Annotated in this window: 45 protein-coding genes, 1 tRNA gene and 1 pseudogene (2 of these 47 cut by a window edge); 20 read left to right on the top strand and 27 right to left on the bottom strand. The window is 70.7% G+C overall.

What is annotated here, in order from left to right:
• A pseudogene (locus JIG36_RS32980) lies at positions 1 to 568 on the top strand (M28 family metallopeptidase) (its annotated part extends 107 nt beyond the left edge of the window); the annotation flags it as partial.
• A gap of 148 nt (positions 569 to 716) precedes the next feature.
• Here the strand turns inward: JIG36_RS32980 and JIG36_RS32975 are convergent.
• Positions 717 to 2852 carry a TerD family protein gene (locus JIG36_RS32975; RefSeq protein ID WP_203380325.1) on the bottom strand — a complete coding sequence of 712 codons (2136 nt, stop codon included), beginning with the start codon at positions 2850 to 2852 and terminating at the stop codon, positions 717 to 719.
• A 29-nt stretch (positions 2853 to 2881) separates the two neighbouring features.
• A tRNA-OTHER gene (locus tag JIG36_RS32970) sits at positions 2882 to 3009 on the bottom strand.
• A gap of 87 nt (positions 3010 to 3096) precedes the next feature.
• On the opposite strand from JIG36_RS32970, the gene JIG36_RS32965 reads away from it, so the two are divergent.
• Together JIG36_RS32965 and JIG36_RS54340 are read left to right on the top strand one after the other, a co-directional pair.
• Positions 3097 to 4110 (top strand): AfsR/SARP family transcriptional regulator, encoded by a 1014-nt coding sequence (locus JIG36_RS32965; protein ID WP_203380324.1) that lies wholly within the window; start codon positions 3097 to 3099, stop codon positions 4108 to 4110.
• Positions 4104 to 4613 carry an FAD-binding oxidoreductase gene (locus tag JIG36_RS54340; RefSeq protein ID WP_307873009.1) on the top strand — a complete coding sequence of 170 codons (510 nt, stop codon included), beginning with the start codon at positions 4104 to 4106 and terminating at the stop codon, positions 4611 to 4613. Before JIG36_RS32965 ends, JIG36_RS54340 begins: the two co-directional genes overlap by 7 nt.
• A 133-nt stretch (positions 4614 to 4746) precedes the next feature.
• Here JIG36_RS54340 and JIG36_RS32955 read toward each other — a convergent pair whose 3' ends face one another.
• Positions 4747 to 4938, bottom strand: coding sequence for a hypothetical protein (locus JIG36_RS32955; RefSeq protein ID WP_203380323.1), 192 nt, complete (start codon positions 4936 to 4938; stop codon positions 4747 to 4749).
• Between the two features lie 84 nt (positions 4939 to 5022).
• Positions 5023 to 7572 (bottom strand): tetratricopeptide repeat protein, encoded by a 2550-nt coding sequence (locus JIG36_RS32950; protein ID WP_307873008.1) that lies wholly within the window; start codon positions 7570 to 7572, stop codon positions 5023 to 5025.
• 116 nt (positions 7573 to 7688) lie between these two features.
• On the opposite strand from JIG36_RS32950, the gene JIG36_RS32945 reads away from it, so the two are divergent.
• A complete protein-coding gene (locus tag JIG36_RS32945) occupies positions 7689 to 9077 on the top strand; it encodes an RICIN domain-containing protein (RefSeq protein WP_203380321.1) in 1389 nt (462 codons plus the stop codon).
• A gap of 25 nt (positions 9078 to 9102) precedes the next feature.
• Here JIG36_RS32945 and JIG36_RS32940 read toward each other — a convergent pair whose 3' ends face one another.
• A complete protein-coding gene (locus JIG36_RS32940) occupies positions 9103 to 10122 on the bottom strand; it encodes an SDR family oxidoreductase (RefSeq protein ID WP_203380320.1) in 1020 nt (339 codons plus the stop codon).
• A 133-nt stretch (positions 10123 to 10255) separates the two neighbouring features.
• On the opposite strand from JIG36_RS32940, the gene JIG36_RS32935 reads away from it, so the two are divergent.
• From JIG36_RS32935 to JIG36_RS32915, 5 genes are all read left to right on the top strand, one after another.
• Positions 10256 to 11248: an NAD-dependent epimerase/dehydratase family protein gene (locus tag JIG36_RS32935; RefSeq protein ID WP_203380319.1), complete on the top strand. Its 993-nt coding sequence runs from the start codon at positions 10256 to 10258 to the stop codon at positions 11246 to 11248.
• A 44-nt stretch (positions 11249 to 11292) separates the two neighbouring features.
• Positions 11293 to 11829 (top strand): TetR/AcrR family transcriptional regulator, encoded by a 537-nt coding sequence (locus JIG36_RS32930; RefSeq protein WP_203380318.1) that lies wholly within the window; start codon positions 11293 to 11295, stop codon positions 11827 to 11829.
• A gap of 9 nt (positions 11830 to 11838) precedes the next feature.
• Positions 11839 to 12690, top strand: a complete 852-nt coding sequence (gene pdxY, locus JIG36_RS32925) for a pyridoxal kinase PdxY (RefSeq protein ID WP_203380317.1) — start codon at positions 11839 to 11841, stop codon at positions 12688 to 12690.
• A gap of 325 nt (positions 12691 to 13015) precedes the next feature.
• Entirely contained in the window at positions 13016 to 13384 is a 369-nt protein-coding gene (locus JIG36_RS32920; protein WP_203380316.1) for a hypothetical protein, read from the top strand.
• The gene (locus JIG36_RS32915; protein WP_203380315.1) at positions 13384 to 14718 is read left to right on the top strand and encodes a hypothetical protein; all 1335 of its coding nucleotides are present in this window, start codon (positions 13384 to 13386) and stop codon (positions 14716 to 14718) included. The genes JIG36_RS32920 and JIG36_RS32915 overlap by 1 nt, the downstream gene beginning before the upstream one ends.
• 6 nt (positions 14719 to 14724) lie before the next feature.
• Here JIG36_RS32915 and JIG36_RS32910 read toward each other — a convergent pair whose 3' ends face one another.
• From JIG36_RS32910 to JIG36_RS32890, 5 genes are read right to left on the bottom strand one after another with little or no spacing between them, the layout of a single operon-like run.
• Entirely contained in the window at positions 14725 to 17454 is a 2730-nt protein-coding gene (locus JIG36_RS32910) for an alpha-amylase family glycosyl hydrolase (protein WP_203380314.1), read from the bottom strand.
• Positions 17454 to 19724 (bottom strand): glycoside hydrolase family 31 protein, encoded by a 2271-nt coding sequence (locus tag JIG36_RS32905; protein WP_203380313.1) that lies wholly within the window; start codon positions 19722 to 19724, stop codon positions 17454 to 17456. The genes JIG36_RS32910 and JIG36_RS32905 overlap by 1 nt, the downstream gene beginning before the upstream one ends.
• Positions 19724 to 20575 carry a sugar ABC transporter permease gene (locus JIG36_RS32900; RefSeq protein ID WP_203380312.1) on the bottom strand — a complete coding sequence of 284 codons (852 nt, stop codon included), beginning with the start codon at positions 20573 to 20575 and terminating at the stop codon, positions 19724 to 19726. Before JIG36_RS32900 ends, JIG36_RS32905 begins: the two co-directional genes overlap by 1 nt.
• A gap of 1 nt (position 20576) precedes the next feature.
• Complete coding sequence (locus JIG36_RS32895) at positions 20577 to 22076, bottom strand: ABC transporter permease subunit (RefSeq protein ID WP_203380311.1); 1500 nt, start codon at positions 22074 to 22076, stop codon at positions 20577 to 20579.
• Complete coding sequence (locus tag JIG36_RS32890; RefSeq protein WP_203380310.1) at positions 22073 to 23356, bottom strand: sugar ABC transporter substrate-binding protein; 1284 nt, start codon at positions 23354 to 23356, stop codon at positions 22073 to 22075. The genes JIG36_RS32895 and JIG36_RS32890 overlap by 4 nt, the downstream gene beginning before the upstream one ends.
• Before the next feature lie 173 nt (positions 23357 to 23529).
• Here JIG36_RS32890 and JIG36_RS32885 point away from each other — a divergent pair, with 173 nt between their 5' ends.
• Entirely contained in the window at positions 23530 to 24561 is a 1032-nt protein-coding gene (locus JIG36_RS32885) for a LacI family DNA-binding transcriptional regulator (RefSeq protein ID WP_203380309.1), read from the top strand.
• Between the two features lie 45 nt (positions 24562 to 24606).
• Here JIG36_RS32885 and JIG36_RS32880 read toward each other — a convergent pair whose 3' ends face one another.
• Positions 24607 to 26199: a lysyl oxidase family protein gene (locus tag JIG36_RS32880; RefSeq protein ID WP_203380308.1), complete on the bottom strand. Its 1593-nt coding sequence runs from the start codon at positions 26197 to 26199 to the stop codon at positions 24607 to 24609.
• A gap of 274 nt (positions 26200 to 26473) precedes the next feature.
• On the opposite strand from JIG36_RS32880, the gene JIG36_RS32875 reads away from it, so the two are divergent.
• From JIG36_RS32875 to JIG36_RS32865, 3 genes are read left to right on the top strand one after another with little or no spacing between them, the layout of a single operon-like run.
• Positions 26474 to 27301 carry a transporter substrate-binding domain-containing protein gene (locus JIG36_RS32875; RefSeq protein WP_203380307.1) on the top strand — a complete coding sequence of 276 codons (828 nt, stop codon included), beginning with the start codon at positions 26474 to 26476 and terminating at the stop codon, positions 27299 to 27301.
• On the top strand, positions 27298 to 28092 hold the full coding sequence (locus JIG36_RS32870; protein ID WP_203380306.1) for an amino acid ABC transporter permease: 795 nt from the start codon (positions 27298 to 27300) through the stop codon (positions 28090 to 28092). The genes JIG36_RS32875 and JIG36_RS32870 overlap by 4 nt, the downstream gene beginning before the upstream one ends.
• A 5-nt stretch (positions 28093 to 28097) precedes the next feature.
• On the top strand, positions 28098 to 28874 hold the full coding sequence (locus JIG36_RS32865; protein WP_203380305.1) for an amino acid ABC transporter ATP-binding protein: 777 nt from the start codon (positions 28098 to 28100) through the stop codon (positions 28872 to 28874).
• 45 nt (positions 28875 to 28919) lie between these two features.
• Here JIG36_RS32865 and JIG36_RS32860 read toward each other — a convergent pair whose 3' ends face one another.
• On the bottom strand, positions 28920 to 31712 hold the full coding sequence (locus JIG36_RS32860) for an ATP-binding protein (protein ID WP_203380304.1): 2793 nt from the start codon (positions 31710 to 31712) through the stop codon (positions 28920 to 28922).
• Between the two features lie 196 nt (positions 31713 to 31908).
• On the opposite strand from JIG36_RS32860, the gene JIG36_RS32855 reads away from it, so the two are divergent.
• From JIG36_RS32855 to JIG36_RS32840, 4 genes are all read left to right on the top strand, one after another.
• Positions 31909 to 32484 carry a hypothetical protein gene (locus JIG36_RS32855; protein WP_203380303.1) on the top strand — a complete coding sequence of 192 codons (576 nt, stop codon included), beginning with the start codon at positions 31909 to 31911 and terminating at the stop codon, positions 32482 to 32484.
• A 92-nt stretch (positions 32485 to 32576) separates the two neighbouring features.
• Positions 32577 to 33212 carry a HEAT repeat domain-containing protein gene (locus JIG36_RS32850; RefSeq protein WP_203380302.1) on the top strand — a complete coding sequence of 212 codons (636 nt, stop codon included), beginning with the start codon at positions 32577 to 32579 and terminating at the stop codon, positions 33210 to 33212.
• Positions 33199 to 34185, top strand: a complete 987-nt coding sequence (locus JIG36_RS32845; RefSeq protein WP_203380301.1) for a HEAT repeat domain-containing protein — start codon at positions 33199 to 33201, stop codon at positions 34183 to 34185. The genes JIG36_RS32850 and JIG36_RS32845 overlap by 14 nt, the downstream gene beginning before the upstream one ends.
• The gene (locus JIG36_RS32840; protein WP_203380300.1) at positions 34185 to 34511 is read left to right on the top strand and encodes an SAM-dependent methyltransferase; all 327 of its coding nucleotides are present in this window, start codon (positions 34185 to 34187) and stop codon (positions 34509 to 34511) included. Before JIG36_RS32845 ends, JIG36_RS32840 begins: the two co-directional genes overlap by 1 nt.
• On the opposite strand, the gene JIG36_RS32835 is transcribed toward JIG36_RS32840, so the two are convergent.
• The 8 genes from JIG36_RS32835 to JIG36_RS32800 all read right to left on the bottom strand — a co-directional run bounded on the left by JIG36_RS32835 (position 34508) and on the right by JIG36_RS32800 (position 48609).
• Positions 34508 to 35785: a hypothetical protein gene (locus JIG36_RS32835; protein ID WP_203380299.1), complete on the bottom strand. Its 1278-nt coding sequence runs from the start codon at positions 35783 to 35785 to the stop codon at positions 34508 to 34510. The two genes, JIG36_RS32840 and JIG36_RS32835, sit on opposite strands and share 4 nt — an antisense overlap.
• Positions 35778 to 37073: a pectinesterase family protein gene (locus JIG36_RS32830; protein ID WP_203380298.1), complete on the bottom strand. Its 1296-nt coding sequence runs from the start codon at positions 37071 to 37073 to the stop codon at positions 35778 to 35780. Before JIG36_RS32830 ends, JIG36_RS32835 begins: the two co-directional genes overlap by 8 nt.
• Positions 37074 to 37387: 314 nt before the next feature.
• Entirely contained in the window at positions 37388 to 39100 is a 1713-nt protein-coding gene (locus JIG36_RS52495; protein WP_236048648.1) for a cellulose binding domain-containing protein, read from the bottom strand.
• 266 nt (positions 39101 to 39366) lie between these two features.
• Positions 39367 to 41616, bottom strand: coding sequence for a sigma-70 family RNA polymerase sigma factor (locus tag JIG36_RS32820; RefSeq protein ID WP_203380297.1), 2250 nt, complete (start codon positions 41614 to 41616; stop codon positions 39367 to 39369).
• Between the two features lie 203 nt (positions 41617 to 41819).
• Complete coding sequence (locus tag JIG36_RS32815; protein ID WP_203380296.1) at positions 41820 to 42842, bottom strand: phosphotransferase family protein; 1023 nt, start codon at positions 42840 to 42842, stop codon at positions 41820 to 41822.
• An 85-nt stretch (positions 42843 to 42927) separates the two neighbouring features.
• Positions 42928 to 44367, bottom strand: a complete 1440-nt coding sequence (locus JIG36_RS32810) for an ATP-binding protein (protein ID WP_203380295.1) — start codon at positions 44365 to 44367, stop codon at positions 42928 to 42930.
• 97 nt (positions 44368 to 44464) lie between these two features.
• A complete protein-coding gene (locus tag JIG36_RS53565) occupies positions 44465 to 48133 on the bottom strand; it encodes an alpha-L-rhamnosidase (RefSeq protein ID WP_203380294.1) in 3669 nt (1222 codons plus the stop codon).
• 140 nt (positions 48134 to 48273) lie between these two features.
• Complete coding sequence (locus tag JIG36_RS32800) at positions 48274 to 48609, bottom strand: PNPOx family protein (protein WP_236048647.1); 336 nt, start codon at positions 48607 to 48609, stop codon at positions 48274 to 48276.
• Between the two features lie 48 nt (positions 48610 to 48657).
• Here JIG36_RS32800 and JIG36_RS32795 point away from each other — a divergent pair, with 48 nt between their 5' ends.
• Positions 48658 to 49281 carry a TetR/AcrR family transcriptional regulator gene (locus JIG36_RS32795; RefSeq protein WP_203380292.1) on the top strand — a complete coding sequence of 208 codons (624 nt, stop codon included), beginning with the start codon at positions 48658 to 48660 and terminating at the stop codon, positions 49279 to 49281.
• A 104-nt stretch (positions 49282 to 49385) separates the two neighbouring features.
• Here the strand turns inward: JIG36_RS32795 and JIG36_RS32790 are convergent, their stop codons facing one another.
• Entirely contained in the window at positions 49386 to 49934 is a 549-nt protein-coding gene (locus JIG36_RS32790; protein WP_203380291.1) for a DinB family protein, read from the bottom strand.
• Positions 49931 to 50542, bottom strand: a complete 612-nt coding sequence (locus tag JIG36_RS32785) for a class I SAM-dependent methyltransferase (protein ID WP_203380290.1) — start codon at positions 50540 to 50542, stop codon at positions 49931 to 49933. The genes JIG36_RS32790 and JIG36_RS32785 overlap by 4 nt, the downstream gene beginning before the upstream one ends.
• 65 nt (positions 50543 to 50607) lie before the next feature.
• On the opposite strand from JIG36_RS32785, the gene JIG36_RS32780 reads away from it, so the two are divergent.
• Together JIG36_RS32780 and JIG36_RS52485 are read left to right on the top strand one after the other, a co-directional pair.
• Positions 50608 to 51186, top strand: coding sequence for a helix-turn-helix domain-containing protein (locus JIG36_RS32780; RefSeq protein ID WP_203380289.1), 579 nt, complete (start codon positions 50608 to 50610; stop codon positions 51184 to 51186).
• 146 nt (positions 51187 to 51332) lie between these two features.
• Positions 51333 to 51734 carry an Atu4866 domain-containing protein gene (locus JIG36_RS52485; RefSeq protein ID WP_236048646.1) on the top strand — a complete coding sequence of 134 codons (402 nt, stop codon included), beginning with the start codon at positions 51333 to 51335 and terminating at the stop codon, positions 51732 to 51734.
• 27 nt (positions 51735 to 51761) lie between these two features.
• Here JIG36_RS52485 and JIG36_RS32770 read toward each other — a convergent pair whose 3' ends face one another.
• The 5 genes from JIG36_RS32770 to JIG36_RS32750 all read right to left on the bottom strand — a co-directional run.
• Positions 51762 to 52607, bottom strand: coding sequence for a 5'-methylthioadenosine/S-adenosylhomocysteine nucleosidase family protein (locus tag JIG36_RS32770; protein WP_203380288.1), 846 nt, complete (start codon positions 52605 to 52607; stop codon positions 51762 to 51764).
• Entirely contained in the window at positions 52604 to 54289 is a 1686-nt protein-coding gene (locus JIG36_RS32765) for an AbeC-like domain-containing protein (RefSeq protein WP_203380287.1), read from the bottom strand. The genes JIG36_RS32770 and JIG36_RS32765 overlap by 4 nt, the downstream gene beginning before the upstream one ends.
• A 20-nt stretch (positions 54290 to 54309) precedes the next feature.
• Entirely contained in the window at positions 54310 to 54981 is a 672-nt protein-coding gene (locus JIG36_RS32760; protein ID WP_203380286.1) for a hypothetical protein, read from the bottom strand.
• A gap of 186 nt (positions 54982 to 55167) precedes the next feature.
• Positions 55168 to 56007 carry a class I SAM-dependent methyltransferase gene (locus JIG36_RS32755; RefSeq protein WP_203380285.1) on the bottom strand — a complete coding sequence of 280 codons (840 nt, stop codon included), beginning with the start codon at positions 56005 to 56007 and terminating at the stop codon, positions 55168 to 55170.
• 14 nt (positions 56008 to 56021) lie between these two features.
• Positions 56022 to 57671 carry the 3' portion of a GH92 family glycosyl hydrolase gene (locus JIG36_RS32750; protein ID WP_203380284.1) on the bottom strand. It continues 1587 nt past the right edge of the window, so the window shows 1650 of its 3237 coding nt (coding positions 1588-3237); its start codon lies beyond the right edge, outside the window — the gene reads right to left on this strand; its stop codon occupies positions 56022 to 56024.

Raw genomic sequence — 57671 nt, 5'->3', positions numbered from 1 at the left:
CGGTTCGGGCACCGCCGCGATCCTCGAGACCGCCCTGCAGATGAAGCATTTCCCCGTACGCAACAAGGTCCGTTTCGCGTTCTGGGCCGCCGAGGAGATCGGGCTGCTCGGTTCCGACCAGTACGTCGAGGGTCTGTCGGCCGCCGAGCGGGACCGGATCCGGCTGTACCTCAACTTCGACATGGTCGCCTCGCCCAACTACGCCTACAAGCTCTACGACGGCGACAACTCCGACGGCGAGGGCTCCCCGGCCGGGCCGCCCGGCTCCGCGCAGATCGAGCGGCAGCTGGCGAACTTCTTCGACCGCCGCGGCCTCGGGCACGTCGGCACCGACTTCGACGGCCGTTCCGACTACGGTCCGTTCATCGCGGTCGGGATCCCCGCCGGCGGCATCTTCACCGGCGCCGAGGGCATCAAGACACCCGCGGAGCAGGCCCTGTTCGGCGGGACCGCGGGCGTCGCCTACGACATCTGCTACCACCAGGCCTGCGACACCATCACCAACATCAACATGACCGCACTCGACGTGAACGCCGACGCCATCGCCGACTCGGTGGCGCGGTTCGCGTTCAATACCAGCGCCATCCCCTGATCCTCAAAAAAGGGCCGGGGCCGAGGAGAGCGCCAACGCTGATTACCAAGTCCCCCGCATACGCGGAGGCTCCCGATTCGAACGGAACAGAAGGAAGCGTCGGCATGGCCTCGGCCCCGGCGGCTCAGGCCGGGATCAGCTCGTGGAGCCGGTCCAGGGTGTAGATCTCCGATCCTTCCGGCAGCTGCTCGGGGGCGTCGATCCCGATGAAGGTGACCGGCTCCTCCGGCGGCTGACCGTCCCAGACCGATACCTCGGTGTCCGCCCGCCACCGGTCGACCAGATAGGAGACGGTGAGATAACGCCGCTCCATCAGGGCCCGCACGCGGTCGGACGTGGAGAACGTGCTCTCCTCGACCCGGTTGAACATCGGCCGGCCCGGCAGGTAGAGGTGCAGCCACACCGCCTGCCAGCCCCGCTCGCCCGGGACGAACACCATCGGCAGGGCGACCCGACCGGCGCCCCGCAGCGACGAGCGGGCCCGGACCGTACGGGCGTCGAACGGCGCGCCGCGCTGGTCCGCATCCCGCGTCTGGTAGCCGAACATCGACTCGGCGACCTCGTCGAACGACTCACCGGAGTAGATGTGGACCTGCGGCACCACGTACGTTCCGCGCAGCGTGAGGGGCACGTCGACGAACTCGGTCGCCCCCTCGGCCGCGTCGGTGATGTCACCCGAGTGCACCACGCCGTCGTGGCGGTAGTTCGTCCACGAGACCTGGCCCGCATTCCGGAAGTTGTCGTCGAGCAGCAGTACCGACAGGTCGTAGTCGGTGCGGCGGCCCGCCTGACGCCAGTACGTGAAGAACCGCAGCAGCTCACCGGTCACCGTCGCGCGCGAGCCGCGAGGCAGCACCGCGAAACCGCCCTCGGCCGCCTTGCCGGACAGCGGCAGCGCGACGTCGAGCACGGCCGGGTCGACGACCAGCGGCCGCTCCCACCGGGGCAGCCGCGCGCCGATCTCGGCGTCGAGCCGCTCCGACAACTTGGCGACCAGCTCGGCCGGCAACGGTGGCCGCCGGTCCGGTCCGACGTACGCGCGTCGCGAACGGCTCGCGTACATGCGGGCCGACACGGGCGTCAGCCGGTTGCCGACGTGTTCGCGCAACGAGCACAGCACCCGTCCCGACGCCGTTCCGAGCGCACCCGTGACCAGATCGACCACATCGGAGCGCTCCGGCCCGGTCGCCCGGCGCAGCAACCGATCCGCCGAGCGCAGCAGCAGGCCCGGCGCCGCCGACAGCACCTTCGCCGCCCCCCGGATGTCACCGGAAGCGATCGCCGCCTCGGCCCGCCCGGCGAGACTGCGCACCCGGAGCTCGCCGCGTGCGGTCGCGAAGACCTTTCCCGCGTACGGCCACTGACCGTACTCATGCGGGTGCAGCCGCTCGCCGAGCCGCTTCCACCGTTCCGCATGCGGGCCGATGTCGCCGAGCTTGGCCTCGTTGGCCCGCACGACCTCGTCGAGCGCGGCCAGCAGGACCCGTCGTTCGGGCCGCCGGAAGGCGCGGAACCGCGTGGGCGTACGCAGCGTCGCGTCACCGCCGGACACCTGACAGGCCAGGCGCAGCACGTCGGTGGTGGTGTCGACCGCGACCAGCGGCCGGCCCAGGACCACCCGCACTCCGTTGAGAACGGCCCGGTTCTCCCGTACGGGAATCTCGTCTGGCTGTTCTCCGTCGGCGCACGCCACCGCGAGCTCACCGAGAAGGCTCAGATCGGCCTCGCCGTGCGGCGTCGTGCTGCCGGCCAGAGCCAGGTAGAGCCGCGACGCCTCGGCCTCGGCCGCCCCGCCCAGGTGCAGCACGGTCAGGCGGTCACCGGCCGACGCCACCAGCTCGTCGTGCGCGGCCAGCAGATCGGCGTACGTGTGCTGGTAGGTGCCGTAGCCCGGCAGGTCGAGCAGGTTCACCGCGGCCGGAACGACCGTCTCGCCACCGCCGGTCAGCACGGCCGCACGCAGACACTCGGCCCAGAACTCGACCGTGTCGGGCACGTCGTGCGGGAAGCCGAGGAAGTAGGCGTTGTGCCGCACGTGGTCGCCGACCAGCTCGCGGACGGCGGAGACGACCGTGGCGGCCAGGTCCATGGCCGGGGCCGGGGCCAGCGCGCCGACATGTTCCAGCAGGGCCCGCGACGCCGAGAAACCGACGTCGAGCAGCACCGCGTCGAGCTGCCGGGCCACCGAGCCGCCGTCACCGGCCGGACCGTCGCTCGCGGGGACACGCAGCGTCTTCTGGATGATCTGCTTCTCGAGCATGCGGGCCTCCGTTCCACGGTCGTTTGCCGGGGGTCGCCGGGGATTCGAACCCCGAACACTTCGGGTCTTCAGAGAGAAGGAAGCGCACCCATGGCCGCGCGAGCGGAGGGCGGACACACTACTTCGCCGAATGCTCTACCAGTTGAGCTAGCGACCCCGAGCTCGATGATCACACGTGCTCCCCGGCCCGCGCGATCGAGTTTCGTCCCCGTCACAGGCCTTACGCTGACCTCGGAGGTCGCACGTGCGGATCCGGCTGCTCGGTGAGTTCACCGTGGACCGGGACGGGACGCCCGTCCAAGCCCGCGAGTGGCGGCTGCGCAAGGCCCGGACGCTGGTCAAGCTGCTGGCGCTGGCACCGGGGCAGCGGCTGCACCGGGACGTGCTGCTGGAGACGCTGTGGCCGGGCCGCGAGGCCGCGTCGGCCGCCAACAACCTGCACCAGGCCCTGCACGTGGCCCGGCGCGTGCTCGCCGGGGACGGGCCGCACGCCGGGCTGCTGGAACTGCACGACGACGTGGTGACGCTGCGCGCGAGCGACCCGGTCGACGTCGACGTGGAACATTTCGAGCGATCGGCCGAGCTCGCCCGGGCCGGCGGCGACCCGGCCGGTCTGCGGGCCGCGGTGGCCGCGTACACCGGTGATCTGCTGCCCGAGGACAGGTTCGAGCCGTGGGCGGTCCGGCGGCGGGAGGAACTGCGCGAACTGCTGGCCGAACTGCTCGTCGAGCTGGCCGGCGCCGAGACCGACGAGGCGGAGGCGCTCGCCGCGCTGCACCGCGTGCTCGTGATGAATCCCCGCCACGAGGGCGCCGTCCGTGGCCTCATGCGCCGTCTCGCCGCCGGCGGCCGGCGACCCGAGGCCCTCGCCCGCTACGAGCGGCTCCGCGACGACCTGCGCGCCGACTCCGGCAGCGACCCCGACCCGCGGACCCGCCGGCTCTACCGCGAGCTGCTGACCGGCCAGGGTGACGAGCCCGCGGCGCCGCGCGGGCCCCGGCACAACCTGGCACCGCCGCTGACCAGCTTCGTCGGCCGGGAACGGGAGATCGCCGACGTGCATCGCCTGCTCACCCGGGGCGGGCTGCTCACCCTGACCGGGGTCGGCGGAGCCGGCAAGACCCGCCTGGCCGAGGAGACGGCCCGGCGGCTGCTGGGCGACCAGCCGGACGGGGTGTGGTTCGTCGACCTGACCCGGGTCGGTGACCCGAGGGCGACGCCGCGACCCGGCCCTTCCGGGAGCTGGCGCCGGTGGTGACCGACCTGTTCGGCCCGATGCCGTACACCGCCATGCAGGGCCTGCTCGACCCGCTCTACCCGCGCGGCATCTGGAACTACTTCCGCTCGGCGTTCTTCGGCGACCTCGACGACCCGGCCACCGGCGCGCTCGTCAGCGCGTTCGGCCGGGTGCCGAACCCGCTCTCCGAGCTGCACGTGCACCACCTGGGCGGCGCGATGGGCCGGGTGCCGGGCGATGCCACGGCGTTCGCGACCCGGGACCGCGACTTCATCCTGAACGTGGTGGCCCGCTCGGGCGACGCCGGCGGCTACCCGGCCGCAGTGGAATGGGCCCGCACGGCGACCGGCGCCCTCGGCCCGGACGCGGCGACCTACGTGAACTTCACCGGCGAGGGCGGCGAGGACCGGGTCCGCGCCGCCTATCCGAAGGACACGTACGAGCGGCTGGTCGCGGTGAAGGACCGTTACGACCCGACGAACCTGTTCCGGCTCAACCAGAACATCCGCCCGACCAGCCGCTGACCGCCGGGCTCAGATGGCCGGGCCGGCGTGGTCGCCGCGGCGCGGGTCGGCCGCCGGGGACCGCTCGGCCCGGCCGTCGCGCCCGACGACCACGTCGCGGCCTCGGCACCCGGGACGGCGCCGGAACCGGCGATCAGTCGGGGGCGCGGTGACGTCCGACGTGCTGCGCCTCGTCGGGGGCCGGGCGCGTGGGCGCCTCGACGGGGTCGTCGGGCCGGCCGAACGGGTCGGACGGCGCCTCGGTGCGCAGGTCGTGCAGCCAGTTCTCCAGGCCCTCGGCCGGTGCTGCGCCGGTGGGGTCTTCGGGCGGCTCCATGGATGGCATGGCCCGACGATAGCTCCGCCGCGCGAGCCGTTCACTCGTCCGCCCGGGAGGAGTACACGCCGGGCTGATGAGTGAACGGGTGAATCAGGGGAGCGCCGCCCGGATCTGGTCGGCTTCCGGCATGCCGAGGTCGGTGTAGACGGCCAGGGCCTGCTCGTAGTGCTCGCGGGCGCGGGACTGGTCGTCGAGGACGCGATAGGCCAGGCCGAGGCCCGCGTGGGCCCGGGCCTGCTGCTCACGGTCGTCGATGCCGGCCGCGACCTCGTACGCGGCCCGGTGCTGGGTGACGGCGTCGGCCGGCCGGGCGGCGGCGCTCGCGGCCTCGCCCAGGCCGTTGAGCGCCCACGCCTCGGTGTACCGGTCGCTGTTCTCGCGGGCGATGACCAGCGCCTGCTGGTAGTGCTCGACGGCCCGGGCCGGCTGACCGAGGCGGAGGTGCAGGGTGCCGAGGCTGTCGAGGGTCGAAGCCTGGCCGTTGCGGTCGCCCAGCAGCCGGTGCAGGGCCAGGGACTGCTCGAGATGGTCACCGCCCGCCTCCAGCCGGCCGGACAACACCTCGGCATTGCCCAGGTTGTTCAGCGTGTAGGCCTCGCCGGCCCGGTCGCCGGCCTCCCGATAGAGGGCCAGGGCCCGCGCGTAGTGGTCGGCCGCGGCCCGCTGCCGGCCCAGCCGTCCCTCGACGTTGCCCAGATTGGCCAGTGCTCGGGCCTCGCCGATGCCGTCACCGGTCTGCCGGTAAAGCTCCAGGGCCGCCGCGTAGTGGTCGGCGGCGACCCGGTAGTGGCCGGACAGGTGCTGGACGGCGCCGAGGTTGTTCAGGGCCCGGGCCTCGCCGGTGCGGTCGCCGGTCCGCCGGAACAGCTCCCGGGCCTGTTCGAGATGGTCGACGGCCGCCGCGTGCTGGCTGAGCCGCAGTTCGGTCACGCTGAGGTCGGTCAGGGCGTGCGCCTGCCCGTGGGCGTCGCCGCTGCGACGGCCGGCCTGGTGGGCGTGGCTGTGCACGGTCACCGCGTCGGCGTTGTGCCCGCCGCTCAGATAGCGGAACAGCACGCGGGAGAGCCGGGTGGCGTGGGTGTGCCAGCCGTGGGTGGCGGTGTGCACGGCGACGGTGACCAGGGCGGCCCGGGTGTCGTCGAGCCAGGCGCGGGCGGTGTCCGGATCGCTCAGGTCGGGGTTGGGGGTGCCGGGCCGGGGGATGCGGGGCCGCAGGTGGGCGTCGCCGGGGTGCAGGGTGTCCACGGCGGCCGCGGCGGTGGCCAGGTAGTGGTCGAACAGGCGGGTCAGGGCCGCGCGGCGCTCGGGCGGGCTGTCCTCGTCGTGGCTGCGGGTGGTGGCGTAGGCGCGCACCAGGTCGTGGAAGGTGTATCGGCCGGGGACGCCGGGCTGCAGCAGGTGGTCGCCGGCCAGCCGCCGCAGGTGGGCCCGGGCGGTGTCCAGCCCGGTGCCGGCCAGGGCGGCGGCGGTGTACGCGTCCAGATCCTGACCGGGGTGCAGGGCCAGCAGCCGCAGCACCCGTTGCCCATCGGGCTCCAGGTCCAGATAGGACAGGTCGAGGGCGAGCTCGATGCCGGTCTCCAGGCGCCGGTTCCGGTGGTGGTCGTCCAGCCGGTCGGCGTGGTCGGTCAGCGTCCAGCCGGGCCGGGCCCGCATGTGCCCGGCCAGCAACCCCAGGGCCAGCGGGAGATAGCCGCACCGCTCGGCGACCCGGGCCGCGGCATCCGGGTCGTCGCCGACCGTGATCCGGGGCGCGGCGCTGCTCAGGAACTGCCCGGCCTCCTCGGCCGTGAACACGTCGACCGCGAGGCGGGTGGCCGGATCCAGGTCGCTCAGGTCACGCCGGCTGGTGACGAGCGCGGGGCAGCCCGGGGTCTCGGGCAGCAGCGGCCGCACCTGTTCGGCGCCGGCCGCGTTGTCGAGGACCACCAGGGTGCGGGTCCCGGCGAGCCGGCCCCGGTAGGCCGCGGCCCGGCCGTCCCGGTCGTGCGGGATCTCCGGCCCGGGCACCCCGAGCAGGCGGAGGAACCCGTCGAGGACGGCGGCCGGGTCGGCCGGAGGCTGGGCCGGGTCGGGGTGGAAGCCGCGCAGGTTGACGAACAGCACCCGGTCGGCCGTCCGCTGACGCAGGAGCCGGTGCGCGGCGTGGACGGCGAGCTGGGTCTTGCCGACCCCGGCCATCCCCTCGATCGCGGAGATCACCACGGCCCCGCCGGTGCCGCGGCGCTCGCTGAGAACGTGGTGGAGCCGGTCCAGCTCGGCGGTGCGGCCGGTGAACACGGCCAGGTCGGCGGGCAGGCTGTCCTCGACCCGCACCTGCGCCGCCGCGACGGTCTCGGCGCTGATCATCTGCAGAGCGCGGCGCCACGCGGCGACGTAGTCCTCGTCGGGGTGCAGGGCCCGCACGACGGCGAGGACCAGGTCGGCGTTCAGGCGCCGCCGCCCGGGCCGGAAGCAGTCCGAGACGGTGCTCTTGGCGACCGGGCGGCCTTCGCCCTGAGAGCTCCACTGACCTCGTACGCGGTCCGTGATCGTCTCGTAGGAAGGGTCGCCGGCGTAGAGCTTCAGCGACCGCAGCCGCTCGACCAGGGCGTCCAGAGTGGTCGCCGTTCCCGGATCGGGAAGCACCGTGAGATCCACCGCCATCAAGCTAGGGCGACCAAGCAAGAACGTTTACAAAAACGGGCGTATCGCCTTTGTGTCGCGAGCCTCGTTACATTACAGGCATTGACATACGTAAATGGAGGAGGCGCGTGATGAGGCTCTGCGTGGTGGCCGTGGTGACGGCCTTGGTGGTGGCCCTGGTGCCCGTGCCCGCGCAGGCGGCGCCGGTGGTGGTCACCAACGGCGTGCAGTTCGCCGACACGTCGGGGGCCGGGGTGCACGCCCACGGCGGCGGTGTGCTGAAGGTCGGCACCTACTGGTACTGGTTCGGGGAGAACCGCAACGCCGACGACACCTTCCGGGCGGTCTCGGTCTATCGATCGGCCGACCTGCGTACGTGGGAATTCCGCAACAACGTGCTCACGTCGTCCTCCGCCGCCGAGCTGGCCAGTTCGAAGATCGAGCGGCCCAAGGTCGTCCACAACGCGGCCACCGGGCGGTTCGTCATGTGGATGCACAAGGAGAACGGGACCGACTACGGCGAGGCCCGCGCCGCCGTCGCCTCCTCGGGCACGGTCGACGGGGCGTACACCTATCACGGCAGTTTCCGGCCCCTCAATCAGCACATGTCCCGCGACATCACGCTCTATGAGGAGGGTGGCGCGGCGTACATGGTCTCGGCTGCCGACGAGAACCGGGATCTGCAGATCTATCGCCTCACCGCCGACTTCCTGCAGATCGCCTCGCTGGTCGGCAACTTCTGGGACAACGCCACCCGGGAGGCGCCGGCGATGTTCAAGCGCAACGGCGTCTATTTCCTGCTCACCTCGGGCACCTCGGGCTGGAACCCCAACCAGGCCAAGTACGCCACCGCCACCAGCATCGGCGGGCCCTGGTCGGGCTGGACCAACGTCGGCGACCCGACCACCTTCGGCTCCCAGCCCGCCTTCGTCCTGCCCCTCGCGAACGGCTTCCTCTACATGGGCGACCGCTGGGCCGGCGCCTGGTCGGGGCCGGTCAACGACTCGCGTTACGTCTGGCTGCCGATCGCCTTCCCTACCAGCACGTCGATGGCGCTGACCTGGTATCCCACCGTCACCGTCGACGCCGCCGCGGGCACGGTCACCGGCAACCCGGCCACGTACTACCGCGTCACCAACCGGGGCAGCGGCAAGGTGATGGACGTGGTCAGCGCCTCGATGGCCGACAACGCCGAGGTCAAGCAGTACGCCTGGAACGGCGGCGGGAACCAGCGCTTCGAGTTCCGCGACGCCGGCAACGGCTACTTCCAGATCATCGCCCGGCACAGTGGCAAGTGCCTCGACGTCGCCTCCGCCTCCACCGCCGACGGCGCCAACATCATCCAGTACGGCTGTGGGACCGGCACCAACCAGCAGTGGCAGTGGGCCCCGGTCGGAAGCTGGTTCCAGCTGAAGGCGCGGCACAGCGGCAAGTGCCTGGACGTGGCCGCCGACGGCACCGACCTCCAGCCGGCCACTTGCGGCAGCGGCACCAACCAGCAGTGGTCCCGCACGGCCTGACCCCGTCGACCGGGACAATTGGTGCCTACCGGGGCGGGAGGGCCAGCAGGCTCTCGGCGGTGTCCACGATGGTCTCTTCGATCGGGCGGGGCTTCCAGCCGAGCACGCGTTCGGCCTTGGCCGAGGTGGCGTCGAGGTTGCGGCCGATCAGGGCCCGCATCGTGCGCAGCTGCGGGTTCACCCGGGCCAGGCCGCGGGCCATCAGCACCGGCATCTCGCGGGTGGGGACCTTGTCCGCGCGGGGGCCGAGGCGGTCGCGCAGGACGGCGGCGACCTCGCGCAGCCACAGGCTGTGGCCGGAAGTGGCGATGAAGCGTTCGCCGGCGGCGGCCGGGGCGGTCATCGCGAGCAGGTGCAGGGCGGCCACGTCGCGGACGTCGACGTAGCCCGAGGCGAACGGCAGCAGGGCCGGCATCGAACCGTCGAGCATCTGGGCGATGGCGCCGAGCGAGGGCGAGTAGTCGGGGCCCAGCACCGGGCCCAGCACGCCGGTGGGGTTGACCGTGACCAGTTCGAGGCCGGTGCCGTCGCCGTTGACGAACTCCCAGGCGGCGCGTTCGGCCAGGGTCTTGGATTTCTGGTACGGGGCGATGTCGGCGTCGACATCAGTCCAGTCCTCCTCGGTGAACGGGGTGTCACGGTCGGCGTGCCCGTACGCGATGGCGCCGATCGCGGACGTGAGCACGACCCGTCGGACGCCGGCGTCGCGGGCCGCGCGCAGCACCCGAAGGGCGCCGTCGACGGCCGGGCGGACCATCTCGTCGTCGCTGCGCGGCACCTGGGTCAGCGTGGGGGAGGCGACGTGCAGCACGTAGTCGCAGCCGGCCACCCCCTCGTCCCAGCCCTGGTCGCTCTGCAGGTCGGCGCGGACCACGCTCAGGCGGTCGCCGGGGTCGGCGCCGCCGTGGCGCAGCATGTCGCGCACCTGGGGTTCGCGGTCGAGGTTTCGTACGGTCGTGCGCACCGTGTGCCCGGCCTCGAGCAGGGCCAGCATGCACCAGCTGGCGATGTAGCCCGAGCCGCCGGTCACCAATACGTTCGCCATCTTGTCCTCCTGGACGTCTCGACGTGGCTGTCCTCCCGAAATTAACGGAGAGCTCTCCACTTGTCTATGGCAATCCGGAGACTTCTCCGTTAGGGTAGTGGAGACATCTCCGGAACGAATGAGAGGCAGACCGATGAGCGTTGAGCGGGTTCTGGTCACGGGCGGCACCGGGTTCCTGGCCGGGTGGGCGATCAAGCGCCTCGAGGAGCAGGGCTACCGCGTCCGTACGACGGTGCGGTCGGCGCCGAAGCAGGAGGCGGTGCGCGCGGCGGTCGGCGACGGGGTCGAGTTCGCGATCGCCGACCTCACGAGCCCCGACGGCTGGGCCGAGGCCGTGGCCGGCTGCGACTACGTCCTGCACCCGGCCTCGCCGCTGGGCGGCGCCAACTCCGCCGAACCGGACGACTTCATCGTTCCCGCCCGCGAGGGCACGCTGAACGTTCTGCGCGCGGCCACCGCCGCGGGCGTGAAGCGGGTGGTGATGACCTCGGCCGCGAACACCGCCAGCCCGGCTGAATACACCGAGGAGGGCGTCTTCGACGAGACGCTGGTGAGCGAGGACGACCCGTCGTTCGGCGCCTACCGGCGGTCCAAGATCGTGGCGGAGAGGGCGGCCTGGGACTTCATGGCCGCGTACGCGGGAACGACGACTTTGACCACGGTGCTTCCGGGAGCGGTGTTCGGGCCGGTGCTGAGCCCGGACAACCTGAAATCCGTGCAGATCGTCGCGGGGCTTCTCGACGGCCGGATGCCGGGCGTGCCGCGGATCGGCCTCGAAGTGGTGGACGTGCGCGACGTCATCGACCTGCACCTGGCCGCCATGACCGCACCGGAGGCGGCGGGGCAGAGGTTCCTCGGCACGGGCGAGTTCATGTGGATGAGCGACGTCGCCCGTACGCTCAAGAACGGTCTTGACGTTGAGGTGCCGACGGCCGAGCTGCCCGACGAGGCGGTGCGGCAGGCGGCCCGGAGCGATGCGAACCTCGAGCAGATCGTGCCCGCGCTCGGCCGGCGCAGCGTGCACAGCGCCGACAAGGCCAAGCGGCTGCTCGGCTGGCAGCCCCGCCCGGGCGCGGAGACCGTCATCGACACCGCGCGCAGCATCCTCGCCTGGCGATCGGCCTGACCGGCCCGGTATATCTTGCGGGGACGCGTATTACAGGGGGAAGCATGGTCCGGTCCGACGCCCGCGAGAACCGCGCCCGCATTCTGGCCGCCGCCCGCGAAGCCTTCCTCGAAGACGGCGACACTTCGATGAACCAGATCGCCCAGCGGGCCGGCGTCGGGCCGGGCACCCTCTACCGCAACTATCCGAACCGCGAAGCGCTGATCCTCGACATCTACCAGGACGAGATCGACAAGCTCGGCGACGCGGTGACGGCCCTGCTCGACGCGCACCCGCCGGTCGAGGCGCTGCGGCGGTGGACCCTCGAACTGGTGGGCGCCATGCGCAAGAAGCACGGCCTCGGCGGCGCGCTCAGCGCGGGCGCCCACAAGTCGATCACCGAACGGTCCTACGGTCCGGTCATCGCCGCGATCACCCACCTGCTCGACGCCGGCAAGGAGGAGGGCAGCATCCGGGCCGACGCCGAGCCCGGCGACTTCCTGCAGCTCACCGGCGCCCTGTGGCGAGCGGCGCCGGACCGTACGGAACCGATCCTGGCCCTCGTCCTGGACGGCCTCCGAGCCGGGGAACGGCGGCCCTAAGCTGGGGGCATGAAGGTTCTGTCCATCCAGTCGGCGGTCGCCCACGGTCATGTCGGCAACTCCGCGGCCGTGTTCCCGCTCCAGCGCATCGGTGTCGAGGTCGTCCCGGTCCACACCGTGAACTTCTCCAACCACACCGGTTACGGCGCCTGGCGGGGGCCGCTCATCGCTCCGGCCGACGTCGCCGAGGTTCTGCTCGGCGTGGAGGAGCGCGGCGTGTTCCCGCAGATCGACGCCGTGCTCTCCGGCTATCAGGGCGGGGTGGGCATCGGTGACGTCATCATTGACGCCGTACGGCGGGTGAAGGCAGCCAACCCGGCGGCGGTCTATGCCTGCGACCCCGTGATGGGCAACGCCAAGTCCGGATGTTTCGTCGCGCCCGAGATCCCCGTGCTGCTGCGCGACCGGGTGGTGCCGGTGGCCGACATCATCACGCCCAACCAGTTCGAACTGGGCTTCCTGACCGGAACCGAGCCGGCGAGCATCGAGTCGACGCTGGCCTCGGTCGACCTCGCCCGCGCCATGGGCCCGTCGACCGTGCTGGTCACCAGCGTGGAGCGGCCCGACCGCGAGGAGGGCACGATCGAGATGCTGGCCGTCGACAGCGCCGGCGCCTGGCTCGTGACCACCCCGCACCTGCCCTTCAAGGCCAACGGTTCCGGCGACGTCACGGCGGCCCTGTTCACCGTGCACTACGTCGGCACGAGGAACGCCGCGGTGGCCCTGGAGCGTACGGCGTCCAGCGTCTTCGACCTGATCGAGACGACCTACAAGTCGGGCGAACGCGAGCTGCAGCTGGTCGAGTCGCAGGAGTATTACGCCCACCCACGCATGCAGTTCAGCGCCAAGCAGGTGCGCTGACCACCGCTCAGCCGGCAACGGCTCCGCTCAGGGCGGCGCCGACCGGCCGGCCCGTTCGCCGCGGGCGTTACCGCTCCTGGGCGGCCGGCGGGTAGTCGTGGGCCGGCGCATCGCGAAAGCCGCGAACGAAGGAGTCAGGCGGAACGGGGTCGGCGGAAAAGAATGACGATCTCGACAATGGGTGGTCATTACCGGCCCGAAAGACGATGACGGCCGTCATCGCCCCTCCGACGTATTTCCGCGCCGCAGAATTGAACCGCATTCCGGCCCGCTATAGCTTTGCCCGGCCAGGCGACATCATCGGGCAGACACATAGGACAGGGTTGTGGCAACTTTCTATCAAGAGGGACAGAACGTCCACGGGAATCAGGTCAATGCCGATTCCGTCGATCTTCGAGGAGCCGATCTCGGCGTTGCGTCCGGCCCCGGGAATCGCGAGGAGAGCGCGCGGGACATCGAGGCCGTGCTCGCGGTTCTGCGCCGGGCCGCGGAGAACGGCCTGGTGGGCCGGGCCGACGCCGACCGTGCGGCCGGTGAGCTCGGCGCGGCGGCGAACGAGGCGCGCAGCGGGAACACCGGCGGGGCGGCGACCCGGGTGGAACGCGCGGTCCGGATCCTGCAGGCGGCGGCGCCGATGGCCGCGATCGCCGGAACGCTGACGTCGGTGTGGGGCAATCTCGCCGGGAGCGCCTGATGAGCCAGTGGGATCTGCGTGGGCAGACCGTGGCCGGCAATCAGTACAACGCCGACAACGTCTTCACCGGGGTCGAATCGCCCCAGCACATGCTGGCCAACGGCATCCGGTCGGTCCGGGAGCGGCTCTACGACGAGGCCCGCAAGAACCTCGAGGGCGCGATCGGCCGTGGCGTCGATCAGGCCGACGCGCACTACTACCTGGCCCTGGCCCTGCTGGCCGGCGAGCGGCCGAGCCGGCATCAGCGCAGCCCGCAGGAGCTGATGAACCGGGTCGAGCAGCAGCTCGACGCGGCCGTGCGGCTCAACCCGAATTGCGGGCACGCGTACGCGCTGTGGGCCGCCGTGAAGGCCGACTTCTACGGCCACGCCGGCGGGCCGGAACCGTCGGTCGGCTCCCTGCGCGAGCGGGCGTCGACGGCGACGATCGACCCGGCCCACATGCCGGAGATCAGCCCGTTTCTCGAGTCGCAGCAGGACCCGATCTGGACCGCGCTGCTGGACGCGGCGCAGCGCAGCACCGCCGAGCGCAAGCCGAACGTCCACAAGTACTTCCTGCCTTATCCCGTGCCCCCGGCCCTGGCCGGCTTCCAGGTGATGATGGTTCTGGGCGGCGGGGGCGCGCTGCTGGCGCTCATCCTGATGATCGTGGCGCTGTCGTCGTCGGATTACGTGCTCCTGTCCTGCCCGGCTGTGCTGCTCGGCATCGGCGGCGTGGTCGTGGGGGCCAAGGGCGCCATCGGCTATTTCAACGCCTCCTCGGCCTACCGGCGGGCGGTCGAGGCCAGTGAGCCGCGCCCGACCGACGCGCAGATGGAGCGGTGGCTTCAGCTCGACAAGTTCGCGTTGCTGGACGTCGCGCTGCGCAACCTCGGCCGCCCGCAGAGCGACCTGCTGTGCGAGCCGCAGATGGTGATCGGCCCGGCCTCGCCATCGCAGCGGGCCGTCGGCCAGGACCGGGTCCAGCGGTTCTCCCGGTACAAGATTGTCGTGCTGCTTCTCACCGAGCGCCGGATGTTCGCCTATTCCTGCGAGTGGGACTTCGTCCGGTGCATCGTCTCGGACGTCGACTCGTTCGATTTCCGATATTCGGATATCACCGGGATCCGTATGCGTCAGCCGTTGGACGCCACCGCGGGCAGCGTGCTCGTGCTGACCGACGAATACGGGCAGCAGCGCGAGGTCAAACCGCGCAAGGTGTTCGAGATGATCGTGGCCGGGACCGACCGGATCGCCGTCATCGTCGACTCCAACGACGACATGAACACCGTTCAGCAGCCGACCGGGGCGGCGGCGGCTGAACGGGTCATCCGGCGTCAGTTGGATGTGCGGTAGGGGGCGTCAGACGGGCGGGGCCGTGGTGTAGACCGCCGGATCGCCCTGCTTGAGCCAGATCTGGGGACTGTCGATCGGGGTGAAGGCGCGGTCACCGCCGGGCTCGCGGGTGGACGGGACGGCGTCTCCGTTGGGCAGGTGCATGATGAAGTTGACCGGCTTGGTGTCGTCGACCAGCGGGATTTCGTACGTGGCCCAGCCGCCCTCGATTCTCGTTGCGGGCCACGGCTTGTCCCAGGCGATCTGGGCCAGCACGGCCGGATCCACCGCCTCGCCCCACAGGTGCAGACCCCAGTCGGTGTAGTCGCCGGCCGGGCGGTAGTAGTTCACGGTGGCCGTTGTGAGCGGCGGGCCGGCGTAGCGGACCGTGCGGACCGCGCTGGTCACCGCGGGGTCGGCCAGCACCGCCTGGTAGCGGATCCGGGTTCCGGCCGCCAGGTTCAGCGGGGCCAGGTCGTCGAAGACCGTGTACGCGGGGGAGGAGTCGTCGCGGCCGATGGTGGTCCACGGGCCGTCGGCGATGCTGCGCTCGAAGCGGACCACGTGGGTGGCCCGTTCGGGGTCGGCCACCGCGCGGACCTCGACCCTGCCCCGCACGTTGGCGTTCTCGGCGGGTGCCTCGATGGTCAGGAGCGGCGCCGGGACCTGGGCCGAGCGGGCATCGCTGGTGGACGTGTGGCCGGCGTTGTCGAGGACCACCGCGCGATACTCCACCGGCGTTCCCGCCCGCAGGCCGGTGACATCGTGGAAGACCTGGTAGGGCGCGTTGTCGTCGGTGCCGATCGGCGTCCAGCCACCCCGGCCCGTACGGGCGTGGAACGTGACCTCGGCGAACGAGGAGCCTCCGACCGTGGCCGACACCTTCATGCGGCTGCGGGACTCGGTGGAGGGCGCCGGTGCGCTGAGGGACACCGCGGGAGCGGCCTGGGAGCGCGGGATCCGGCCCTCGGAGGCGTACACGACCGTGGACAGCGGCGGCACGGTGACCGTCAGCGTGCGGTCGGCGGCCGATGTGGCCGTGGCCGGACCCGTGCCGTACACCCGCTGGAACTTGCCCCGGGCAAGGTAGGTCGGGACCGCGGCCGTCCGAGCCGACGTGCTGTTGTTCAGCGCGACCACGAACTCGCGCTGGTCGGTGCGGGAGAACGCGTAGATCCCGGCCCCGGAGTCGGCGTACCGGTGCTGGTGGGCGCCGTCGCGCAACGTCGGGTACTTCGCGGTCAGCTTGGCCAGGCCGGCGATGCTCGCGTACAGGGGATGGGCCGGGACGAAGTTGTCCGTGGCGTGGGTGGCCGTGGTGCCCAGCAGGTCGTCGTCCAGGTATTCGGGCACCCGGCTGGCGAACATGGTCTGACGGGCGTCCTGGTCGCCGCCGGGGCCGGTGAAGCCCTGCTCGTCGCCGTAGTAGACGACCGGGTTGCCGCGCGAGAAGTACATCAGCTCGTGGGCCAGGCGGTCGCGGGCCAGCAGCTCGGTGTCGGGGGCGGCGGGGTTGTCGGCCTTCACGAAGCTGCCGATACGGCCCATGTCGTGGTTACCGAGGAACGTGGGCAGCTGGTAGACGTTCGAGTCGGCGTCGGTGTACCAGTCGTCGCCGGCGAAGAACTGGCCCAGCGCGGCGGCGGGCTGCCCCTTCGAGGCGTAGTTGCGGGCGGCGTCCTGGAACGGGAAGTCGAGCACGGCCTGCATCTTGTCGCGGGTGGTGAACTGCGAGGTGAAGCTCTTCGAGGTGTCGAAGACCTCGCCGAACATGAAGAACTCGGGCTTGCCGTGCTTGCGGGCGAACGACAGCACCTCGGGACCGAACTTCTGCCAGAACTCGTCGTTGACGTGTTTCATGGTGTCGATCCGGAAGCCGTCGACGCCGAAGTCGGCGATCCACTTCTCGTAGACGTCGATCATGCCGTTGACGACGCGCGGGTGTTCGGTGAACAGGTCGTCGAGGCCGAAGAAGTCGCCGTAGAGCGAGTTCTCACCGACGAACGTCGTGTCGCCCCGGTTGTGGTAGAGCGAGGTGTCGTTGAGCCAGGCCGGAACCTTGAGGTTCTTCTCGGCCGCGTCGAGCACCGGCTTGTACGGGAAAGAGGTCGCTGGATCGAGCGCCGGGAAGGAAGAGGAACCGGCGTAGTCGCGATCGTCGAACGGCTTCCCGGCCGCGGTGCGGTACGGCGCGACGTCCTTGGACACGTACGGCTGGCGCGCGCCCGACTCGTAGCCGATGACGTCGGCCGTGTGGTTGGTGATGATGTCGAAGTAGACCTTCATGCCCCGCTGGTGGGCGGCGTCGATCAGCGTCTTGAGCTCGGCGTTGGTGCCCAGGTGGGGGTCGATCTGGGTGAAGTCGGTGATCCAGTAGCCGTGGTAGCCGGCCGACGGCCCGTCCTCGAGCTGCACGGCCTTGTTCTTGAAGCTGGGCGTCAGCCAGATCGAGGTGGTGCCCAGACCCTTGATGTAGTCGATACGGCGCAGCAGCCCGGCCAGGTCGCCGCCGTTGTAGAAGCCCTTCTTCGTGGGGTCGAAGCCCGACACGAGCGGGTCGCGGCCGAGGCCACCCTGGTCGTTGGCGGTGCTGCCGTTGTCGAAACGGTCGGCCATGACGAAGTAGAAGTTCTCGTCGGTGACCGGGGTGCGCAGGGAGTGGCGACCGGACAGGCCGCCTCCCGAGGCGGCGGCGGGCGCGCTGAGGAAACCGGCGGCCAGCACCGCGGACAGAATCGCAGCAAGACGGAGACGCATCAATCCTCCTGGGAGAGCAGGATCTCGCCGAGGGCGGTGAACAGTTCGTGGTCGAGGTCCAGGGCCTGCAGAACGGTCAGCGGCCGGCCGGACTCGACGGCCGCGAGCACCCTGGTCTTCAGCGAATAGGCGATCTGCGCCCGGTCGAGCCGGGCGAAGATCAGCGCGGTCACGTCGTTGCGGCGCAGGCGGGGACGGGCGCCGACGTCGATCCGTAACGTGGCCGTAGCAGGCACGTCTCGGACTGTAATGGATGTTCGAGTTTCACCACGGTGAATCTCGGCCGGGACTGGCAGGTCGTCCACGGTCGCCACCGGATCGACGCCGGTGAGTGCCGGAAAGGTGGATGTCCAGGTGCGGGCGCGGGGTCCGGGCCCGGCGGTCAGCGAGCCGGCCTCCTGGTCCCAGCGCAGCGGGGTCACCCCGGAGTCCTCGATCAGGTCGAACGATCCGTCGGCGCCCGCCACGACCAGAATCTCCAGGTGGGCCGGTTCGACCGGGTCGTTGCCCGGCACGGCGTCCGCGTCCAGCGGGACGATCGCCCCCGAGGCCGCCAGCACCGGAATGGTGGTGAGGTCGCGGTGCAGATACATGGTGCGGTCGCCGTCGTAGACCAGGTCGGTCAGCACGTCGACCCACGTGCCCTCGGGCAGCCACGCTTTGACCCGGGCCAATCCCGTACGGGAATCCGCCGGTGACGTGATGGCGGCGACCACCAGCTCCGACCCGAACTGATACTGGTTCGGCACCTCGTAGGCGCCGTCGAAGGAGGGCGCGCGGTAATACATCGGCAGCACCAAGGGCAGATCCGCGCGGCGGTTCATGGTGTGCAGGTAGGGCACGAGCCGGTGCCGCAGCCGCAGGAACGCCGTCATCGCCTCGCGGGCCGGGGCCGGGAACGACCACGGCTCCTTGTGGATGAACGGGTGCCGGGTCGAGTGCAGCCGCAGGATCGGCGAGAAACAGCCGAACTGCACCCACCGCGTGGCCAGCTCGTCGTCGCGGACGCCGTTGAGGTGCCCGCCGATGTCGTGACTCCACCAGCCGTAGCCGATGTTGGCCGCCGTCGCCGTGAACCGGGGCTGGAAGGCGAGCGACGCCCACGAGATGACGGCGTCGCCGGAGAACCCCACGGGATAGCGGTGACTGCCCGGCCCGGCGTACCGGGAGAAGGTCATCGCCCCGTTGTCGATGAAGTGGAAGTGGTTGAGCATCCACAGCGGGTCGATGCCGGCCACCCGCGAGTGCGGCCCGGACTGCCAGTCCAGCCACCAGAAGTCGACGCCGTCGGCCTCCAGACCCCGGTGCAGAACCTCGAAGTACGCGGTCAGGAAGCGCCGGTCGGTGACGTCGAACGCGATCGGCTCCTCGCCGGCGGGGTCACGGCCGAGCGCGGCCGCCATCGCCGGGTAGGCGTCCTCGTAGGCGCGGACCCCGTCGGCCGGGTGCACGTTGAGCGTCACCCGCAGCCCGCGGTCGTGCACCTGCTTCAGGAACTGGGGCGGATCCGCGAACAACGAACGGTTCCAGGTGTAGCCGGTCCAGCCGCTGCCGTAGCGGGGGTCCACGTCGGTCAGGTGCCAGTCCATGTCGAGGACGCCGACCGAGAACGGCAGCCCCTCGTCGCGGAACCGGTCGAGCAGGGCCAGGTACGACTCGTCGGTGTACGCGTGGAACCGGCTCCACCAGTTGCCCAGCGCCCACCGCGGCACCGCCGGCTGCGGCCCGGAGACGGCGTAGAACGCCTTCAGCGCCTCGGTGTAGTCGTGGCCGTAGGCGAACACGTACAGGTCGACGCGGTGGATGTTGTCGGCGCTGACCCAGCCCTCGCCGTCGAACAGGAACGAGCGCGAGTCGTCGACGACCGCGAAGCCCCACCGCGAGACGACGCCCGGTTCGAGCGGGATCGCCCCGTCCGCGTTGTCCAGGGTGCGGGCCGTGCCCCCGAGGTCGTCCGGCGTCTCGCCATAGCGCCAGACCGAGTGGTAGGTGCTGATCCCGCCGCCCACCGCCAGGCTCAGCCCGCTCGTGGTGAACGGCCCCCGGTCGTACGTGAGCCGGAAGCGTGACGTGACCACCTCGATCTCGTGGTCGCCGTCGAGCACCCGGAACTCGGGCACGGGCAGCCGCCGGTTGACGGCGAAGGTGGACGCGCGGTCCTCGAAGACGCCGTCCTCGGCGTACTCGAGGCGGACCAGCCCGTCGGTCAGCACGGTGATGCGGTAGCGGTCGCCCCGGACCACGGCCTGCGGATCGGCAACGGGATGCATCAGTCCTTCACCGCCCCCGAGGTGAGCCCGCCGACGATGTAACGCTGCAGGTATTGGAAGAGCAGCACCACCGGCAGGGCGGTCATCAGGGCGCCGGCCGCGAACACGCCCAGGTTGTTCGACCGGTCCGACTCGATGATCCCGTACAGGCCGACCGCGAGGGTCTTGGCGTTGGTGTCGGTCAGGAAGATCGACGCGAGCAGGAACTCGCCGATCACGCCGACGAACGCGAGCAGGCCGGTGACGGCCAGGATCGGCCGGGCCAGCGGCAGCAGGATCCGGAAGAAGACTCCTGCGTGGCTCGCCCCGTCGACCACGGCCGCCTCGTCGAGCTGGCGGGGGATGGTGTCGAAGTAGCCCTTGATCAGCCACACCTGGGCCAGGGCGCCGCCCATCAGCACCAGGCTGTAGCCGGCGATCGTGTTGAGCCCCAGCGCCGGCAGCGCCTCGCCCAGCTCGGTGACCATCGTGAACAGCGCGATGACGGCCAGGAACTGCGGGAACATCTGGATCAGGAGCAGCGTCAGCAGCCCACCGCGGCGGCCCTTGAAGCGGAAGCGGGAGAACGCGTAGGCGGCCAGGGCGCTGCACAGCACCTGCACGAAGGTCACCATGGCACAGACGATCAGCGTGTTGAGCAGCCAGCGCGGGAACGGGCGGGCCGGGTCGGAGAACAGCGACTGGAAGTGGACCAGGCTGAACCGGGTCGGGATGACGTCGGTCGAGACGACGGTGCCCAGCGGGTTGAACGCCGCCGAGACGACGTAGAGCACCGGGACGACGGCGAAGACCACGGCCACGAGACCGCCGGCATGCCGCCAGCCGACCTCGCGCCACCAACGGACGGTCATGTCAGTGCACCTCCTCGAGACTGCGGGTGGCCCGGAACTGCGCCGCCGCCAGCACGCCGGTGATGACGAACAGCAGGGTGGCGATGGCCGCGGCGAACCCGAACTGGGCGCCGCCCGCGCCGAACGCGAGCCGCACGGTATAGCTGATCAGGATGTCGGTCGCGCCCGCGTCCGGGTGGTCGGGCGTGAACGGGCCGCCGTGGGTGAGCAGCTCGATCACGTTGTAGTTGTTGAAGTTGAACGCGAACGACGCCACCAGGATGGGCGCCACCGCCACCAGCAGCAGCGGGAGCGTGATGCGGCGGAAGGCGGTGAACGCGCCGGCCCCGTCGATGGTGGCGGCCTCTCTGAGCTCGGCCGGGATGGACTGCAGAGCCCCGGTGGCGACCAGGAACATGTAGGGGAAACCCAGCCACAGGTTGAGCAGCAGCAGCGCCGCCTTGGCTCCCCACGGATCACCCAGCCAGTCGATGTCGAGCCCGGTCAGGTTGTTGATCAGCCCGAACTCCTGGTTGAAGAAGCCCGACCAGACCAGGATGCTGATGAACCCCGGGATCGCGTACGGCAGCAGCAGAATCGAGCGGTAGACCTTCTGACCCCGTACGCGGGAATCGTTGAGCATCACGGCCAGGCCCAGCCCGACGACGAAGGTGAGCACGACCGAACCCGCCGCGAACACCACCGTCCACCCGAAGATGCGCAGGAAACCGCCGAGGATGCGGGGATCGGTGAACGCGCGCCGGTAGTTCTCCAGCCCGACCCCGGCCCGCCACGACTGCTCGGACAGGCGTTCGCCCTGCCCGTCCACGAAGTACTCGCGGTCGCCCTGCCGCTGAACGGTGTAACTCGTGCCCGTGGCGGTGTCGGTGATCGTGTCGGCGGCCTCGTCGTAGCGCAGCATCGTGCGGCCCTCGAAGGCCTCGCGCAGCCCGCGTTGCCGGATGGCTCCGCCCTCGACCGGCACGGCGAACTCCTTCAACTGGGCCGCCGCGTCGTTGACCTGCTTCGGCGTCAGCATCGTGTAGCCCGCCGCGGCGGTCACGAAACCTCGGGTGACGGTCGGGCTGACCTCCTTCAGGCCGTCGCGATTTCCCGCGTACGCCGTCCCGGTCGCCCGGTCGACCAGGAAGAACGTGAAGTCGCTGTCGCCCGAGGTGCCCACGGTCAGGTTGAACGTGGGCGAGTCGGGGGCCTGCACGACCGAGTTGGCCAGGATCCGCTCGACCGTCTCCCGTTTGGTCGTCCGGGTGCCGTCGCCATAGTTGGTGGTCGACATCTGCACGGTCGCCAGCACCGGCGCGACCGTGAACACGACGAGCAGCAGGGTGCCGGGGACCAGATATTTGGCCGTCACCGCCCGGCCGGTGCCATACGTGACCAGCAGCACCGCGACGACGACCCAGGCCACGGTCAGCACCACGTAGTGGCCACCGCCCGCCAGGCTCGGGGTCAGCGCCGCCGCGGTGCCCACGGCGATCCCCAGGCAGAGGATCCGGATCACTTGGCCTTGACCGCGCTCTCGATCGTCTTCCCGGTCTTCTGCATGGTCGAGGTGGGGTCGGCGCCGCCGACGATGGTGGCGTAGGCCTGTCCGAGCGGCGGCCACACCCCGGCCATGAACGGGAAGTCGGGCAGCAGCGTCGCGTTCTTGGCCCCGGCGGCCAGCTTGCCCATGTCGGCGTCCTTGGCCGAGACCGCGGCCAGCACGTCGTTGCGCACCGGCGGGCGCGGGTCCTGCTCGTACATGGCGGTCATGGCCTCGGGCGTGTTCATCGTCTTGGTCACGAACTCCTCGGCGAAGGCCGGGTTCTTGGCGTTGGACAGCATCCAGAAGGCCTGCACGCCCAGGAACGGCGCCGCCGGCTTGCCGCCCGCGAACGGCGGGATCGGCGTGATGTCGTACGGGACCTTGGATTTGCGGATGTCGGCCAGCGCCCACGGCCCGGAGATCAGGTAGGCGGCGTTGCCCGCGGTGAACTGCGCGATCGCGTTGGAACCGTCGATCGAGCGGGACAGCACCTTCGAGCCCTTCTCACCCAGCGCGGCGATCTTCTTGGCGGCCGCGATCGACTCCGGTGTGCCGATGCCGATCTTCGTGGTGTCGTACTGGCCGCTCGCGTCCATGGCGAACAGCGAGCCGCCGGCCGAGGTGAAGAACGGGTGCATGTGGTACGCGTCGCCCTCCTGCCCGACCGGCAGCGAGAGCGCCCGTTTCACCGTGCCCTTCTTCACCGCCGCCTGCCCGGTCGAGACCAGTTCCTCGACGGTCGCGGGAGCCTTGGGCGCCGCCTTGGTGTTGCGGTAGAGGACAAGATTTTCCATCCCGTACGGCAAGGCCCAGACCTGCCCGTTGCGGCTGACCGAGGCCACGGCGCTTTTCTCGTACGCCCCCAGGTCGCCGGCGCCGAGCGAGAGCGGCTTGACCGTGCCGTTCTGCAGCGCGCCGCCGAGGAAGTCGTTGGGCAGCGTGAGGATGTCGGGGCCGTTGCCGGCGGCGTTGGCGGTGATCGCGTTGGCGGCCAGGTCGGCCGCGATCACCTGGACGGCGACGGTGATGTTGTTCTCCTGGCCGAACTTCTGGGCGATCGGGGTGACCGCCCGGCTGGCCGCCTCCGAGGTCCAGATGACCAGGTCGGCGTCTTCGCGGGCCGGTCCGGCGTCGGATGCGCTGGGCGCCGGAGCCGCGCTCGGCTGGTCGGTGGGGCCGGCTTCCTTGTCGGCCGAGCAGGCGGTCGAGAGCAGGGCGGTCGCGGTTATCAGGGCCAGCAGGCGATATCTCATCGGGACTCCTCGGGAGGGTGTGGGTCACCGGCGGACTGCGACGTAAGCGTTTACGAAACGAGAGTGAAACAAGTCACCGCTGCTGTCAACCATCAATGTATTTAACGGCTTTGGCCTGGACGTATTTGAGTTACGTCGTGACGTAAGCGTTTACGTGCTCTACCGTGATGGCCGTGACGAAGCGAGCGGTGGCGTTGAACATGGCGGACCTGGCCGAGCGCGCCGGCGTCTCGATCGCCACGGTGTCGCGGGCCCTGAGCGGCGCCCCCGGCGTCTCCGAGGAGACCCGGCGCAAGATCAGGCTGCTGGCCGACGATCTGTCGTACGCGGTCTCGCCCGACGCCGCCCGCCTGGCCCGCGGCTCCAGCGGCCGGGTCGCCGTCGTGACGCCTGACGTGTCGCACTGGTTCTACGCGGCGATGCTCGACGGCATCGTGACCGGGCTGCGCGGCACCGACCTCGACGTGCTGCTCTATGAGGTCAAGCAGGAGCGGGAGCGGCGGCGGTTCTTCTCCGAGCTGCCCGCCCGCCGCCAGGTCGACGCGCTGATCCTGGTCGCGCTGCCGATCAGCGACGACGAGCGGCGCCGCCTCGACCTCATGGGCGTCACGGTGGTCATGGCCGGCGGCACCCTCGGCGACCACCCGCACGTGCGCATCGACGACGTCGAGGCCGGCCGGCAGGCCACCGCCCAGCTGGTCCGCGCCGGCCACACCCGGATCGCGATGATCAACTCAACCGGCACCTGGAGCCTGGAGTACGCGGCGCCCGGCGCCCGGCTGCGCGGCTTCACCGGCGTGCTCGAGGAGGCCGGCCTCGAGGTCCGCCCGGAACTGGTGGTGCACCGCCACTGGGGCAGTCACGGCGGGGTCGAGGGCATGAGCGAACTGCTCAGCCTGCCCGAGCCGCCGACCGGCGTGGTCGCCTTCTCCGACGAGGTCGCCTTCGGCGCTCTGCGCACGCTGCGCCGGGCCGGGGTCGCCGTTCCTTACACCATGTCCGTGGTCGGCATCGACGACCATCACCTGGCCGACATGTTCGATCTGACGACGGTGCGCCAGCCGGTGACCCAGCAGGGCAAGGTGGCCGGGCAGCTCGTCCACCAGATCCTGCAGAAGGGCGACATCCGCTCGCCGCACGTCACGCTGCCGACGCAGGTGGTCGCCCGCGGCACGATCGGGCCCCCACCCGGAGTCCGGACATAGCGAAACGCCCCGGTCCTGGCGGGGACCGGGGCGCTTCGCCGTCTGTCAGCCCTCGATGCCGTGCACCGGCGGGACAGTCAGGGTGCGGGCGTCGGGGGTGCCGCCCAGGATGATCTCGCGCAGCGACGAGTTGTTGGTGGTGTCCAGCTCGGCCAGCTTCTTCTCGGGGTTGGCCAGGGTCTGGATGTAGTAGGTGCCGTTCGGCAGGTCCGTGATCTCGAAGGACTGGCCGGGACGGAACTGGCTGTAGGTGTCGCCGTTGCCGATGTCGAGCACCTCACGCACCGCGATCACCGTGTTGGCGCCGCAGGACGTGGACAGGTCGGTGTTCTCGGGGCGCCACTTCGCGTTCGGGATGGTGAAGTCGACCGCGTCGGTGTTGGCCAGGCAGAACGCCTCCTTGCCGCTGCGCACGGCCAGCTTCTGCGACGAGTCGAGCAGGTTGTACTGCGCGAAGTCGGTGAAGTGCCAGTGCAGGTGACCCTCGCGCGGGTCCCACTCCATCGTGCCGGCCGGACGGCTGCCGACCTGGTTGCCCTTGGCGTCGAAGAAGTACTGGTAGGCGTCCATCAGCTCGGTGCCGCTGCGGCGGAAGCCGTCGACCAGCAGCGGGGACGTGCCCGCGTTCCACACGGTCGCGCCGAAGTTCACGTACGTCTTGCCGTCCTCCTCGGACAGCGAGATGTCCCACGCCGGCAGCGAGCGCAGGTCGGGCCGCGGTCCGCCGGTCGGGGCGGCCTTGAGCGGGGTGGGCCGCTTGGCGGGCGCGCGCAGCTCGGGCACGTACGAGGAGACCTGACGCTTGGCGTCACCCTCGGCGGTGTGCAGCGAGTGCTCGTCGGGCCGGTCGGTGCCGGCCTCGGCGCGCGCGTCGGCCGCCTTGACCCGGGCCAGGCCGGCCTTGTTGTCGTCGGTGGCGTCGACCACGGTCACCTCGACCTTGGCGCTGCCCTGGTCCTTCGGGATCCCGAACAGCTCGCGGTAGGTCGGGTTGACCGTCGCGGTGGCGGTGTACTTGCCGACCGGCAGGTCGAACGACTCACCCCGGCCGGAGTACGGCTGGTCCTGCACGGCGGCGTCCCAGCCCGCCTGCACACCCCAGACCGCGCCCAGCGTGAACGGGTTTCCGCCGCCGCAGCTGGTCGGGTACGGGTTGGCGGCCGGGGCGTCGGGCCGGGTGCGCGCCGACGACCACGTGTTGCCGCAGAACGGCGTCTTGTACTCGGTCACGACCTTGCCGTCGGCGTCGGCGATGCTGATCGTGGTGAAGTCCTTGAGGCCGGTGAAGTCGGTGACCAGACCGGCCGGCAGGGCCACCTTCTTCTTCTTGCCGTTCTTGACCACGGTCTGTTCGGCCACGATCGGCTTGTCGTAGCCGGTGCGCTTGGCCCAGATCTCCAGCGGGTCCTTGCCCGCGATGACGTGCAGGCCCAGGTCGAACGACAGGTAGATGTCGCCGTCGTAGTCGTACCGCTCGGCGGTCACCTGCCCGGTGGCGGCGACGAACTGCAGGGGTGGCGGGGTGGCCGCGGCCTGGGCCACACCTACGCCGGCGGCGGTGAGCGCCAGCGCCGCGGCCACGGCGCCGTACGTCATCAGGCGCGAGCGGCGGCGTCGCTTCTTCAGCGGATCCGTCATGGGGTCCCTCCGGTCGGGCGGCCGCCGTGGGGGCGACCGCTGCCGACACATCTAAGGACTGAGATGTATGAATCCTGTGAGGTTTCTATGCGATGGCACGAATCCGCGAGAAACCCTCACTTGTGGCCGAGTCGGGAATCGGCCGAAAGTCAGATGCACCCGGCTCCGAAGTGTGCCGCCCACTGTCTTGATCACCTATCGGCATGGTCGCCTATCTCCATCGAAACAGGTGGATTAGGCTGTCATGATCAGCTGCCGGACCGGGGAGAGGCACATGAAGACTTCAGGACGCGCTCGTCAGGCGGCCACGCTGGCGGCGGCCGCGATGCTGGCCGTCGGCTCGATCGCGGGCTGCGCCAAGGACGACACCGGCGGCACCACCGAGGGCGGCGTCGCGCTGATCAAGTCGGGGGCGCTGACCACCTGCACCCACCTGCCCTACGCCCCGTTCCAGTCCAAGGACGCCAGTGGCAAGGTCGTCGGCTTCGACGTCGCGCTCATCGACCTGGTCGCCACCAAGCTCGGCGTCACCCAGGAGATCGTGGACACCCCGTTCGAGGGCATCAAGTCGGGCGCCGACCTCAACTCCGGCAAGTGTGACGTGGCCGCGGCCGGCATGACCATCACCGACCAGCGCAAGCAGGTGCTCGACTTCTCCGACCCCTACTTCGACGCCACCCAGGCGCTCAACACGCTGCCCGGCAAAGAGGTCAAGACGCTCGAGGAGCTCAAGGGCAAGCGGATCGGCGTGCAGGGCGGCACCACCGGTGACGACTACATCAAGGCCCAGGTGAAGGAGAAGAGCCTCGACCTCGAGGTGGTCGCCTACAAGGACCTGGCCGCGCTGCAGCAGGCCCTGACCACCAACCAGGTGGCGGCGGCCGTCGGCGACCTGCCGGTCTGGAACGACTACATCAAGGCCAACCCGGGCAAGGCGGTCGTCACGGCCGGGTTCGACACCGGTGAGCAGTACGGGTTCGCCGTCAAGAAGGGCAACGCCGAGCTGCTGAAGGCGGTCAACGACGCCATCTCGGCCGCCCGCACCGACGGCACGTACGACAAGATCTATGCGCAGTGGATCGGCGAGAAGCCCGCCGCATGAAGCTCAGTCCCCGCCGGCGGCGCCGGATCTTCCGCGTCGCCGGCTATGTGGTCTTCGCGGCGCTGATCGTCTCCGTGGTGGCTGCCGCCGACTGGGGCCGCCTGTCCGACGCGTTCTTCCGCACCGACGTCGCCCGCGGCATGTTCCCCGGGGCGATCACGGTCGCGCTGCGCAACACCATCCTCTACACCTTGCTGGCGTTCGTGTTCGGCCTGACCCTCGGGCTGGTCCTGGCGCTGATGCGGCTGTCGTCGATCCTGCCCTACCGCTGGTTCGCCACCGCCTACATCGAACTGTTCCGGGGCCTGCCCGCTCTGCTGGTGCTGTTCATGGTCGGCTACGGCGTGCCGCTGGCCTTCCCCGACCGCGAGATCCCGGGCGGCGTCTACGGTTCGGTCACCCTCGGCCTCGGTCTGACCGCCGCCGCCTACATGGCCGAGACGATCCGGGCCGGCATCCAGGCCGTCCCCAAGGGCCAGCTCGAAGCCGCCCGGACGCTCGGGATGTCGCACCCCCGCGCGATGGTCTCCATCGTGCTGCCCCAGGCCTTCCGCATCGTCATCCCGCCGCTGACCAACGAGATCATCCTGCTGACCAAGGACACCTCCCTCGTGTACGTCCTCGGCGTCACGTCGACCACCATCGAGCTGACCAAGTTCGCCGGCGACGAGCTCAACACCCGGGTCAACCCGACGCCGCTGGTCGTGGCCGGGCTGCTCTACCTGGTGATCACACTCCCGCTGTCCCAGGTCGTACGGGGCCTGGAACGCCGGGCGGCGAGGGAGAGGTGACCACGGTGTCCACAATCGAGATCAGCGGGCTGCACAAGTCGTTCGGCCCGCTCGAAGTGCTGCGCGGCATCGACCTGGCCGTCGAGCCGGGCGAGGTGGTCTGCGTCATCGGCCCGTCCGGCTCCGGCAAGTCGACCCTGCTGCGCTGCGTCAACCTGCTCGAGGAACCGACGTCGGGCACCATCCGGGTGGCCGGGGTCGAGGTCACCGATCCCGACTGCGACATCGACGCCGTGCGCCGCGGCATCGGCATGGTCTTCCAGCAGTTCAACCTGTTCGGCCACCTGACCGTGCGCGAGAACGTCACGATCGCGCAGCGCCGCGTCCTCAGGCGCGGCCGGGCCGAGGCCGACCGGATCGCCGCCGCCAACCTGGAACGGGTCGGGCTGGCCGAGAAGTCCGGCTCCTATCCGGCGCAGCTCTCCGGCGGCCAGCAGCAGCGGGTCGCGATCGCCCGCGCCCTGGCCATGGACCCGCAGCTGATGCTCTTCGACGAGCCGACCAGCGCCCTCGACCCGGAACTGGTCGGCGAGGTGCTGGCGGTCATGCGCGGCCTGGCCGCCGAGGGCATGACCATGCTGGTCGTCACCCACGAGATGGCCTTCGCCCGCGAGGTCGCCTCCCGCGTCGTCTTCATGGACGCCGGCGTGATCGTCGAGCAGGGCCCACCGGCCGAGGTGTTCGGACGGCCGCGCGAGGAACGCACCCGCGAGTTCCTGCACCGGGTGCTCGAGCCGAGCCGGGTCAGCGAGACCGAGATCGGCGCCCGCCGCGACGACTGACTCACTCCCGGTGAGACGGAGATCGGGCTCGCCGGGACGACTGACTCACTCCCAGCGGGTGGCGGCGGCCTCGCGGCGGTTGGTGACGCCCAGCTTGCGCAGAACAGCCGAGACGTGGTGGTGCACCGTCTTCTCGGACAGGCTGAGCCGGGCCGCGATCACGGCGTTGGACTCGCCCCGGCGCAGCCGTTCCAGCACCTCGGCCTCGCGGCGGGTCAGGTGGGCCGGGTGGCGTTCGGTCTCGGTGCGCGGGCCGCGCGGGATGTCGCGGACGCCGTGCTCGCGCAGCCGCCGGGCGGTCAGGGCGGCCGCCGGGCGGGCCCCGAGGCGCTGGAACCCGTCCAGGGCGCGGCGCAGGCTCGGCACATCGTCCGAGCCGGCCAGCGCGAGGGCGGCGTCGTAGGGGCACCCGAGCTTGGTCCAGCGGGCCGCGGCGGCCCCATTTTCCCAGGCCAATTGCGCGCCGTACGGCTCGACGACCGCGACCGCCTCCTCCCGGATCCCGGCCAGGCGCCGCAACCAGAACAGCTCGCCCGCCACCCAGGCCGAGTCCCGCTCGATCGCCGTCGCCAGCACGTCCCCGGTCATCTCGGCGACCTCGCCGGAACGGCCGTCGAGCCACGCCGCCTCGGCCCGGGCGGCCGCGACCGGGGCCAGGTATTGCAGCTCGCTCTGCCCGGCGGTGAGGGTCAGCGCCTCGTCGAGCGCCTCCCACCGGCCCGGCTCACCCCGGCGCGCGCGGGCCAGACCGAGCACGCTCAGCGCCAGCAGCCGCAGCAGGGGCACCGAACGGGCCGACCGCAGCACGTACTCCGCGTCGTCGACCGCGGCGTCGAACCGGCCCACATCGAGGCGCAGGCGGGCCCGGTAGGCCACGACGTAGTACTCCCACGCCTCCAGCCCCAGCTCGCGGCACACCCGCAGGCCGCGGTCGAGCCAGGGTTCGAGGTCGTAGGCCCGGGTGCGGGTCATGGCCCAGCCCAGATGGATGTAGGCCCGCCCCACGTGATCCTCCAGCCCGGCCTCCTCGGCCAGCGCGAGGCTGCGCGACAGGCTCTGGAAGCCCTCGGGCCGCCCGGCGAGGAACTGCATCGTGCCGACCGTGTTGAGCGTGTGGGCGGTCACCGCGACGTCGCCGTGCGTGTGGGCCAGCGCCTTCTCGCCCCACGCGAGGGTGTCGGCGAGGCGTTCGTCGTTGAGGTGACCGGCGGCGACGACGCTGTAGGCGAGGCCGAGCTCGGGACCGGGCGGCTGCCCCTCCAGCAGGCGTAGGGACTCGGCGCCGGCCCTGGCCGAGTCCGCGGTGCGGCCCATGCACCACAGCTCGCGCGACAGCATGGACAGCGCCGCGCCCTGCCGTAGCTCGTCGCCGGAATCACGCCGGAGCGCGACGGCCTGTTCGAGGGCGTCGATCGAGGCTTCCATCTGGTCGGTCAGATAACACTCGTAGGACAGGCTCTCCAGCAGATCGGCCCGCGGCCCGAACCGGAGCGCGTGCGCGTAGTGGGCCGCCGCCTCGCGGTGGGCGCCGGTCGAGGCGGCCTGGCGGGCGGCGGCCGGCGCGAACCGGAGCACGGCCTCGACGTCGCCGGCCGCGTCGGCGTGGTGGGCCAGCCGGGCCAGGTCGGCGTCGCGCGCTTCGCCGGCGTGGTGAGCCGGGCCGGTGTTGCCTGCTTCGTGGGCGTGGTGGGCCGGGTCGGCGTCGCGCGCTTCGGCGGTGTTGTGGGCCAGGCCGGCGTCGCCCGCTTCGCCGGTGTGGTGGGCCAGGTCGGTCGCGCCGGTGAGCGCGGCGAGGGCGCGGCGGTGCAGGGCGACCCGGCGGTGCGGGGGCAGCGACTGTTCGACGGCCTGGCGGGCCAGCTCGTGCCGGAACTCGACGCCGCCCGGCGCCTCCCGCAGCATGCCCGCGCTCAGGCACTGCTCCAGCGCGGCGGCGGCGTCGGGCACCAGCACGTCGAGCAGGCCGAGTTCGGCCCGGGGGAGCGCGATCGAGACCGCCTCCAGGACCGTGCGGGCGCCGCCGTCGAGTCGTCCGGCCCTCGCCAGAACCGCGTCCCGCACGGTGGCGGGAATCGTGCCACCGGCCGTTTCGCTTTCGGCTCCGGGGCGCGCGGCCGTTTCGCTTTCGGCTCCGGGGCGCGCGGCCGCTTTGCTGTCGGTCCCGGGGCGCGCGGTTGCTTCGCTTTCGGCTCCGGGGCGCGCGGGCGCTTCGCTTTCGGTCGCCGGGCACGCGGCTGCGATCACCTCGGTGACGAAGAACGCGTTGCCGCCCGTGACGCGGTGCAGGTCGTCCGGGTCGAGGCCGTGCGGGGCGGCCAGCGTAGCGACGGCGGCGGTGGTCAGCGGCGGAACGGCCAGGCGGCGTACGGAAATCGGATCGCCCAGCAGCCGGCGCAACGGATGGAAACGGTCGAGCTCGTCGTCGCGGTAGCTCCCCACGATCAGCGCCGGAACCGTGCCGATGCGACGGGCGAGCAGGCTCAGCACGTCGAGGGTGGCCTCGTCGGCCCAGTGCAGATCCTCCAGGACGACGACGGCGCCCGGATTGGCCTCGGCCCAGCGGACCAGGGCGGCCGCGATCAGGTAGGCCTTGGCGCCGGCGGCCACCAGCTCGCCGAGCTCGCCACCGGTCGTACGGGCGATGTCGACGAACGGGCCCAGCGGGCGCGGGGTGAACAGCGGGTCGCAGGCGCCCCACAGCACGAGCGGCCGGTTGCGGCCGAACTCGCGCAGCAGCGCCGTCTTCCCGCTGCCGGCCTCGCCGCCGACCAGGACCAGGAACCCGTCCGACGATCTCAGGGCCGCCAGCTGGTCCGCGCGTTCGACCAGGTCACCCATCGGCCCATCGTGGCCGGGCGGCGGGCCCGCGTCGACGCTCGTGTAGGTAACCCGACCGCCGGTAACTGGGTAATGCGCGGCAACAAGATGGGAAACCGCTCCCGATCCGCCCGGCGGTGGCCGCTCCTAGCGTCGTGGCCAGGCCGGATACGCCGGCCTGGCCACGGCTGTGGCCACGGTTACGGGAGGAAAGCACATGCTCCGGAGAATTCTGGCCCCGCTGGCGGCGGTCGCGCTGCTGGTCGGGATCGCGACGCCCGCGTACGCGTCGTGGTGCCGCTCGGATCTCGAACGGCTCAAGCAGTCGACGGCCCGATATCAGCACGTCGCGGTGGCCGAGAAGGCCGGCTACGGCAAGTTCCTCGACGTCAAGGGCATCGCGTGCATCGACATGCCGGGCATGGGCGCGATGGGCGTGCACTACGTCAACGGCGACCTGGTCGGCGACGGCCGGATCCGGGCCCGCAGCCCCGAGGCGATGGTCTATGAGCCGGACCGGTCGGGCAAGCTGCGCCTGGTCGCGGTCGAATACGTGGTGATCAAGAAGGCGTGGACCGACGCCGGGCACCACAAGCCGCCCAAGCTGTACGGGCACCGGTTCAACTACACGGCGAGCCCCAACCGCTATGGCCTGCCGCCGTTCTATTCGCTGCACGTGTGGGTCTGGAAGCACAACCCGGCCGGCACCTTCACGATGTGGAACCCGCGGGTGCACTGCCCCGGCAGCGGCGGCGGCGGACACCCGGGCCACGCCGGGCATCACATGGCCTGACCCCGACGCCTCACCTCGGCACCGGTTCCCGCGGCTCGACCTTGGCTCCGGTGGCTTGACCTTGACACTGTGACAAGGTCTTCACTGGGGTCATGGTTCTGAACGCACTGGCCGCGAACGAGTCGTCGACCCGTCTGCAGGCGGCGCTGGCGGCCGGCACCCGGCCCGACCCCGCGCTGCTCGAGGCGCTGATCGCCCGCTGCGCCGTCGAGCCCGACTTCTTCGTCCGCGACATGCTCACCTGGGCCCTGACCCGGCTGCCGGCCGAGCTGACCGTGCCCCGGCTGGTGGCCGAGCTCGGTTCGGACATCCCGCAGGCCCGCAGCCAGGCGTTGCATACGCTGTCGAAGGTCGGGGACCCCGGCGCGTGGCCGGCGATCACCCGGTCGCTGCTGCGGGACCCGGACGACGAGGTCGCGCGGGCGGCCTGGCGTACGGCGGTGGCGCTCGTGCCCGAGGACGGCAAGGAGGACCTGGCAGTGGAGTTGGCGGCACAACTCGGTCGCGGGGACCGGACCGTGAAGCTGAGCCTCAGCCGGGCCCTCGTCGCGCTGGGTGAGGTTGTGGAGCCCTTCCTCCGTACGGGAATGGGCAGTGAAGACCCGGCGGTGAGCGCACACGCCCGGGCCACCGAGGTGTTGCTGCGCGACCCCGAGGCCGGGTTCGACGGCGCGATCGAGGAGGCCATCCGCATCGTGGCGCTGGGTCCCGAGAATGCTGATCGGTGACGTCGCCCGCCGGTCCGGGGTGAGCACCCGGATGCTGCGGCACTACGACCGGCTCGGGCTGGTGCGCCCGACCGGTCGTACCGTGGGCAACTACCGCGAGTACTCCGGTGACGACATCCGCCGGATCTTCCATGTGGAGAGCCTGCGGTCGCTCGGGCTGTCGCTGCGGCAGATCGCCTCGGCGCTGGAGGATCCCGATTTCACCCCGGCCGCGCTGGTCGGCGACCTGATCCGCTGGACCGAGGAGCGCCTGGACCGCGAGCAGGAGCTGCTGCGGCGGCTGAAGGCGGTCGACGCCACGGCCCCGGCCGACTGGACCGACGTGCTGCGCATCGTCGAGCTCATGCACGGGCTCGGCTCCGACGACGCGGCGCGGCGGCAGCAGGCCGTGCTGACTCCGGCCGACGACGTCGGAGTTCCGGTCGAGCTGCTGGCCGGGGCGGTGCTGGCCGAACCGGACCCGAACGTGGCCGGCGCACTGCGCTGGGCGTTGGCCCGTGCGGGCGACGACGGGCTGGCGAGCCTGATCACCGGTCTGCGCTCGGACGATGCCGACGTGCGGCGGCGGGCCGTCCTGGCCATCGCGGGGATCACCGGCGACGAGGCGACCGCCGCTCTGGCCGACGCACTCGGGGACGAGGATGACACCGTACGGGGAAATGCCGCTCTTGCCCTGGCCCCGCGTGGCGTGACCGCGGCCGTGCCGGTTCTCGTGGCCATGGTGGTGTCGGGTGTGAAGGATGTGGACGCGGCCGAGGCCCTGGGTGCGCTGTCCCCGGTGTGCGGAGATCGCATCGTGAAGGCCCTCGAGGACGAACTCGGCGCGTCCGACCCGGCCGTGCGGATCCGCCTGACCCAGGCGCTGGTCGAGATACCCGGCACCACGTCACTGCTGGAGCGGCTGGCCCGCGACGAGGACCGTTCGGTGGCTCTGGTCGCCTCGGCTCTTCTGGGGAAGACACCTCCGTCCTGATGGGCGTGCTGCACCACGTCGGCGACACCGCGAACGCGTACGCGATCGTCGACCAGCTCAAGGCCGCGCTGGTGCCGGGCAGCCACCTGGTGATCAACCACGCCACCAACGCCGTGCACGGGGTGGCCAGCGACGAGAGCGTGGCCCACTGGAACAAGTTCGGCAAGCCGCCGATCACGCTGCGGTCGCCGGGCCAGATCGAGCGCTTCTTCGCCGGCTGGACGCTGCTGCCGCCGGGAGTCGTGTCGTGCGCGCGGTGGCGCCCCGGCACGGTCGACGACAGCAGCGTCGAGGTCGACGAGTTCGGCGGGGTGGCCCGCCGCTAGTTGTACTGGCCGTCGAGCAACCCGTTCACGTACTTCTCGATGTTGGTGTAGCCGGTCCGGTCGAAGTCACCGCCCGCGTCGTTGACCGACGGATTCAGCCCGTACGCGGTCTCCCACGCATCGGGCATGCCGTCGCGGTCGGTGTCGGGTCTCGCTGGGCCGCCGGGCAGCGTGCCGTATCCGTTGTCGGACAGGCCCGTAGCCGTCTGGCTCGACCACAGGTTGCCCTTGGCGCCCAGCGAGGTCACGTCGGCCACCACGAGCTTGTCGACGTTGTCGCGCGGGAGGGCGCCCGCGTGGGCGACGACGTCGGGGTAGGCGGCCGCTGCGGTCAGCGTGGGAATGCTCGCGGTGCCGGCCGAGAAGGGCGCCGACAGCTCGGTGGCGCCGCCCCGCACCACGGCCGCGGAGCCGTTCAACTGGCCGTCCCGGTTGCTGTCGACCCAGTTGTCCCGGTTGAAGATCTGCTGGTTGCCGGTCTGGTAGTAGTAGTTCGAGGCGCTGGTCGTGCGCGGGCCGGTGATGAAGTAGTTGCCGACCACGTCGTGCAGGAAATGGCCGCTGGAGTTCCCGGCCGTGTAACCGGCCTGGTAGTTGTAGACCACGTTGTTGACGAACTGGGTGTTCGCCTTGGCCAGCGGGTTGCGGTTGTGCGAGTTGGCCCAGAGGTTGCGCCACCACGTGTAGGGGCCGGTCTCGGTGTGCGCGCCGAACTGCTGGCCGATCGGGTTGGCGTCGATCGAGTACTGCATGGTGATGTTCGATGCCCGTACGGCGTCGATGTTGTTCCACGCCCCGAACTCGATCGACACGTGGTCGAAGATCAGGTTGCTCGCGTCCAGCCAGTTGACGCCGTTGTTCTTCTGGTCGGCGTCCTCGGTGCCCATCCGGAACCGGAAGTTGCGGACGATCACGTTGCGGGCGCTGTTGAACGAGACCTCGCCGCCCCGGACCCCGACGCCGGCGCCGGGCGCGGTCTGGCCGGCGATGGTGATGTTGCTCTCGACCAGAACCGTCGAGGAGAGCCGGATGTAGCCGCCGACGTCGAAGACGACGATCCGGTTGCCGGCGCTGACCGCGTCCCGGAACGAGCCGGAACCCGAGTCGTTGAGGTTGGTCACGTGATAGACCGCGCCGCCCCGGCCGCCGGTGGCCGCCGCACCGACACCGACCGCGGTCGGGAACGCCTTGATCTGGGCGGCCTGGGCGGTGGTGGCGACGGCGACGGACGCGAGGGTGATGACGGCCGCTGCGGCGGCTGCTGCCCTAAACAACGGGGTTCCAGCCGTCGGACCCGGCCAGGTATTTCTGCGGGGTGTAGTTGGCCGCCGTCGAGTCGCTCATCTGGGGGCGGTTGCTGTTCGTGCCGGCGCCGGAACCGGTGTTCTTGTATTCGAAGAAGCGGGCGTTCTTCCACGAATTCTCGGACATGTCGGTCCACGGCTGGGCGGTTTTCATGGTCGAGCTCAGGCTGCATTCCCGGAACAGCACCTGCGCGGCCGGCCCCCACGGGCGGCCCAGCTGGGTCACGTTGGTGGCGGCGCCGGTGATGGTGGACTTGTAGAACAGAATCCCGTACGTCAAGGAACTGTCGGTGTTGGCGGCGGTGATCGGCCCGCCGCTCGTGCGCTTCTCATAGATCGTCGAATTGTGGAAGACGGCCGAGGCGCCGCCGAAGATGAAGTCGACCGTGCCTTCGACGTACGCATTGACGAAATAGTGCCGGTAGTTGTTGACCAGCAGCGTGTCCTGGTTGCCGAGGAAACGCACGTTGCTGAAGACCGCGCGGTCGCCGTTGACGTTGGCCGCGACCGCCTGGCTGCCCTCGCCGTAGTCGTTCGACATGGTCAGGTTGGTGGCGTTGAAGTCGCGGGCCTTCACGAAGACGGTGGCGCTGTTGGAAGTGCCGTAGCCTCCGGCGTTGCTGTGGTTGTTGACGATCACCGTCTGGGCGGCGGCGGAACCGAGACCCTGCAAGGTGACGTACGGCTTGTTGACCGTCACGATCTCTCGGTAGGTGCCGGCCTTGATCGTGATGACCCGGCGGCTGGTGTTGGTGGCCGGCACCGCGTCGATGGCCGCCTGCACGGTGGTGTACTGCCCGGTGCCGTCCTTGGCCACGGTCGCGGTCGTGGCCGGCGGGGTCGTAGTTGGTGGCGTCGTGGTGCTTCCCGTACACGCTGTCCCGTTCAGGGTGAACGCGGTTGGGGCCGGGTTGCTGCCGGTCCAGGTGCCGTTGAAGCCGACCTCGATTGAGCCGCCGGTGCTGATGGCGGCTGTGTAGTCGGCGTTGGTGGCCGTGACACTCCCGGACGCGGGGTTCGCGGTGAAGCCCCAGGACTGGGTGATGGTCTGGCCGGCCGGGAACGTCCAGGCGAGGCGCCACCCGCTGATCGGGTCGCCGAGGTTCTTGATCGTGATGGCGGCCGTGAACCCGCCGGTCCACTGCGAACTGATCTGGTAGCCCACTTGGCACCCGGCGGCGGCGTGGGCGGTGGTGGCGACGGCCAGTGATGCGAGGCCGATGACGGTGGCTATGGCGAGAGCTGAAGCGCGCTTCATGGGGGACCTCTCCTCGGAGTTGTCCACAATTCCGGGCTGTCCACAGGGAGCCACGGCAGGCTCGGCGAAGACCCGCCCGAACTGGGATAATGGGCAGTGGCGGGGGACCCCCGGTGGAGGGCGGGCCCCTGTGGTGATCAACTAGGCATGATCAACTTGGGCTTCTGAATTGGGCTTGATCAACTCGGGCTTCTGAATCAACTTGGGCCTCTGAACGATTGGGCTTTCTGCCCGCGACCGCGCTCGACGAGAACGTTGCTCGGGCGAGGCGGCGGATCCGCGGCCGTGCTTGTCGGGCCCGGCCGCGGCCGGGCTTACGTGCTGGTGCAGGTCACGGTGGGCGTTGTCGCCGTGCCGGTGGCGAGGAAGCCGAACGTGGTCGAGGCGGCAGCGGCCAAGGCGCCGTTGTAGGACTCGTTCGCCACGGTCACGGCTGTGCCGCTCGTGGTGAGCTTGCCGTTCCAGACCTGGCTGATCGTCTGGCCGCCGGCGAGCGTCCACCGGGCCGACCAGCCGCTGATGGCTGCGCTGCCGGCCGTCACTGTCACCTCGCCCTGGAAACCGCCGTCCCACGTGTTGGTGGTCCGATAGCTCGCCGAGCAACCGCCCGTGGCCGGGGGAGTGGTTGTGGGTGGCGTGGTCGGGGGAGTCGTCGTGGGCGGCGTGGTCTGGCCGCCCTGGGCCGCGTAGTCCAGGTATTCCTCCAGGTTGCGGTAGCCGTCCCCGTCCGCGTCGCCGTTCTGGTCGGCGGTGTTCGGGTTGAGGCCGTTCGCGCTCTCCCAGGTGTTGGGCATGCCGTCCCGGTCGGTGTCCCAGCCGCTCGGCGCGTTCGTCGCCGAGGCGTTCCAGAGGGCGTTCCACTGCGACGAGTTGTAGTTGCTGATCAGCGTCCCGCTGGTCGTCCGGGTCTCGCTGACGATCCGTGTGTCGACCGCGTCGCGGGCCCACCAGAACGCGCCGGCCCGGTCCAGAACCTTCGGCAACGCCGTGTACGCCGCCTCGGTCGTCATGTTGGGCACGGTGAAGCGGCTCGACTTGAAGGCCGACGCGGTGAAGGCGCTCGCCGGGGCATCCGTGCCGTTGGTGAGAGTGGAGTCGCCGTCGTAGTCGACCTTGTTGCCGCTCTGGTAGATGGTCGTGCCGGACGAGCCGGTGTAGACCGCCGGGCTGCTCGAGTTGTGCCGCAGATAGGTGTTGCCCACGAAGTTGGCGTTGACCGGCTGGTTCTCGCCGCTGTAGCCCTTGCCCTCGAAGACGACGTTGTTGCTCCACTCCACGTAGTTCACCGCGCCGGTCTCGTTGCCCAGCCGCGGCAGGCGGCTCGTGTTGTGGGCGTAGAGGTTGTGGTGATAGGCGATGTTCGAGCCGTTCACATCACTGCCGATGAGCGACCCGTACGCGTGTCCGGCGTAGTTCAGCCCTTCCGACACGATCGCGTACTGGACCGTGATCTGCCCGGCCGCGTCACTCGCACTGATCCCCTCGTCGTCGGCCCAGCTGACCGACACGTGGTCGACGATGATGGTGTCGCCGGTCAGCCACAGTCCGTCGTTGGTGGCCGACTCCGGGTTGGCCTGGTCCTTGCCCGGCCGGAACTTCATGTGCCGCAGAACGATGTTGCTGCCGGTGACCTTGGTCGCCTGCCCCATGATCGTGATCCCCGGTCCGGGCGCCGTCTGCCCCGCGATGGTCAGGTTGCTCTTGCCGATCGACAGCCACCCCTGACGTCCCGGCGGCGACAGCCTGATCGTGCCGCCCACGTCGAACACGATGGTCCGCCCGCTGCTGGGCGCGTTGGCGATGCCGTACCGGAGCGACCCGGCCTGCGGGCTGCTCGCGTTGTCGCTGAGATTGGTGACGTGGTAGACGTCGCCGCCGCGCCCGCCGGTCGCATACATGGCCGGTCCCGAGGCGCCGGGAAAGGCCGCCACCGCAGCGGCTTGGGCCGTGGGACTGGCCACGACCAGCCCCACGAGGACAAGGGCACCGGCGACAACCGCGGCCAGGCCAGACTTGAGTCGAGACATGCTGGGAGCGCTCCCATCTGTTGAGGTCGTGTTACAGACGTGTGAGCGCCCGCCACATAACACCCGCGGCGAAACTAATTCACCAACTCCAATCGACACCCGTCCGGGACCCCGGTGCTCGACATCGGCCACGGTCGCCGGCACCAGCGATCGCACACGTCTCCGCGAGTTGCAGGGAATCCCAAGCGGACCGGTACATCGCTGCTCTCGCGATGGTGCAACTGCTGATCGCGCAGGCCGCCTCGGTTCGACGAGCCGCCGCCCGGTCAGTCCTTGGCGGGTGTCATGGGCGCGCCGACTTCGCCGCTCTTCAAGTAGCCCGTGGGCGGCAGACTTCCGTCGGCGGGCCGGGTGGCCTCGGCGGTCGCGGGGTCTGTCTCCGCCGGCAGTTGCCTTGCGTTGGCGGTCGCGATTGCCTCCGGTGGCACGTTGATGTCCTGCTCGTTGCCCTGGGCCAGGCTGTCCTGCAGCAGCACCGCCGAGGTGAAGGCGAAACCGTCCCCGGCGTTGCGGAACGCGGAGTCGCGCGTCAGGCGGTGGGCCGCGCCGCCGCCGGTGAAGCCGTCGCCGTTGTTCTTCCAGGCCGCGCTGCGCAGCACGGTGTGCACGGCCTTCCCGCTGCCCAGGTCGAAGCCGTGGCCGGTGCCGGAGACGCGTGCGAGACCCCAGCGGTTGATGCCGTTGCCCCACGACCAGGAACTGTCGATCGTGACCCCGCTCGTGAACCCCTCAACCGCCACACCGTCGTCCACGTTGTCGTAGGTGCGGCAGCCGAGCACCACGTTGCCCGCCCCGGAACCGGCCGCGAAGGTCAGCCCGTCCGCCGCGCTTCCAGCGGGCTCGGCGTTGTCGTAGAAGTCGCTGTTGACGATCCGGTTGCCCGACGCGCCGGCGCCGCTCACCGTGAAGGCCGAACCGGCGTTGCCGTGCACGCTCAGGTTGCGGAAGACATTGCCGGAGCAGGAGATGCACTCGTACGCGGGACCTTCCGCGCCCCACACGTCGAGCCCACTGACGATCCAGTGGTCGGCGCGATGCGTGATGAACGCGCCGTCCGAGGCGACCTGGCCGGCGTCGATGCTGGGCCGCTCACCCGGGTAGTTCGTCAGCGTGATCGGCCGTTCCGCGGTGCCGTCGGTCGTGATCTCGAGCGGCGCCGTCACCCGGTGGAAGCCGTCCCGCAGCAGGATCGTGTCCCCGACCCGGGCCAGCTCGACCGCACGGTTCACGGTGGCCAGTGGCGCGCTCTCGGTCCCGGCGGCCCGGTCATCGCCGGCCTTGGCGACATAGATCCGCCGCGCAGCCACCGGCTTCGTCACAGCGGACGGCGACGTTGAGGCCACCGGCGCCGGCACGCGAGGGGCGACCACCACCGGCGGACGAGCCCGAGGCGGCGGCTGTGCCTGCGGTTCCTCCGGCCTTGTCGATGGCAGCAGCACCATCACAACCCCCGCCACCGCGCCGGCCGTCGACGCGGCGACCAGCGCCGCTCGCTTGATCGACAGGGCCTCGACGATCCGGTGCAACACTCCCGACGCCACAACATGTCCCGCTCCCACGTGCTTCGCCAGCAGAGCCGTCGCGGGCAGCACGGACGCGGGCAGCAGCAACGCCCCGATACCCCGGACCTGCGACTCCGGCGGCAACAGTCCCCGGCCAGCCGCTTGGCAGACCGGACACCCCCTGACATGGCGCACCATCCGGCCGAAGACCCGCTCCCCGGCTCGAAGGTCTTGCCGGCCGGGGAGAGGGTCGCGGGCGGTGGCGTGCTGGGCGGGCAGGGGGTCGCGGGCGGTGGCGTGCTCGCCGGGGAGGGCATCGCGGGTAGTGGTGCGCTGCGCGGGGAGAGGGCCGCGGGTGGCGGCGTGCGAGCCGGGAAGAGAGCCGCGGGTGACGGCGGTCAGGCCGGGGCACCGGGGCCGGGCGGCGTAGGCGGTGAGCGTCATGTGGGCCAGGGCGAGCCGCGAACGCATGCGCTGAATACGGACCCCGGCGTGTGTCGGCGTCACCCCCAGCGCCTCGGCCACCTCGGCCCGGGTCAGGTCGCCGTTGAGCTCCTGCCACCACAGCGCCAGCACCGCCCGGTCCTCGGGGCTGACCCGCCCGACCGCGTCCAGAAAACGCCGCCGTTCCTCCGCCTCGTCGGCCCGGTCGACGGCGTCCCCCTCGACGTCGACGCCCACGTCCGGCACGTCGAACACCTGGCCGTCCCCGGCCCGCCGGCGCGCGCGGGCCCGGTCCTTCACCTGCCGGATGGCGACGGTGATCAGCCAGGCCCGGAACTGCTCCGGCTCACGCAGCCCAGCCAGCCCGCCGATCGCCCGGAGCATCGTCTCCTGCACGACATCATCGGTGTCCGCGTGCCCGGCAAGCGCCCGCCCGACGACGTTGTAGACCAGCGGCAGGTAGCGCGCCATCAGCGCCTCGGCGGCGTCCAGGTCGCCGCCCCGCGCCGCCTCGACGAGCTCGGCATCCGTCGCCTCCGCCACGCCCACCACCACCTTCAGAACCGTCACCAATAGACGGTCGTCAAAGACTCAGGGAGCCTAGCGCCTGCTTCGCGCCCGAGGCGGGGTTGCGGCGAGGCCCAGATCCCGCCTGGCGACGTCCCGCGAAACCCGAGAGCCGAGACCTGCACGAACCTGCTTCCGGACGGTCCGGCGAGGGCGGGTCATCACATCTGCCACGCATGCGACGGTGATCGTCGGGCCGCGTTCGACTACAAGTCGCGGTCGAGCCAGAGGCCACCACCGGACCGCGGCGAGGGCTGCGGCCTTGATGTTGATGCCGTCTGCATAAGTAGCTGTTGCAGCTGGGCACGGGCGAAGTCGTACTGGGCCGAGGTGGTATAGGCGCGGTACTCGGTTTCGATGATCATCGTGAGGAGCAGGAGCAGGGTGTAGAGGCGGCGTCGCCGGCGCGAGCGCGGTGTCAGGGCAGGATGGCGGTAACCGCGGATGAAAGCTGTCGGATCGCCGAACGCGTCCGGGAGGTCGATGCCGGCGAAACCGACCTCCATCAACGGATCTCCGAACATCGCCCGCTCGAGGTCGATGATGCCGGCGATCCGGCCGTCCCGCACCATGGTGTTGCCGTCCCACAGATCGGTCGAGATCAGGCGGGGCGTCACCACTTCGTCGAGCGCGTCCACATGGGTGTCGGCGAAAACTCGGATCACGTCGTAGCCGAATCCCAGGTCCACGCCACGAATGGAGCCGTCGTGGAGGGTCTCGTCCAAGCGATCGGTGAAGCAGGTTCGCCAGGAAGACGTTCCGGGCCCGGTCAGCGACCCGAACCACGCGCCGCGAATCTCGTTCAGCGACCGGTTGACCGCTCCCAGCGCCGCGTTGTAGTGGTCGCGCTCCGACGACGACAACTGCAGTAGACCCAGGTTGTCGGCGTCGATGTACCGCATGAAGAAGTAGTCGGCGTCGCACAGATCATGGCTCGAGTCGGCGAAGTCGACCACCGGCACCGGCACGCTGCTGCGGGAGCGGATCAGGTGCAGTGCCGCCAGTTCGGTGGCCATCGCCCCGCGCTCGTGGCTCATCACCTCGACGTGGGCCGGCGGCGCGATCTTCAGGACGACCCGCCGACCGTCGCGCAACCGGATCAGGTACGCCACGTTGAACCAGCCGTCGCCCAGTTCCTCGTACGACAGAAGCTCGCCGGAACCGTAGGCCCGCACGACCATCGCGTGCAGTGTTGCGGCCGTCTGCCGGTTCTTGGTCACGCTCTCCATGGACAGATCGTGCCCATGGTGAGCGCGCGAGCCAAGGAGCTGACCGCCCGGCCTCCGGATCGGCGACCGTCGAAGGCCGATGTGGTCAGCGTTGCCAGGCCGCGACGACGTCCTCCGGACCCCACACCACGTCGACAGCTCCGTCCGCCAGGTTCGTGCCGGAACGGCTGACCACGACCAGCCCGGTGTCCGAGGGGTCGAAGCCGGGAACATGCCGGACGGCCTCGCGGAGGGTACGCAGGTCATGGTTGTCGAAGGGGGTGCCCAGCCATTTCAAGGACCCGCAGAAGTGGATCCGCGAGGCGATCGGGCCGCGGTCGGCGCCGATCAGGTCGATCTCCGGGTTGAACTGGCGGTTCCACCATCCCCCGACGACCTGAGCCCCCGGCCAGGGCAGCATCCCGCCGATCGCGGCCTCTTCCAGCGACTGGCGGATCAGCGGCTCGACGGCCCGGCCGCGCCAGCTGGTCCAGCGGTCGTGGAACAGGGCGTAGGCCGCCTCGGCCCGGCCCCGCCGGGTCAGGTTGGAGACGTCACGCAGGACGGCGAGATAGAGGCGCAGATTGCTGTCGGCGACGCGGTACAGCGCGGGTTTGCCGCTCGTGGTCGACAGCGGCTGGTCGACGACCAGGGCCTGTTTGTCCTCGGTGAGCTGCCGCAGCAACGGGGACAGCGTGCCGGAACTGATCGGCTCGCCTCGGCCTCCGGCGACGTTGGCGATGTTCGTGAAGGCGCGGGCGTCGCCGCCGATCGCCTCCAGGACGCGCCGGGCCACGTCAGGGTTGGGAAACTCCGATGCGAGTGACTGCTCCGGCACCGTGAACAGCGGCGAGGCGGGATCGGCGAGCTCGTCGCGCAGATAGTCGTCGGGCCCGACCCCCGCCGGCCATCGCAGCAGCATCCCGGGCAGGCCGCCGGTGACCAGGTGCGCGTCGATGGCGTCCGACCCGGCGAGCTCGGTCGCGGCGGCTGTCTCGGCCAGGTTGAGCGGCCCGAGGACGAGGTCGTCGGCGCGCCCGTAGAACGGCCGGTCGTAGGCCGTGAGCCGCTGCATCATGTGCAGGTCGCTGCCGAGGAGAAGGAGCAGGACCGGCCGGTGGGAGAGCAAGCGGTCCCAGACGACCTGCAACTGTCCGTCGAAGGTGTCGTCCTGCTCGGCCAGCGACGGCACCTCGTCCAGGACGACGATGCACGGCTGGTCCGGCAGCGTGCCGGCCAGCAGACGCAGCGTGTCACCCCAGCCGCCGCCCGGGGGTGTGTCCGGCAGCAGCGCGTGATCGTTCGGTAGGTCCGACGCCCTCAGATCGGTGAGCAGCCGGTTCGTCGACCCGGTGATCGAAGCGCCCTTGACCGCGGTGAAATAGAGGTACGGGAGGCCGGAGCGGTCACAGAGCCCCTGGACGAGGCGTGACTTGCCGACCTGGCGACGGCCGCGGATCGCCACCGCCAAGCCCGAACCCGTCCGCGTGATGTGGTCGAGTCGCCTGGTCAGGAGCGACAGCTCAGCATGACGCCCGACGAACACAGCGCCTGCCTTCAGGTAGATGCCATCTACGTAGATGCAATTTACATACGCTCTCCACGAGCTGATCGTGCCCGTGGAGAGCGCAAGCAACCAAGAGCTAGCCGGTCACCGTGAAGGTGTAGCGGCCCGAGCCGAGCGAATAACTACCCGGCCCCTGCGGCACGGCCTCCGGCGGTGCGTTGACCGTCGCGCCCGTGGCTGCGGGCACCTTGACGAGGGCGGTTGCGTTGGGCGGGACCACCACCTCGAGGGTCAGCTTGCTGCCGTTGCGGGTCCAGGACGAGCTCGTCACGCCGTACGGGGAACTCAGCGACGACGACGCGGCCGTGAGTGAACCGCCGGGTCTGGGCGCGATGAGCGCCTGCCGATAGCCGGGTGACGCCGGCGCGACCCCGCCGACCGCACGGTAGAGCCAGTCGCCGACCGAGCCCAGGCCGTAGTGGTTGAAGGAGTTCATGCCGGGGTCCTGCAACGAGCCGTCGACCCGGATGCCGTCCCAGCGCTCCCAGATCGTGGTGGCGCCGCGCGAGTTCATGTAACCCCAGCCGGGATAGTCGGGCTGCTGCAGGATCCGGTACGCGGTGTCGGCGTGACCGTGGTCGGCCAGCACCGGCAGCAGGTTCTCCACGCCCATGAAACCGACCGACAGGTGGCCGTTGCGGGCGTCCACCTTGGCCGCGAGCTTGTCCGCGACCGCCTGTTGACGAGCGGCGGGGACCATGCCGAACGCCAGCGCCAGCACGTACCCGGTCTGGCTGTTGTTGCCGACCGTGCCGTCGGCGGCCACGAACCGGTTGGTGAACGCGGCCGCGATCTGGTCGGCCAGCGTGCCGTAGGACGCGGCCTCCGCCGTCCGCCCCGTGGCCGCCGCCATGCGGGACACCAGGCGGGCCGACCAGCCGAAGAACGCCGTACTGGAAACGTCGTTGGGGGTGTTGTCGTCGACGTTGAGCCAGTCACCGAACGTCTCGTGGTTGCGGACCAGGTCGGCGCCCGCCGTCGAGCGCAGGTAGTCGACGTATTTCGCCATCGCCGCGAAGTGCTTGTCGGCGGGCGCGAGGTCGCCGTAGCGCTGCCAGATCGTGTACGGCACGATCACGCCCGCGTCGGCCCAGCCGGCCTTGCCCGCGCCGTCGATGACCGCGGGCGCCACGTCGGTGAACGCGCCGTCCGAGCGTTGCGCGTCGACCATGTCGTCGGCGAACTTGGCCAGCAGCCCGTGCGTGTCGAAGCCGAACGTCGACGTGGCCGCGAACGACGCGATGTCCCCGGTCCAGCCCAGCCGCTCGTCGCGTTGCGGGCAGTCGGTCGGGATCGAGAGCAGGTTGGAGCGCGCACCCCAGAGGATGTTGTGCTGCACCTGGTTGATCATCGGGTCGCTGGTGGTGAACGTGCCCGTCCCGGCGCCGTCGGTCCACGCGGCCCGGCCGGTCAGGCTGTCCGCGGTGACCGTGCCCGGGTAGCCGGTGATCTCGACGTACCGGTAACCGTGCACCGTGAAGTTCGGCTCGAACACCTCCGTCGCGCCGGTTCCGGCCAGCGTGAACGTGTCGGTGGCCTGGGCCGCGCGCAGATTGGTGGTGTAGAGCGTGCCGTCGGCGTTCAGGATCTCGCCGTGCCGCAACGTGACCTTCGTGCCGGCCGGTCCGGTGGCCTTCAGCCGGTTCCAGCCCGCGAAGTTCTGGCCCAGGTCGACGATCCACGCCCCCGGCTTGGGCTGGGTGATCGCCTTCGGCGTGAACTCCTGCTGCACCGTGACGCCGGGGTCGACCTGCGCGACCAGGGTGGGCTGGGCGGCCGTGCGGACCGCGACCGGGGTGCCGGCCGTGCTCGTGATCCGCGCGTCCTGGTCCTCGCCGTGATAGAGGTCGTCGGCGACCACGGTGCTGGGGGCGGAGGTCCAGGAGCCGTCCGTACGGACGTCGGTGCGCGTGCCGTCGGTGAACTCGACGCTCAACCGGGCCGAATACCACGGCTGCGTGCCGTAGCGCTGGCTCCCGGCGAACCCGAGACTGCCCGAGTACCAGCCGTTGCCGACCAGTGCGCCCAGCGTGTTGCCGCCGGTGCGCAGCTTGGCGGTCACGTCGTACACCCGATATTGCAGGCGCTTGGTGTAGTCGGTCCAGCCCGGCGCCAGCCGCTCGTCGGTGACCCGGGCCCCGTTGAGGAACGTCTCGTGCAGGCCGAGCGCGGTGGCGAACAGTCTCGCCCGCGCGACCGGCTTCGCCAGATCAAAACCCTTGCTGACGTACGGGGTGAAGGACGGCACCGAAACCTGGGAGCCCCACTGCCCGCCCCCGAGCGGGGCACTGACCCGGGCGGCGGTCCAGGCGCTGTCGTCGAACCCGGGCTGCTGCCAGCCCGACGGCCCGGTCTGGCTCGACTTCCAGGCGCCGTCGGTGACCAGCGAACCGAGCTTGGCGATCACACTGGCCGGCCCGGCCGTGGTGTTGGTGGCGGCGATCGCGATCGTGTTGCTGCCGGTCCGCAGCTGCGCGGTCACGTCCACGGTGGTGGCCCGCTTCCACGAGTCGGCGACCCGGCGCGAACTGCTGACCGGTGTGCCGTTGATCCAGACGTCGGCGGTGTCGTCCCCGGTCACGACCAGGGTTGCGGGGGTGCCGGCGGCGGAGCGGTCGAACGTACGGCGGAAGTAGCGCGTTCCGGCCGGCACGGAGTTGACCGGATCGCCCTCGGGATACCAGATCCAGCTCGCTCCGGTGAGATTCGCCGTGACCGGGGCGCCGACAAAACCGGCCTGCCACTCGGACGCCGGGTCGAACAGGCCGGTGTCGAAACGCGCGGCCGGGCTCCACGGGCTGGGCCGTCCCTGGGCGTCCCACACGCGTACGCGCCAATGGTATGTGCGGTTGCTCGTCAGGGCCGGGCCCCCGTACGGGACGTCGACGCTCTGACCCGAGGCGACCTGCCCGGAGTCCCAGACGTCGGTCGCGCCCGGGGAGGTGCCGACGGTGACCTGGTAGCGGCCCTGGACCTGGCCGTTGACGCCGGCCACGAGCCGCCAGCCGAAGCGGGGCTTGCGCGCGTCGAGCCCGATCGGGTTGGTCTGCCGCTCGGTGGTCAGGCCGGCCAGGGTGACGGGCGAGGCGGCGTCGGCTGGGGCGCTGACATTGCGAGACCACGGCCCATTCCCGTACGGGCCGAGGTCCTTCGCGGTCACCCAGGTCTCGGGCACGGTGGTGGCCGCCTGCCAGGTGCCATCGGTGACCAGGTCGACCGTCCCGCCCGAGGCGGCGACCCGCAGGTGACCGAGCAGGCCGGCCGGGCCGGAACTGGTGTTGCGGACGGCGATCCGCAGCGTGTTGGCGCCCGGTTTGAGGGCCGCGGCGAGGTCGACGTAGCGGGCCTGGCGCCACGCGTCGGTGGTGCGGGGGGAGCCGGCCAGGTAGGTCTCGTTGAGCCACACGTCGACGGTGTCGTCGCCGGTAAGCACGAGCTGGGCGTCGGTGTAGGGGCCGGTGGGGGCGGTGAAGGTGCGGCGCAGGTAGCGGGTGGCGGCCGGGGCGGTCTGGACGGGGTCGCCCTCGGGGTACCAGATCCAGTGGGCGGCGTCGAGGTTGACCGCGGCGGCTGCTTTGGTCGCGCTTTCGGGGGCTTTGCTCGCGTGTTCGGCCGCTTTGCTCGCGGGTTCGGGGGCTTTGTTCGCGGGTTCGGGGGCGGCGGCAGCGGGGGAGGGGAGGGTGGACAGGGCGGTGGCGGTCGCCAGGAGCAGCGCGAACGCACCCCGCAGGTTTCTACGGGCCATCGGGTTCTCCTCGGTGGGGGGAGTCCGTAGTGGGGATTCACGTATTTGAACGTTTCAATACGTGCTGCCCTTCACGTTATGGTCAATTCCTTGATCGACTCAAGACGTGTCTTCGGAGTTGCCCGCAAGGCCCCGCGGCGTCAGTCCAGGCTCACCGTCACCTTGACCCGGGTGCGTCCGTCGCGTCGCGCCACCGCATGCCCCGTCTGCTTCCGGCCGTCCAGTTCCAGCGTCAGCGGCCCGCCCTGGCCTGCAAAATTACGCCACCATTTCTTGGCGTCCGGAAATTGCACCACAATGGCGACCGTCCCGCCTTTCCGCTTGTACGCCACCGGTGTGCTGAACTCCTTCCCGGAGCGCCGCCCGGTGTAGCTGACGATCGTCAGATGCCTGCTCGCTGCCGGTCCGAACCGCGGCGAATCGCGCAGCGAGAGCGCGCAGGAATTGAACCCGTCAACCAATTTCTGGAACCTCATACCGACCACGCTAACAGCGTCCGAGCGCGATGCCATAAACTGATAGGAATGAGCATCCCGACCTCTCACTCCCGCCCCGCCGAAGGGCTCCGCGGCGACGCTCAGGACAATCGCGACCGCATTGTCGCCGCCGCCCGCGGCCTCTATGCCGAACGCGGTCCCGAGGTCTCGATGCCCTCGATCGCGCGGCGGGCCGGCGTCGGCGTGGCCACCGTCTATCGCCGCTTCCCGACAAAGGAGGCGCTGCTCGCGGAGGCCTTCACCGCCGAGTTCCGGGTGTGCGCGGCCACCGTCGACGACGCCCTGGCCGACCCCGACCCGTGGCGCGGATTCTGCCTCTTTCTCGAAAAGGTGTGCCTGATGCACACCGAGAACAGGGCGTTCGGCGCCGCCTTCACCGGCGGCCTGTCCGCGGAACGCACCCGGGCCGTGGACGGTTTCGCCGAACTGGTCCGCCGCGCCCAGGCCGCAGGCACCCTGCGCCCCGACTTCGTCCCCGGCGACCTGGCCGTCATAGTCCTGGCCGTCGGCGGCATCGCGGCCGGCCCGAGCGAGTTCGCCCCGGCCGCGGCCCGCCGCCTGCTCGGCTACCTCCTCACGGCGTTCCGCGTGACGGGCCCACTGCCCCCGCCGTCACCCTTGACCATCGACGACCTGCTGAACGGCCGGTAGCCCACCCCGCGCTTTTCCACGCAGCCAGCGCTGCCCCGCGCCTTCCCGCGCTTATCCGTGCCGCCCGCGTCTGCCCGTGCGCGCCCCGCCTTCCGCGCTGCCGCTCAGCGTCCGGTAGCGCCGTCGATCTGCTCGCGCAGGATGTCGGCGTGGCCCGCGTGGCGTGCCGTCTCCTCGATCATGTGGACCAGCGTCCAGCGCATCGTGCGGCCCGGCCGCGGGGCCGGCTCGGTCAGGTCGGTGCACGCGTCGATGACCTCGTTCGACTCGCGGACCGCCTCCCGGTAGTCGGCCACCAACTGCTCGACGGTCTCCTTGCGGGTCGGCTGAAACGTACGGCGCATCGAGGTGATCGGCCGGCCGAGGAAGTAGAAGCGCTCCACGTACGTCAGGTGTTTGACCAGGCCCAGCAGATTGGTGCCGGAGGAGACGCCGGGCTCCCGGACAGCGGGCTCCTCGACCCCCGACGCCTTGGTGATGATCGCTTCGCGCAGATAGTCGAGGAAGCCCCGCAGAGTCGCCTTCTCGTCGTCCGGGGTCGCGGGCGGGCCGGCGTCCTTGGCGCGGCGGGCCTTCCGTCCGGTCGGAGCCGCAGCTCGGTCGGTGTTCTTCACGCGGCGGGCCGTCCGGTCGGTCGGGGCGGTGTCCCTCATGCGGCGGCCCTCCGGATCGCGAGCACGTTGTCGGTGACCGTGGCCGACTGCCCGCCCGGCCCGGTCGCCTTCCGCTGCGGCATGTCGGCCCGCACCACGCTCCACTCCTCGGGGCTCAGATCAAGTTCCGCGGCCACCTCGTACGGGGTCGGGAAGCGCGTGTCCGGGTCCTGGTTCCACGACCAGGGCGCGGTCGATCCGTGGTCGACCACCAGCAGCAGGCCGCCGGGGCGCAGTGACCGTGCGGCGGTGCGCAGCACCCGGGCCCGGTCCAGCGGGAGCGGCGTGTGGAAGTACTGCGCGGAGACCAGGTCGAAGCTGCCCTCCGGGAAGCTCTCGGCCAGGTCGTGCTGCGCGGTGGTCACCGGCAGGCCCTCGTCACGGGCGGCGGCCCGCACCCCCTCGACGGCGGTGGGGGAGACGTCGACGGCGGTGACCTGCCAGCCCTGCCGGGCCAACCAGAGGGCGTCGCCACCCCCGCCGCAGCCCAGGTCCAGGGCCGCGCCCGGGGTCAACCCGCCGGCCGTCTCGACCAGCAGCGGGTTGGCGCGGCCGCCCCACGTACGTCGCTTGCCGTAATGCTTCTCCCAGAACGTCTCCGCAGTCATGCCACCAGCATCACCGCCGCCGTTCCAGACTTGCAAGAAAAGTTGCGGATCCGCATGATGGGCCGATGGGAACCGTGGAACAGGACGTCCTGGCCGGGGTCGGTCCCCGCCTGCACGAGCTCCGCAAGGCCCGCGGCGTCACGCTGGCCGATTTGGCCGCCGAGACCGGTCTGACCGCCAGCACGCTGTCGCGCCTCGAGAACGGCAAGCTCCGGCCGACCCTGGAACAGCTGCTGCCGCTGGCCCGGGCGCACGGGGTGCCGCTCGACGACCTGGTCGCGGCCCCGCCCACCGGCGATCCGCGCATCCACCTGAAGCCGATCCGGCGGCACGGCCTCACGATCGTGCCGCTGACCCGGCGGGCCGGCGGCGTCCAGGCGTACAAGGTGATCTACCCGCCGGCCGGGCGCTCGCCCACGACGAAGCTGCAGACCCACGACGGGTACGAATGGTTCTACGTGCTCAACGGCCACATCCGCTTCCAGCTCGGCGAGCGCGAGTTCCAGCTGGGCCCGGGCGAGGCCGCCGAGTTCGACACCCGCACCCCGCACTGGATCGGCAGCGCCGACGCCCAGCCGGCCGAGCTGCTGACCTTGTTCGGCGCCCAGGGCGAGCGCGCCCACCTGTCCCCCGGCCACGAGTGACAAACCGCTGATCGGCGGCGTGCGGACGGAAGCTCGGGCGCCGCGTGGGCGGGAGTTCCGGCGGTGCGCGGGTGGGAGCTCGGGTGACGCGTGGGTGGGTGTGACGCACCCTGAACGGCGGCCCGGCGCGCACCTAGCTTGGGTTCATGAGCGAATACAAGCGCTGGACAGCCGGGGTGCGACGCCAGGTCGGCCTCGCGGTGCTCCTCTTCGCGGCGGGCGCACTCGCGGCCTGCCGCACAGCTCCGGAGCCCGGATCCGAGCCCGCCGACGCGAGTTCCGCGGCCTCACATCCGTACGTCGGAATGTGGGTCACCGCCGACAACCACATCCGCCAGGAGTTGTTGCCGGGCGGGCGCTACGACGAGGCCCGCGGCTCGCGGGCCAGCGCCTACACCGGCCGCTACGAGGTGCGGGGCGCCCACATCGACTACTGGGACGACTCCGGCTTCACCGCCGACGGCCGCTTCGAAGGCGACGTCCTGCACCACGGCGGCTACCTGTTCTATCGCGAGGGCAGCGAAGCCCACCGTCGCGCCGCCCGCTGAACCCGCCTCATCGGCGCGGGCTGTCGCTCACCGGAAGTCCAGGTAGGGCGCGAGCAGCGCCATCGTGGCGGCGGCGTTGCGGGCCGCCAGGTCGTGATGGGAGTGGGTCTTGTGCTCGTCGGCAGTGTCCGAGATGCCGCGGACCGGCAACCAGCCCACCGGATGGCCGGCCCGCAGCGCGGTCTCGTGGAAAGCCTGGGCCACGCCCGCGGCCTCGGTCTCGACGGCCATGACCTTCTCGTTGACGTCGCGCAGCCAATGTCGGATCTCGGACCGCGCGTCGGTCACCACCGCGTTGCCCGAGCCGATCGGTCCCCGGTGGATGCCGAAACCGCGGGCCGGCCGGTCGCGGAAGAACTCGTTGAGGCGGTGCGTGACGGCCGCGCTGACCACCTGCGTCTGGCCTCGGCGGCGGGTTCCCTCCGCGGTCTCCCGGCGGGCGTCGTACGAGATCACGCTGTCGCCCAGCACCACGTCGCCCACCTGGACCTTCGGGTTCACCCCGCCCGCGATGCCGACCAGCAGCACCGTGGCCGGGTGGTAGGCGTCGATCAGCCCCCGGCAGGCCAGCGCGGCCGAGTCGGTGCCGCGGGTCAGCGTCTGCACGGCGGCGATCCGCAGCGGGCGTCCGTCGTGGCCGGGCAGGCAGGCCTCGTACGCCATGGGCCCGTCGGCCAGACGCCGCGTGCGACAGCCGTCCAGGTTCCTCAGCACCTCGACCACCGCCCGGATCTCCTCGTCGATGACGGTCAGCACTCCGATATCGGCCCGGCGCGTGTCCGGCTCGTCCATATCCGGCTCGCCCACGGTGATCGGCGCGTGGAACGAGTTGGTGCCGCCGAGGTTGTTGAACCCGCCGCTGATCCGGATCACGAGCGACCCGCCTGCACGGTCACGCTGCCGTTGTAGGTGTTCGTCCCGCCGAAGTTGTTGTGGCCGCCGGTGACGTTCAGGATCGACGCCGCCCGCGCCCGGTACTCGACGGTGTCCACGCCGCTGTCCTCCAGGAAGTCGAGGACCGCGGCCAGCACCCGCCGTTCGATCAGGTGGCGGTAGCGGTCGACGTCCTGCATCTGGGTCAGGTTGCGCAACCCGTCCTCGAGATAGCGCCCGTTGCGCAGCACGAGTTCGGTTCCCATTTCCCGTACGGAATATCGGGCGCCGTAATCGAATCCGCGGGACAGCGTCGCCGCCCCCGCGACCTGACCTGACCCGATCACCAGGTCGGCCACCGCCCGCCCGATGGTCAGCGGCGCCCGCGCGATGATGCTCGGCGTCTCGATCACACTGCGCCCGAGCGCCTGGAGCCACGCGACCGGCTCGGTGGCCTCGGCCGTGTCGACGACGCGGTACTGCTCGGCGCACGGCGGGAGAGCCGTGGTCGTCATCTCGAGATACAGAGACCTTCCCTGTACGGCGATGTGGACGTACACGGTCGTGACCAGTTGCCCGCCCCAGCCGAACACCTGGCAGGTCAGGTAGTGCCGGGCCGGGGTCGTCGGGTGCTGGACGACCGCCGCCGTCACCTCGGGCGAGGTGTCCGGGCTGAGCTCGCCGACCTCGGTGCCGGCCAGGCAGATCCGGTCCTCGACGCTGAGCCCGGCGATCTCCTCCTCGGCCCGGTGACCGGGCAGGACCGCGGTCAGGTGATCCCGTACGTACGAAATGATCTCGTGGGCCTGGAACGGCGGCTGCTCGAACTCGCGCTGCAGCTCGGTCGGCCCCGCCTCGGCGTGCAGGCCGTGGAGGGGCGACTCGGGCCGCACCAGCCGCAGGGCGATCCCCTCGGTGGAGACAACCGGTCCGGAGCCCACGTACGGGCGGTAGCCGCTGTAGACGGCGGTGTTGCCGCGCTGCTGACGGCCGACCTCGTCGAGGCGCTCGGTGCGGTGCGGCATGCGCAGCGGCGAGCCCGGGACCAGCCGGGAGAGCTCGTTCTGGCGCCAGATCGCGTGCGCCACCGGCCACAGGAACACGATCAGGATGAGGAACACGACGCCGGTCTCGCTGGACGACGTTGACGGGTATCCGTCGGCGTAGGAGTAGGCGCTGGGCGTGTTCCGCAACTGGCCCACGGCCAGCATGAACACGACCATGACCAGCCCCCAGCCGACGCTCATCAGGATCACCCGCGGGATCAGCGTCTGCCGGTCGATCGGCACGCCGGCCCGCAGGTCGCGCAGGGCGTCCCGGACCAGCCGGTAGGTCGACACCGTGACCTGCAGTCCGACCACCGCCGCGAGGGTGCCGACGCACACCGGCGTTGAGATGAAGGCGGCCGTCACGAGGGTCAGCAGGAGGACGGCGCCCCGGACCAGGGCGCCGTTGCGGGCCCGCAGGCAGTGCGACAGCACCGGCACCAGGTCGAAGCCGAACGAGGGTGCGACCAGCCGCTTGGCCTGGTAGTAGACGTACCGCAGGCTGCGGGTGCGGAACGACTCGTCGAGGTAGGCGGCCGCGCACAGGTGCCGGGTCGCGGTGGTCGGGTCCTGCGGATAGGGATTGGGCATGTCGTACGTCCGGCGTGAGCCGGCGCGCTGAACGGGCGCGACCATGGTGGAGCTCCTGTATCTGTTCACGGTTGGAGTCGTCGGGCCGTGCAGAGGTTGAGCAGGGAGTCGCCGGAATATCCCGGGAAATGGTTCGAGCACCAGCCGAGAACGTCGTTCTTTTCGTCGAATCCGGCGATCGCGAACGTGATGTAGAGCGGCTGCCCGCGATAGAGCTGTCGTTTCCCGAAGGTGGTGCTCTTCAGCAGAACGATCTGGGCATCATCGAATTGCGGATCCGCACGGAGTCGCTGATGCTCCAGCAGGATGTCGGTGGCCCGGAAAGTGTGCGTGCCGTCGGCGGCCAGCTGCAGCGGATCCTTGATGCCGGGCGTCTTGGAGGCCAGCTGGGCGACGTACTGCCCGGTCATCTGGGTCGCCGTGAGGTCCTGCGCGCTGATCCGCTCGAGCTCGGCGAGCGCCGCCGCCTCGGGTTCCGGCTCCGGATAGGGTTCGTCCGTCGTCGGTCCCGGAACCGGGTCCTGCTGGGCGGGGAGCGCAGGAGCTGAGGCGATCGCCGGCGGCGTCTCGGTTTGCTGCGCCCAGGCGACCGCGCCCGCTCCGGCTCCCGCGGCCACCACGGCCGAGGCGATGACCGCCACGATCGGCCACCGGTGCCCCCGGGACGCCGGGCGTGCGGGCGGCGTCTCCGAGACGATCCACGGCGGAGGAGCGGACGGCGGACGGAATTCGTTCACCGGATCAGGGTCGTTCATTTTCCGCGGTTTCCGATCGGACAAAGGAATGGAGAATTGCGCCCCGAAAGATGCCGGGCTCTTGGCGGAAAGCGTAGAGCCGGCATAATCGGAGCGCAGCGTCCGTTCCGGAGAAACCGCGCGGGACGATCGTCGGAAGGGTGACGCCCGAATGGCGGGCGGTTCCGGCTATTGCCCGGTCGAGTGTGCCTTCACCAGCCAGCAGGCGGCGGTGAAACGTACTTCCGGCCCATGGACGAACGGCGCGAAGGCCGGCCGCACGGTGTCGATGACCCGTTCCCGCGTCGCGTCGTCCACTCCCGGCAGGGCCAGCCCCACCGGCCCGAGCCGCGTGAAATAGCCGACCAGATCCTCTTCCCCGAAGGCGCAGGTGACGTCGATCGGCTCGATGCTGATCCCGGTCCAGCCGGCCTCGGCCAGGATCCCGTGCACCTTGTCGCGATCGGCGAAGCCGAACTGCCCCGGCCCGTCCGGCCGCCGTGGTGGCATGTCCGGCAGCAGGTGCCCGGCCGCCCGCTCGGCCGCGGTCATGAACGGGTTCTCCTCGATGTCGCGCCACGCCACGAACACCAGCGAGGCGTCGTCGGTGGCCCCGCCGCGCAGATTCCCGAAGGCCCGCACCGGATCGTCGAAGAACATGACCCCGAACCGCGACATGACAGCGTCGAACTCACCGGCCGCCCATGCGTGCTCCTGCACGTCGGCCCGGAGAAACGTCGCCGCCCCGCCCCGGGCCCGAGCCGCCGCCACCATCGGCTCGGAGATGTCCACCCCACAGCACCGGCTGCCTTCCCCCAGCCGCGCCGCCACGGCCACGGTCGTCGCCCCCGTGCCGCACCCCACGTCCAGAACGCTCCGGGGCCGCCGCGCACTGACCGCCTCAACGAGCAACTCCTCGAGCGGCCGGTACATCGCATCCATCAGCGCCTGCGTCTGAACCCAGGCCTGCCCGGAGGCGCCGTTCCACCGAGCGGCGCCCCCGTAACCGGTACTGCTTGTGTCGCCCATCGGGACAGTGTGACTTAGGAGAGCAGCTCCCACTCGGCCATCTGGGTGGCGGTGGCGCCGTGGTTGGCGGTTATCTGCAAGCGGTAGCGGGAGTAGGCCGTCGTGTTGGGGATGACGAACGCGCGGGTCTGGCGGCGGTCGGCGAAGTCCAGGTTGGTGCGGGTGTCGACCGTCGTCCAGGTGGTGCCGTCGTTCGAGCCCTGCAACGTCCAGCTCTTCGGGTCGCGTTCGGGGGCGTCCTCGGCCGACGTGAGGGTGTACTGCTTGACGGCCGTGGCGGTGGCCAGGCGGGATTCCAGGGTGGCGGTGCCGGCGAACGTCAGCCACTTCGTCAGCGACGTGTCGTCGGCCAGCTTGGCGGCGGTCTCGTTGGGCGGGTTCTCGCCGCTGGCCGTGACCGTGCTGCCGGTGACCCGGTCGGCCAGCGGCCGGGGCGTTGCGCTGCCGCTGGTGATCGACGGGGGCACGTCGTTGGCGCCGGTGCCCCACGAGGACGGGTTGGGGCCCATCACGAAGCTCAACGTTCCGCCCGCCTGCAGGTCGGCGTGCGTGATGTAGTTCTTCGTGTACGCGACCCCGTTGAGGGTGGCGCTCTGGATGTAGCGGTTGGTGTCGCTCACGCCCGGCGCCGAGACCGTGAACGAGCGGCCGTTCTCCAGGCTGACCGTGGCCGACGGGTGCAGGGGCGCGCCGATCGTGTAGTCGGTGCTGCCCATGCGAGCCGGGTAGAAGCCGAGCGCGCTGAACACGTACCAGGCCGACATCTGCCCGTTGTCCTCGTCACCGAGGTATCCGCCGCCGTTGCCGGCCCCCGAGCCGTACAGCTTGGTCAGCACGTCCCGCACCCGGGTCTGGGTCTTCGACGGCGTGCCGGCGTAGTTGTACATGTAGAGCATGTGGTGGATCGGCTCGTTGGGGTGCGCGTACTGGCCCATGTTGGTGTCGTAGGCCTCGCGCATCTCGTGGATGACACCGCCGTACGAGCCGGGCAGGTAGTCGCGGGAGGCGGCGAAGACCGAGTCGATTTTCGCCGACAGCTGCGCCCGTCCGCCGTACAGGTTGGCCATGCCCTGCGGGTCCTGCGGCGCCGGGGTGGCGTAGTGCCAGGGCGCGCCCTCGGTGAACTCGTAGCCCCACTCGTTGGGCTTGAAGGCGGAATCGGCCGTACGCCAGGAGCCGTTGGACTGCTTGCCGCGGAAGAACCCGGTCGACGCCGAGTACAGGTTCGCGTAGTCCAGGGCCCGGTTCTCGAAGTAGGCGGCGTCCTCGGTGAAGCCGAGCGCCCTACCCAGTTGAGCGATGCCGAAGTTGTTGTTCGCGTCCTCGAGCGTCCACGAGGCCGATTCCCCGCGTACGTCGGTGGGGACGTACCGCTTGAACGTGGAGACCTCGATCCCCTTGCGCCCACGTGAGCCCGACGACGAGTACACGGCCGCGTTCTTCACCATGGACGCGTAGGCCGCCCGGTAGTCGAAGTTGCGCACGCCCTTCATGTACGCGTCGGCGAACGCCAGATCCTGGTTCGTGCCCACCATGATGTCGATGTAGCCGGGGCCGGACCAGCGTGGTGTCCAGCCCCCGTTCTTGTAGGCGTTGACAAAACCGTCGAGCATTTCCCCCGTACGGGTCGGGGACAGCAACGTGTAGAGCGGCCACACCGCCCG

Source organism: Paractinoplanes ovalisporus, assembly GCF_016834655.1.
Classification (GTDB): domain Bacteria; phylum Actinomycetota; class Actinomycetes; order Mycobacteriales; family Micromonosporaceae; genus Actinoplanes; species Actinoplanes ovalisporus.
The sequence above is the reverse complement of the archived record's forward strand: the minus strand, read 5'-3'. Positions and strand labels throughout refer to the sequence as shown.

Excerpts from the sequence above, each read along its gene's own strand:
- JIG36_RS32975 (WP_203380325.1), bottom strand. The coding sequence starts at position 2,852 with ATGCTCGAGAAGCAGATCATCCAGAAGACGCTGCGTGTCCCCGCGAGC.
- JIG36_RS32955 (WP_203380323.1), bottom strand. The coding sequence starts at position 4,938 with ATGCCATCCATGGAGCCGCCCGAAGACCCCACCGGCGCAGCACCGGCC.
- JIG36_RS32945 (WP_203380321.1), top strand. The coding sequence starts at position 7,689 with ATGAGGCTCTGCGTGGTGGCCGTGGTGACGGCCTTGGTGGTGGCCCTG.
- JIG36_RS32940 (WP_203380320.1), bottom strand. The coding sequence starts at position 10,122 with ATGGCGAACGTATTGGTGACCGGCGGCTCGGGCTACATCGCCAGCTGG.
- JIG36_RS32935 (WP_203380319.1), top strand. The coding sequence starts at position 10,256 with ATGAGCGTTGAGCGGGTTCTGGTCACGGGCGGCACCGGGTTCCTGGCC.
- JIG36_RS32930 (WP_203380318.1), top strand. The coding sequence starts at position 11,293 with ATGGTCCGGTCCGACGCCCGCGAGAACCGCGCCCGCATTCTGGCCGCC.
- pdxY (WP_203380317.1), top strand. The coding sequence starts at position 11,839 with ATGAAGGTTCTGTCCATCCAGTCGGCGGTCGCCCACGGTCATGTCGGC.
- JIG36_RS32915 (WP_203380315.1), top strand. The coding sequence starts at position 13,384 with ATGAGCCAGTGGGATCTGCGTGGGCAGACCGTGGCCGGCAATCAGTAC.
- JIG36_RS32910 (WP_203380314.1), bottom strand. The coding sequence starts at position 17,454 with ATGCGTCTCCGTCTTGCTGCGATTCTGTCCGCGGTGCTGGCCGCCGGT.
- JIG36_RS32905 (WP_203380313.1), bottom strand. The coding sequence starts at position 19,724 with ATGCATCCCGTTGCCGATCCGCAGGCCGTGGTCCGGGGCGACCGCTAC.
- JIG36_RS32900 (WP_203380312.1), bottom strand. The coding sequence starts at position 20,575 with ATGACCGTCCGTTGGTGGCGCGAGGTCGGCTGGCGGCATGCCGGCGGT.
- JIG36_RS32890 (WP_203380310.1), bottom strand. The coding sequence starts at position 23,356 with ATGAGATATCGCCTGCTGGCCCTGATAACCGCGACCGCCCTGCTCTCG.
- JIG36_RS32880 (WP_203380308.1), bottom strand. The coding sequence starts at position 26,199 with ATGACGGATCCGCTGAAGAAGCGACGCCGCCGCTCGCGCCTGATGACG.
- JIG36_RS32875 (WP_203380307.1), top strand. The coding sequence starts at position 26,474 with ATGAAGACTTCAGGACGCGCTCGTCAGGCGGCCACGCTGGCGGCGGCC.
- JIG36_RS32870 (WP_203380306.1), top strand. The coding sequence starts at position 27,298 with ATGAAGCTCAGTCCCCGCCGGCGGCGCCGGATCTTCCGCGTCGCCGGC.
- JIG36_RS32860 (WP_203380304.1), bottom strand. The coding sequence starts at position 31,712 with ATGGGTGACCTGGTCGAACGCGCGGACCAGCTGGCGGCCCTGAGATCG.
- JIG36_RS32855 (WP_203380303.1), top strand. The coding sequence starts at position 31,909 with ATGCTCCGGAGAATTCTGGCCCCGCTGGCGGCGGTCGCGCTGCTGGTC.
- JIG36_RS32850 (WP_203380302.1), top strand. The coding sequence starts at position 32,577 with ATGGTTCTGAACGCACTGGCCGCGAACGAGTCGTCGACCCGTCTGCAG.
- JIG36_RS32845 (WP_203380301.1), top strand. The coding sequence starts at position 33,199 with ATGCTGATCGGTGACGTCGCCCGCCGGTCCGGGGTGAGCACCCGGATG.
- JIG36_RS32840 (WP_203380300.1), top strand. The coding sequence starts at position 34,185 with ATGGGCGTGCTGCACCACGTCGGCGACACCGCGAACGCGTACGCGATC.
- JIG36_RS32830 (WP_203380298.1), bottom strand. The coding sequence starts at position 37,073 with ATGAAGCGCGCTTCAGCTCTCGCCATAGCCACCGTCATCGGCCTCGCA.
- JIG36_RS52495 (WP_236048648.1), bottom strand. The coding sequence starts at position 39,100 with ATGTCTCGACTCAAGTCTGGCCTGGCCGCGGTTGTCGCCGGTGCCCTT.
- JIG36_RS32815 (WP_203380296.1), bottom strand. The coding sequence starts at position 42,842 with ATGGAGAGCGTGACCAAGAACCGGCAGACGGCCGCAACACTGCACGCG.
- JIG36_RS53565 (WP_203380294.1), bottom strand. The coding sequence starts at position 48,133 with ATGGCCCGTAGAAACCTGCGGGGTGCGTTCGCGCTGCTCCTGGCGACC.
- JIG36_RS32800 (WP_236048647.1), bottom strand. The coding sequence starts at position 48,609 with ATGAGGTTCCAGAAATTGGTTGACGGGTTCAATTCCTGCGCGCTCTCG.
- JIG36_RS32795 (WP_203380292.1), top strand. The coding sequence starts at position 48,658 with ATGAGCATCCCGACCTCTCACTCCCGCCCCGCCGAAGGGCTCCGCGGC.
- JIG36_RS32790 (WP_203380291.1), bottom strand. The coding sequence starts at position 49,934 with ATGAGGGACACCGCCCCGACCGACCGGACGGCCCGCCGCGTGAAGAAC.
- JIG36_RS32785 (WP_203380290.1), bottom strand. The coding sequence starts at position 50,542 with ATGACTGCGGAGACGTTCTGGGAGAAGCATTACGGCAAGCGACGTACG.
- JIG36_RS32780 (WP_203380289.1), top strand. The coding sequence starts at position 50,608 with ATGGGAACCGTGGAACAGGACGTCCTGGCCGGGGTCGGTCCCCGCCTG.
- JIG36_RS52485 (WP_236048646.1), top strand. The coding sequence starts at position 51,333 with ATGAGCGAATACAAGCGCTGGACAGCCGGGGTGCGACGCCAGGTCGGC.
- JIG36_RS32765 (WP_203380287.1), bottom strand. The coding sequence starts at position 54,289 with ATGGTCGCGCCCGTTCAGCGCGCCGGCTCACGCCGGACGTACGACATG.
- JIG36_RS32755 (WP_203380285.1), bottom strand. The coding sequence starts at position 56,007 with ATGGGCGACACAAGCAGTACCGGTTACGGGGGCGCCGCTCGGTGGAAC.